Source organism: Mesorhizobium sp. M0029, from assembly GCF_040323735.1.
Classification (GTDB): domain Bacteria; phylum Pseudomonadota; class Alphaproteobacteria; order Rhizobiales; family Rhizobiaceae; genus Mesorhizobium.
In genome coordinates, this window is the sequence record NZ_JAMYVF010000017.1 from 1 (window position 1) to 57,039 (window position 57,039).

The 57,039-nt window shown below is 63.8% G+C and carries 52 protein-coding genes and 2 pseudogenes (1 of these 54 only partly in view); 18 read left to right on the forward strand and 36 right to left on the reverse strand.

Translation table 11 applies throughout. The annotated features are described in order from the left end of the window. The 9 genes from NKJ76_RS24185 to NKJ76_RS24225 all read right to left on the reverse strand — a co-directional run. The coding region (locus NKJ76_RS24185; protein ID WP_352538525.1) for a Gfo/Idh/MocA family protein at positions 1-434 on the reverse strand (434 nt) is incomplete at its 3' end. 101 nt (positions 435-535) lie between these two features. After that, a complete protein-coding gene (locus NKJ76_RS24190; RefSeq protein ID WP_352538526.1) occupies positions 536-1,603 on the reverse strand; it encodes an ABC transporter ATP-binding protein in 1,068 nt (355 codons plus the stop codon). Further along, on the reverse strand, positions 1,603-2,391 hold the full coding sequence (locus tag NKJ76_RS24195; protein ID WP_023696229.1) for an ABC transporter permease: 789 nt from the start codon (positions 2,389-2,391) through the stop codon (positions 1,603-1,605). Before NKJ76_RS24195 ends, NKJ76_RS24190 begins: the two co-directional genes overlap by 1 nt. Further along, positions 2,391-3,260, reverse strand: coding sequence for an ABC transporter permease (locus NKJ76_RS24200; RefSeq protein ID WP_352538527.1), 870 nt, complete (start codon positions 3,258-3,260; stop codon positions 2,391-2,393). Before NKJ76_RS24200 ends, NKJ76_RS24195 begins: the two co-directional genes overlap by 1 nt. A 66-nt stretch (positions 3,261-3,326) precedes the next feature. Further along, a complete protein-coding gene (locus NKJ76_RS24205) occupies positions 3,327-4,388 on the reverse strand; it encodes an ABC transporter substrate-binding protein (RefSeq protein ID WP_023733149.1) in 1,062 nt (353 codons plus the stop codon). A gap of 33 nt (positions 4,389-4,421) precedes the next feature. After that, the gene (locus tag NKJ76_RS24210; protein WP_352538528.1) at positions 4,422-5,396 is read right to left on the reverse strand and encodes a PfkB family carbohydrate kinase; all 975 of its coding nucleotides are present in this window, start codon (positions 5,394-5,396) and stop codon (positions 4,422-4,424) included. After that, positions 5,393-6,427, reverse strand: coding sequence for an ADP-ribosylglycohydrolase family protein (locus NKJ76_RS24215; RefSeq protein ID WP_023696232.1), 1,035 nt, complete (start codon positions 6,425-6,427; stop codon positions 5,393-5,395). Before NKJ76_RS24215 ends, NKJ76_RS24210 begins: the two co-directional genes overlap by 4 nt. Positions 6,428-6,430: 3 nt before the next feature. Continuing rightward, on the reverse strand, positions 6,431-7,156 hold the full coding sequence (locus tag NKJ76_RS24220) for a GntR family transcriptional regulator (RefSeq protein WP_023752095.1): 726 nt from the start codon (positions 7,154-7,156) through the stop codon (positions 6,431-6,433). Between the two features lie 208 nt (positions 7,157-7,364). Then, the gene (locus NKJ76_RS24225) at positions 7,365-8,135 is read right to left on the reverse strand and encodes an IclR family transcriptional regulator domain-containing protein (RefSeq protein ID WP_023752096.1); all 771 of its coding nucleotides are present in this window, start codon (positions 8,133-8,135) and stop codon (positions 7,365-7,367) included. 116 nt (positions 8,136-8,251) lie between these two features. On the opposite strand from NKJ76_RS24225, the gene NKJ76_RS24230 reads away from it, so the two are divergent. The 3 genes from NKJ76_RS24230 to pcaF are packed head-to-tail and all read left to right on the forward strand — an operon-like array spanning position 8,252 to position 11,101. Beyond that, entirely contained in the window at positions 8,252-9,109 is an 858-nt protein-coding gene (locus NKJ76_RS24230) for a CoA transferase subunit A (protein ID WP_352538529.1), read from the forward strand. Further along, on the forward strand, positions 9,106-9,894 hold the full coding sequence (locus NKJ76_RS24235; protein ID WP_352538530.1) for a CoA-transferase subunit beta: 789 nt from the start codon (positions 9,106-9,108) through the stop codon (positions 9,892-9,894). Before NKJ76_RS24230 ends, NKJ76_RS24235 begins: the two co-directional genes overlap by 4 nt. Position 9,895: 1 nt before the next feature. Continuing rightward, complete coding sequence (gene pcaF, locus NKJ76_RS24240) at positions 9,896-11,101, forward strand: 3-oxoadipyl-CoA thiolase (protein WP_352538531.1); 1,206 nt, start codon at positions 9,896-9,898, stop codon at positions 11,099-11,101. Positions 11,102-11,114: 13 nt separating this feature from the next. Here pcaF and pobA read toward each other — a convergent pair whose 3' ends face one another. The 6 genes from pobA to pcaD are packed head-to-tail and all read right to left on the reverse strand — an operon-like array spanning position 11,115 to position 15,932. Continuing rightward, positions 11,115-12,287, reverse strand: coding sequence for a 4-hydroxybenzoate 3-monooxygenase (gene pobA, locus NKJ76_RS24245; RefSeq protein WP_352538532.1), 1,173 nt, complete (start codon positions 12,285-12,287; stop codon positions 11,115-11,117). Further along, on the reverse strand, positions 12,287-13,339 hold the full coding sequence (locus NKJ76_RS24250; RefSeq protein WP_352538533.1) for a 3-carboxy-cis,cis-muconate cycloisomerase: 1,053 nt from the start codon (positions 13,337-13,339) through the stop codon (positions 12,287-12,289). Before NKJ76_RS24250 ends, pobA begins: the two co-directional genes overlap by 1 nt. Before the next feature lie 18 nt (positions 13,340-13,357). After that, the gene (pcaG, locus tag NKJ76_RS24255; protein ID WP_352538534.1) at positions 13,358-13,972 is read right to left on the reverse strand and encodes a protocatechuate 3,4-dioxygenase subunit alpha; all 615 of its coding nucleotides are present in this window, start codon (positions 13,970-13,972) and stop codon (positions 13,358-13,360) included. Beyond that, on the reverse strand, positions 13,972-14,727 hold the full coding sequence (gene pcaH, locus NKJ76_RS24260; RefSeq protein WP_352538535.1) for a protocatechuate 3,4-dioxygenase subunit beta: 756 nt from the start codon (positions 14,725-14,727) through the stop codon (positions 13,972-13,974). The genes pcaG and pcaH overlap by 1 nt, the downstream gene beginning before the upstream one ends. Then, complete coding sequence (gene pcaC, locus NKJ76_RS24265; RefSeq protein ID WP_023668153.1) at positions 14,717-15,130, reverse strand: 4-carboxymuconolactone decarboxylase; 414 nt, start codon at positions 15,128-15,130, stop codon at positions 14,717-14,719. The genes pcaH and pcaC overlap by 11 nt, the downstream gene beginning before the upstream one ends. Further along, complete coding sequence (pcaD, locus tag NKJ76_RS24270) at positions 15,123-15,932, reverse strand: 3-oxoadipate enol-lactonase (protein WP_023712113.1); 810 nt, start codon at positions 15,930-15,932, stop codon at positions 15,123-15,125. The genes pcaC and pcaD overlap by 8 nt, the downstream gene beginning before the upstream one ends. Before the next feature lie 92 nt (positions 15,933-16,024). Here pcaD and pcaQ point away from each other — a divergent pair, with 92 nt between their 5' ends. From pcaQ to NKJ76_RS24315, 9 genes and pseudogenes are all read left to right on the forward strand, one after another. Then, positions 16,025-16,942 carry a pca operon transcription factor PcaQ gene (gene pcaQ, locus NKJ76_RS24275; RefSeq protein WP_023685275.1) on the forward strand — a complete coding sequence of 306 codons (918 nt, stop codon included), beginning with the start codon at positions 16,025-16,027 and terminating at the stop codon, positions 16,940-16,942. 276 nt (positions 16,943-17,218) lie between these two features. Continuing rightward, positions 17,219-18,516, forward strand: a pseudogene (locus NKJ76_RS24280) (ABC transporter substrate-binding protein). A gap of 89 nt (positions 18,517-18,605) precedes the next feature. Then, positions 18,606-19,280 (forward strand): ABC transporter ATP-binding protein, encoded by a 675-nt coding sequence (locus NKJ76_RS24285; RefSeq protein WP_352538591.1) that lies wholly within the window; start codon positions 18,606-18,608, stop codon positions 19,278-19,280. Beyond that, positions 19,277-20,005 carry an ABC transporter ATP-binding protein gene (locus NKJ76_RS24290; protein WP_023685278.1) on the forward strand — a complete coding sequence of 243 codons (729 nt, stop codon included), beginning with the start codon at positions 19,277-19,279 and terminating at the stop codon, positions 20,003-20,005. Before NKJ76_RS24285 ends, NKJ76_RS24290 begins: the two co-directional genes overlap by 4 nt. Further along, entirely contained in the window at positions 20,002-20,898 is an 897-nt protein-coding gene (locus tag NKJ76_RS24295) for a branched-chain amino acid ABC transporter permease (RefSeq protein ID WP_352538536.1), read from the forward strand. Before NKJ76_RS24290 ends, NKJ76_RS24295 begins: the two co-directional genes overlap by 4 nt. Next, the gene (locus NKJ76_RS24300) at positions 20,895-21,959 is read left to right on the forward strand and encodes a branched-chain amino acid ABC transporter permease (RefSeq protein ID WP_352538537.1); all 1,065 of its coding nucleotides are present in this window, start codon (positions 20,895-20,897) and stop codon (positions 21,957-21,959) included. The genes NKJ76_RS24295 and NKJ76_RS24300 overlap by 4 nt, the downstream gene beginning before the upstream one ends. 2 nt (positions 21,960-21,961) lie before the next feature. After that, a complete protein-coding gene (locus NKJ76_RS24305) occupies positions 21,962-22,747 on the forward strand; it encodes a coniferyl-alcohol dehydrogenase (protein WP_352538592.1) in 786 nt (261 codons plus the stop codon). A gap of 94 nt (positions 22,748-22,841) precedes the next feature. Then, the gene (locus NKJ76_RS24310) at positions 22,842-24,287 is read left to right on the forward strand and encodes an aldehyde dehydrogenase (protein WP_352538538.1); all 1,446 of its coding nucleotides are present in this window, start codon (positions 22,842-22,844) and stop codon (positions 24,285-24,287) included. 253 nt (positions 24,288-24,540) lie between these two features. Further along, positions 24,541-25,572 carry a hydroxyacid dehydrogenase gene (locus tag NKJ76_RS24315; RefSeq protein WP_352538539.1) on the forward strand — a complete coding sequence of 344 codons (1,032 nt, stop codon included), beginning with the start codon at positions 24,541-24,543 and terminating at the stop codon, positions 25,570-25,572. A gap of 300 nt (positions 25,573-25,872) precedes the next feature. Here NKJ76_RS24315 and msuE read toward each other — a convergent pair whose 3' ends face one another. Further along, positions 25,873-26,433 (reverse strand): FMN reductase, encoded by a 561-nt coding sequence (gene msuE / locus NKJ76_RS24320; RefSeq protein ID WP_023729451.1) that lies wholly within the window; start codon positions 26,431-26,433, stop codon positions 25,873-25,875. A gap of 133 nt (positions 26,434-26,566) precedes the next feature. Then, the gene (locus tag NKJ76_RS24325) at positions 26,567-27,223 is read right to left on the reverse strand and encodes a glutathione S-transferase family protein (RefSeq protein WP_352538540.1); all 657 of its coding nucleotides are present in this window, start codon (positions 27,221-27,223) and stop codon (positions 26,567-26,569) included. Positions 27,224-27,349: 126 nt separating this feature from the next. Between NKJ76_RS24325 and NKJ76_RS24330 the strand changes: the two genes are divergently transcribed. Continuing rightward, complete coding sequence (locus NKJ76_RS24330; RefSeq protein WP_198020008.1) at positions 27,350-28,258, forward strand: AraC family transcriptional regulator; 909 nt, start codon at positions 27,350-27,352, stop codon at positions 28,256-28,258. Positions 28,259-28,365: 107 nt separating this feature from the next. Further along, the gene (locus NKJ76_RS24335) at positions 28,366-30,012 is read left to right on the forward strand and encodes an acetolactate synthase large subunit (RefSeq protein ID WP_352538541.1); all 1,647 of its coding nucleotides are present in this window, start codon (positions 28,366-28,368) and stop codon (positions 30,010-30,012) included. A 29-nt stretch (positions 30,013-30,041) separates the two neighbouring features. Here the strand turns inward: NKJ76_RS24335 and NKJ76_RS24340 are convergent, their stop codons facing one another. The 6 genes from NKJ76_RS24340 to NKJ76_RS24365 form a co-directional block, all read right to left on the reverse strand. Then, the gene (locus NKJ76_RS24340) at positions 30,042-31,412 is read right to left on the reverse strand and encodes an alpha-glucosidase/alpha-galactosidase (protein ID WP_352538542.1); all 1,371 of its coding nucleotides are present in this window, start codon (positions 31,410-31,412) and stop codon (positions 30,042-30,044) included. A 21-nt stretch (positions 31,413-31,433) separates the two neighbouring features. Further along, positions 31,434-33,101, reverse strand: a complete 1,668-nt coding sequence (locus tag NKJ76_RS24345; protein ID WP_352538543.1) for an ABC transporter ATP-binding protein — start codon at positions 33,099-33,101, stop codon at positions 31,434-31,436. A 10-nt stretch (positions 33,102-33,111) separates the two neighbouring features. After that, the gene (locus NKJ76_RS24350) at positions 33,112-34,248 is read right to left on the reverse strand and encodes an ABC transporter permease (protein WP_352538544.1); all 1,137 of its coding nucleotides are present in this window, start codon (positions 34,246-34,248) and stop codon (positions 33,112-33,114) included. Next, the gene (locus tag NKJ76_RS24355; RefSeq protein WP_023696253.1) at positions 34,249-35,256 is read right to left on the reverse strand and encodes an ABC transporter permease; all 1,008 of its coding nucleotides are present in this window, start codon (positions 35,254-35,256) and stop codon (positions 34,249-34,251) included. It lies immediately after the preceding gene. Between the two features lie 99 nt (positions 35,257-35,355). Continuing rightward, a complete protein-coding gene (locus tag NKJ76_RS24360; protein ID WP_352538545.1) occupies positions 35,356-37,467 on the reverse strand; it encodes an ABC transporter substrate-binding protein in 2,112 nt (703 codons plus the stop codon). A 98-nt stretch (positions 37,468-37,565) separates the two neighbouring features. Further along, positions 37,566-39,032: an alpha-glucosidase/alpha-galactosidase gene (locus NKJ76_RS24365; RefSeq protein WP_023687911.1), complete on the reverse strand. Its 1,467-nt coding sequence runs from the start codon at positions 39,030-39,032 to the stop codon at positions 37,566-37,568. A 245-nt stretch (positions 39,033-39,277) separates the two neighbouring features. Between NKJ76_RS24365 and NKJ76_RS24370 the strand changes: the two genes are divergently transcribed. Beyond that, complete coding sequence (locus NKJ76_RS24370) at positions 39,278-40,120, forward strand: AraC family ligand binding domain-containing protein (protein WP_502902338.1); 843 nt, start codon at positions 39,278-39,280, stop codon at positions 40,118-40,120. Between the two features lie 2 nt (positions 40,121-40,122). Here the strand turns inward: NKJ76_RS24370 and NKJ76_RS24375 are convergent, their stop codons facing one another. From NKJ76_RS24375 to NKJ76_RS24405, 7 genes and pseudogenes are all read right to left on the reverse strand, one after another. After that, a complete protein-coding gene (locus tag NKJ76_RS24375) occupies positions 40,123-41,190 on the reverse strand; it encodes an ABC transporter ATP-binding protein (RefSeq protein ID WP_352538547.1) in 1,068 nt (355 codons plus the stop codon). A 3-nt stretch (positions 41,191-41,193) separates the two neighbouring features. Then, positions 41,194-42,042, reverse strand: coding sequence for a carbohydrate ABC transporter permease (locus NKJ76_RS24380; RefSeq protein WP_023691354.1), 849 nt, complete (start codon positions 42,040-42,042; stop codon positions 41,194-41,196). Beyond that, positions 42,042-42,965, reverse strand: a complete 924-nt coding sequence (locus NKJ76_RS24385; protein ID WP_023685296.1) for a carbohydrate ABC transporter permease — start codon at positions 42,963-42,965, stop codon at positions 42,042-42,044. Before NKJ76_RS24385 ends, NKJ76_RS24380 begins: the two co-directional genes overlap by 1 nt. 272 nt (positions 42,966-43,237) lie before the next feature. Then, positions 43,238-44,515, reverse strand: a complete 1,278-nt coding sequence (locus NKJ76_RS24390; RefSeq protein WP_352538548.1) for an ABC transporter substrate-binding protein — start codon at positions 44,513-44,515, stop codon at positions 43,238-43,240. Between the two features lie 26 nt (positions 44,516-44,541). Beyond that, positions 44,542-45,738, reverse strand: coding sequence for a PLP-dependent transferase (locus tag NKJ76_RS24395; protein ID WP_352538549.1), 1,197 nt, complete (start codon positions 45,736-45,738; stop codon positions 44,542-44,544). Next, a complete protein-coding gene (locus NKJ76_RS24400; protein WP_023668124.1) occupies positions 45,735-46,469 on the reverse strand; it encodes a FadR/GntR family transcriptional regulator in 735 nt (244 codons plus the stop codon). The genes NKJ76_RS24395 and NKJ76_RS24400 overlap by 4 nt, the downstream gene beginning before the upstream one ends. A gap of 120 nt (positions 46,470-46,589) precedes the next feature. Continuing rightward, positions 46,590-47,296: pseudogene (locus NKJ76_RS24405) on the reverse strand (DJ-1/PfpI family protein). 86 nt (positions 47,297-47,382) lie between these two features. Here NKJ76_RS24405 and NKJ76_RS24410 point away from each other — a divergent pair. Then, positions 47,383-48,330, forward strand: coding sequence for a GlxA family transcriptional regulator (locus NKJ76_RS24410; RefSeq protein WP_352538550.1), 948 nt, complete (start codon positions 47,383-47,385; stop codon positions 48,328-48,330). A gap of 62 nt (positions 48,331-48,392) precedes the next feature. On the opposite strand, the gene NKJ76_RS24415 is transcribed toward NKJ76_RS24410, so the two are convergent. The 4 genes from NKJ76_RS24415 to NKJ76_RS24430 all read right to left on the reverse strand — a co-directional run bounded on the left by NKJ76_RS24415 (position 48,393) and on the right by NKJ76_RS24430 (position 52,731). After that, positions 48,393-49,172 carry an SDR family oxidoreductase gene (locus NKJ76_RS24415; protein ID WP_352538551.1) on the reverse strand — a complete coding sequence of 260 codons (780 nt, stop codon included), beginning with the start codon at positions 49,170-49,172 and terminating at the stop codon, positions 48,393-48,395. A gap of 25 nt (positions 49,173-49,197) precedes the next feature. After that, a complete protein-coding gene (gene araH / locus NKJ76_RS24420) occupies positions 49,198-50,148 on the reverse strand; it encodes an L-arabinose ABC transporter permease AraH (protein WP_023729461.1) in 951 nt (316 codons plus the stop codon). 11 nt (positions 50,149-50,159) lie between these two features. Further along, positions 50,160-51,671, reverse strand: coding sequence for an L-arabinose ABC transporter ATP-binding protein AraG (araG, locus tag NKJ76_RS24425; protein ID WP_352538552.1), 1,512 nt, complete (start codon positions 51,669-51,671; stop codon positions 50,160-50,162). A 70-nt stretch (positions 51,672-51,741) separates the two neighbouring features. After that, positions 51,742-52,731 carry an arabinose ABC transporter substrate-binding protein gene (locus NKJ76_RS24430; RefSeq protein ID WP_023668118.1) on the reverse strand — a complete coding sequence of 330 codons (990 nt, stop codon included), beginning with the start codon at positions 52,729-52,731 and terminating at the stop codon, positions 51,742-51,744. Between the two features lie 194 nt (positions 52,732-52,925). Here NKJ76_RS24430 and NKJ76_RS24435 point away from each other — a divergent pair, with 194 nt between their 5' ends. Next, a complete protein-coding gene (locus NKJ76_RS24435; RefSeq protein WP_352538553.1) occupies positions 52,926-53,666 on the forward strand; it encodes a FadR/GntR family transcriptional regulator in 741 nt (246 codons plus the stop codon). Between the two features lie 7 nt (positions 53,667-53,673). Next, positions 53,674-54,822, forward strand: coding sequence for a galactonate dehydratase (gene dgoD / locus NKJ76_RS24440; protein ID WP_023714596.1), 1,149 nt, complete (start codon positions 53,674-53,676; stop codon positions 54,820-54,822). A gap of 239 nt (positions 54,823-55,061) precedes the next feature. On the opposite strand, the gene NKJ76_RS24445 is transcribed toward dgoD, so the two are convergent. Next, on the reverse strand, positions 55,062-56,714 hold the full coding sequence (locus NKJ76_RS24445) for an FAD-binding dehydrogenase (RefSeq protein WP_023691361.1): 1,653 nt from the start codon (positions 56,712-56,714) through the stop codon (positions 55,062-55,064). A gap of 49 nt (positions 56,715-56,763) precedes the next feature. Then, positions 56,764-57,039, reverse strand: partial view of an aldehyde dehydrogenase family protein gene (locus tag NKJ76_RS24450; RefSeq protein ID WP_352538554.1) — the 3' end only. Its footprint extends 1,437 nt past the window's final position; the window shows 276 of its 1,713 coding nt (coding positions 1,438-1,713); its start codon lies off the right edge, out of view; the stop codon is at positions 56,764-56,766.

Sequence of the window (57,039 nt, forward strand, 5' to 3'; positions counted from 1 at the left end):
GACTGGTCGTAGCGCATGTTCTGGTTGACCGAGAGGATCTTGCCGGACTTTGATGCTTCGTCGCGCAGCTTCACGGCTTCATCGACCGACAGCGCCAGTGGCTCCTGCGCCAGGATCGCCTTGATGTGAGGCTGCTTCAGCGCTTGGCGGATCAGCGCCGGCTGCTGGTCGGGTGGAAAGGCAAGGTCGACGATCTCGACCTCGGAATCCTCGATCAGCTGTTCCGGTGTGTCGTGGATGGTCGGAATGCTCCAGCGTGCAGCTACCTTCTCGGCGCTGGCCTTGGTGCGCGAAGCGATGGAGACGACTGGGAAACCGGCCTGCGCATAGGCGGCAAGATGGCATTCGGCCATGATCATGCCGGCGCCGATGCAGCCGATCCGGTATTCGCTGGTGCGAACCCTTACATCCGGCTCGAAACCCTGGCCTGCCATCCATTCCTCCCTGGAGGACGGATATAACGCCATGGCCCGTCGATCAGCCAAGGTCCGCTCCATCAATTCCCATCAGAACCATGCCGGGGTGACGGTGCGAACTAGTTTGCGGCAATCAGCACAGTGCTTTCCGGCGACCAGCTGAGCATTACATCCTGGCCCTCGGCCAGCCGGTCATTGCCGGTATTCTGGACGATGACCTTCAGCGTCTGGCCGGCGCGCTCGACGAAATAGGTGCTGTTGTTGCCGGCGAAGATGCGCTTGGAGATCTGGCCCTTCAGAGCGTTGGCATTGGCCGCATCCGCAACCCCGGCATCGGTCGCGATGCGAATGCGTTCGGGACGCACGGCGCAGCTGGCCTTCGTACCGGCGGCAAGCCGATCACCCACCCCGGCGGCGATCGCCGTGCCGTCAGGCAGCCGGATGCCGTTGCCGGTCGCATCGCCGCGAAAAATGTTTGCGTCGCCAAGGAAGGTGGCGGCGAACTCGCTCTTCGGCCGGTTGTAGATCTCCTCCGGTGGCCCTTCCTGCACGAGCTTGCCGTCGCGCAAGATGCCGATGCGGTCGCTCATCGTCAGCGCCTCTTCCTGGTCGTGGGTGACGAAGATGGTGGTGATGCCGACCTCGCGCTGGATGCGTTTCAGCTCGATCTGCATGTCAACGCGCAGCGCCTTGTCGAGCGCGCCGAGCGGCTCGTCGAGCAGCAGCACGCGCGGCTTGGTGACGATGGCGCGCGCCAGCGCCACACGCTGGCGTTGGCCGCCGGAGAGCTGGTGCGGCCGGCGCTCGCCGAGCTTCCCGAGTTGGACGAGATCGAGCGCGCGCTGCACTTCGGTGGCGATCGTCGCTTTCGTTTCGCCGCGCACCGACAGGCCGAAGGCGACATTGTCGGCAACGCTCATATTGGGAAACAGCGCATAGTTCTGGAACACCATGCCGATGCGCCGCTTTTCGACCGGCACGCGTTCCACACTCTCGCCGCCAATGGCAATGCGGCCAGTATCGGGAAAGTCGAAGCCGGCGATCTGGCGAAGCAGCGTGGTCTTGCCGCTGCCCGATGGGCCGAGCAACGCATAAAAGCCGCCATCGGCGAAATCGATGGAGACGTCGTCCAGCGCCTTGTGCGCGCCAAAACTGCGCGAGACGTTCGATACCTGCACGTCGGCCATTATTTCTCTCCGCCGAATTTGAAGAAGCGCGCCGTGAGCAGCATCAGCGCCATCGACACGACGATGATGATGGTCGAGACCGCGTTGATCTCGGGCGTGAACCCCTTGCGGATCGCGGCGTAGATTTCGACCGGCAGCGTCGTCTGCCCCGGGGTCGCCAGGAAGTAGGAGACGACGAACTGGTCGAACGACACGGCAAATGCGAACAAGCCGCCGGCAATGACGCCGGGCATGATCCACGGCAGCGTCACACGCCTCGTCACTTGCCACTGGTTGGCGCCGAGCGAGCGCGCCGCCTCTTCCAGCTCCGGTGCAAAAGTCTGCAGCCGGGCCGAGACGACGACGATGACATAGGGCAGCGCCAGCGCCACATGGCCGAGCAGGATGGCGAACAGGCCGCGGCCAATGCCGACGCCGAAGAAGAAGATCAGCATCGCCGTGCCGGTGATCAGCCACGGAATGGCGATTGGCGGAAACAGCAGCGCCTGCAGCACTTTCTTGCCGCGGAAATCATAGCGGAACAGCGCTAGCGAAGCGGCCGAGCCAAGCACCACTGAGATGAGCGTGGTGATGACCGCGATCTCGAGGCTGTTCCAGGTGGCCGCGATCAGCTGGTCGTTCTGCCAGAGCGAGGCATACCATTCCGTCGTCCATTCGAACGGCAATTGGTAGAAGGGCGAGACGTTGAACGACATCAGCGCCATGATGATGATCGGCAGATAGAGGAAGGCGAGCAGCAGTCCGATGTAGAAGCGGCCTAGTCCTTCGAGGATGCGGGTCGTCATCATCAAGCAGCCCTCCGCAGCACCGGCGAGGCAACCGCCAGGATCACCAGCACCACCGCCAGCAGGATGAAGGAAAGCGCCGCCCCCAGCGGCCAGTTGAAGACGGCGACGAACTGGTCCTCGATCACCGTCCCGTAGAACGTGCCGGTGCGGCCGCCGAGAATGCGCGGCTCCATGAACGAGCCGACGACCGGCACGAAGATCAGTGCCGCACCTGCCACCAGGCCAGGCATCGACAGCGGGATGATCACCCGCTTCAGCACCTGCAGCCGCGAGGCGCCGAGCGAACGTCCGGCCTCGATCAGCGAGTCGTCGATGGCCTGCAAAGTGAGATAACAGGTCAGCACCATATAGGGCACGTAGGAGTGCACCAGGCCGATGATGATTGCGGGATAGGAATACATCAGGTTGATGTTGATCTTGAACGGCAGCACGGCGTTGAGCGCCGTGTCGAGGATGCCGCCCTCGCGCAGCACCATCGCCCAGGAGAAGATGCGCACCAGCCCGTTCGACCAGAACGGCAGGATGACCAGCAGGAAGATCGCCTCGCGGCTGCGCCCCTTCAGCACCTTGGCCAGCACATAGGCGGCGGGGTAGCCGATGACGACGCACCACAAAGTCACTTCGAGGCCGAGCCGCAGCGAAGCGAGCAGCAGCGTCAGGTACAGGCTCTGCGAGAAGAAGGCGGCGTAATTGCCAAGGGTGAACGCCCACGGCTTTCCCGACAGCGGCAGGTCGGTCATGAAGGAGAAGAATACCATGGCCGAGAGCGGCAGGAAGATCGCCACCGTCAGCCAGAGATAGGCCGGCGCCAGCAGCGGCAGGGCCGATCTCAGCCCGCTGCGCGACGCGACCGCACCCTGTACTGCCATGATACCCTCCTCCCCAGGATTGAAGGGCCAGCCGGCGCCAACCGCCGGCTGGTCCGGACGTGAGCGTTACTTCACGTCGACTTTGAGCTGCTGCCACAGCGCCAGATAGGCCTCGCGCTGCGCGTCGGTGATCGGCGCCTGGAACTGGATGCGCTTGGCCACCTCGGGATCGCCCATCACCTTGCGGTTGAAGGAGTCTTCAGGCAGCGCTTCCACCGCCTTGGTGTTGGCCGACACCGGCGCGCCGACCTTGGTGACCCATTCGACATAGAATTTCGGATCGATCATCCAGTTGATGAAGGCCTGCGCACCCTCGACATTCTTCGAGCCCACGGGAATAGAGAACGCGTCGAGCCAGGCGACGGCGCCTTCCTGCGGAACGACCAGCGAGACCGGCAGCTTGAAATGCGTCTTGGCACGGTCGGCCGAGCCGCTCCAATAGGTGCCGATGTCGATCTGGTTGGAGGCGACCATCTGGTTCCAGTCGTTCTCCGAGCTCCAGAACGTCTTGATCTGCGGCATCAGCGAGGTCAGCTTGGTCTTGACCGCGTCCATATCCTTGATGTCGTTGATGTTCTGGCCGGTGGCGATGGCGCCGAACTGCACCGCTTCGACAGCGTCGTCGCGAATGACGACCCGGCCCTTATGCGCTGGGTCCCACATTTCGGCGATCGAGGTCGGTGGCTTGTCGAAGGACTTTTCGTTGATAGCCAGCGCCGTCAGGCCCCACACCCACGGCACGCCATAGACCTTGCCGTCATGGTCGAGCATCGGCGATTGCGCCTTGTCCTTGCTGATGTCGGCATAGTTCGGCAGCTTGGAGGTATCGATCGGCTGGATCAGCTTTTCCGCCATCGCCTGATCGTTGAAGGCGGCGTTGATCATGACCACGTCATAGAGGCCCGGATTGGTGCGGATCTTGGTCAGCATTTCCTGTTCGGAATTGAAGAAGTCGTTGACGACCTTGTTGCCGGTCGCCTTTTCGAAGGCTTCGATCGCCCACGGCTCGTCGGCGCCGTAGCCCTTCCAGTTGAGCACATGCACTTCGGCGGCACTGGCGGCCAGCGTGAGCGCGGAGGTGATGACGGCGGTCGCCGTCAGCAGGGCAGTCAGTCTTGGCATGCGCATGTTCGTTCCTCTCTTGTTTGCCCGCTTGGCGGGTCAGGCTGTCTGATGGGCCTTCTGGTTCTGGCCCGGCTCGCCCGTGGCGGCCTGGCTCAGGAAAGTCTGGATCTCGCTGTCGGTCGGCGCCGATGAGCCGCCATGGCGGGTGACGGAAAGTGCTGCCGCCGCATTGGCATAGCGCGCCGCCTCGAAGGGATGCACGCCGCGCGCGAGTGCACTGACGAAACCGCCGATATGGGTGTCGCCGGCGCCATTGGTGTCGATGGCATCGACCTTGAAGCCGGCAATGGTCTGCGTCTCGCCATTGACCAACCGCACGAAGCAGCCCTTGGCGCCGGCGCGGATAACGACGCCTTCGGCCTTTGGGCAGTGGTCGGCGAGCAGCCGGGCGGCGAGTGCCTCGACATCGCCTTGCCCAGCGATCTCGACCGCTTCCGTCATGTTGCAGCTCAGCCATGTCGTACGGGCAAGCACCCGCGACAGGATGGGACGCGGGATATCCGCGATGACCGGCGTTGGATCGAAAACGAAGGGAATGTTTTCTGGCAGCGCCTCGATCCAGTCGGTCAGCGCGTTGCGGCTTCCGAGATAGCTCAGCGTGTAGCCCGACGTGAACACCCAATCATCAGACGCGACCACCACGGGCCTCATCATCTCGAGGCTGAGAATGCTCTCCGCACCGGGCCACGACACGAAGGTGCGCTCGGCATCCCCGGAGATCATGGCGACGCAATTGCCGCTGTCCATGACAGGCGATGGCGACGTCAGCGTTATGATGCCTTCGGCCGCAAACGCGGCGCGCAAAAAATCGCCATTCGGTCCGCTGCCGAGCTGGCCGCCGAACACCACCGTCATGCCGGTGCGGCTGGCCGCGACCATCATGTTGAAGCCGCCGCCGGCGACCTGCGCAAAGCTCGACGCGGTCTTCTCGCAGCCCGGCGCCGGCAAGGCGTCGATGCGGTAGACATAGTCGACGACGGCGCTGCCGATATGGACCAGACGCCCACTCATGCCGCGGCATCCTTGCTGGCCTTTGCCGTGCGCGCCGCGACGAGGTCTTCGGCAAGCGAGCGCACCTCCCCCATATCTATGCCGACGAGCCCGGCAATGTGTTGTTGCGGCAGTTGCGAAAAGCCGACGCAGGCGCCGGCCATGCCTGAGGCAATCGCGCCGATCGTGTCGGTGTCGCCGCCGAGATTGGCGCTGATGATTGCCGCTTGCCAGGGATCGCCCTGCGCGACTTCAAGCACGGCGAAAGCTGCCGGCACGGACTCCTGGCTGGCCACACCGGTGCCGACGAGATCGGTGATGAGCCCGATCGCATCCCGCATGGTCTTGCCGCGCACGAGCTCCTGCGCCCAGGCGATACGCGCGGCGATATCGCCACCAGTCACCCAATGTCCGAGCCGGGCGCCTCGCCGCGCGGCTGCTACCGCGCTGTCGGAAGCGGCACGCCAGTCGCCACCGGCGACGCCGTGGCTGGCGGCGGCGGCAACTGCTGCGGCCGAAGCGATGGCGATCGAGGTGTTGTGCGTGGCACGGCAAGTTTCGGCCACCTTGGCGACGAAAGCGTCGAGCGGTTCCAGCGGCATCATGATGCCGACCGGCGCGATGCGCATGGCCGCGCCATTGGTGTCGCCCCGGCTTCCCGCCTCTTCCGCCGGCACGCCGTCATTGATGGCGTCGATGGCGCGCTTGGTCGATGGTCCCAGCAGGTCATAGCTGCCGCGCGCCTTGACCTCGCGCTCCCAGTCGAGCAGTGCGTTCACCCAGCGCGCATGATCGAAGCGGTCGCCGGACTGGACCAGAATGCGACCAAGCAGCAGCGCCTGTTCGGTATCGTCGGTGATGGTGCCGGCAACGAGCCCCTTCGACACCGGGTGATCGGCAAACGGCGCCACGAAATCCTCGACATGGCCGTATAGCTCGGCGATCCGCGCCGGCGACAGAAGCTGCGTCGGCATGCCCAGCGCATCACCGAGCGCCCCACCGACAAGCGCGCCCATGGCGCGATCGAGCGTGTCGTTGGTTCTGTCCGGCATCGCTCAAAACCTCATATGCAGCGCGAAATGCGCCGGGTTGAGCAGGCTGGTTACATATTCGATCGGCCGGTCGTCGGCCGCACGCGTCAGCCGGCGTCCGCGCAGGAACGGCGTGCCTTGCGGGCAGCCGAGAATGGCGGCGTCTTCGGCATTCAGCATCTCGATGCCGACCCATTCCTCGCCATGGTCTGGGATGAGGCCGGCGCCGCGCAGCGTCTGGTGCAGCGAGCCTTCGCGCAGACCGCGCAGCGGCACGTCCTCCAGTTCGGGCGACAGCGGCAGGCGGCTGCGTTCGATGGAGATCGCATGGCCGTCGCTGGCATTGGTGCGCACCCGGTCGACGGCGATGAAGAACGGGCTTTCGATGCCAAGCAGCGCGGCAAGATCGGCATCCTCGATCACTTCAAGCCGCAGCGTCCGCGTCTCGGCATTGGCGCCGGCATTGGCCAGCGCCCGCGACCAGCCGATGGCGTCGTCGACCGGCTTGCCGTCGAAGGTCACGAAAGAGCCGATGCCGACCTTGGTCGTTATCAGCCCACGGCTGGACAGCTCCTCAAGGCCCTTGCGGATCGTGTTGCGGCTGACGGAGAAGCGTTGGACGAGTTCGTTCTCGCTTTGCAGGCGGTCGCCGAAGCCAAGCACGCCGGAGCGGATCTCATGTTCGAGAACGGTGGCGATCTGCTCGGGCTTGCCCGTGCCGGGAGACAGTTGAACCACGCGCCGCCTCATATGGGTACCTGTTCAATAAACCTGTATAGTCCTGTTCAATATTGGAGTTGAAGGGCGACGTCAACGATATATTTGGATTCACGCATATGCGTTGTGCTCAGGTGCCCCAGGGCATCGTTTGTTCGCATGGCGACGCTAACCGCCTAGGGCGCTCCCGTCTCCGAGACAGAGCGGGGGCAGCGCTTCCCTCAGACGATTAGCCTTGCGCTCACACCAAGAAAAATTCCTCAATCCGTTGCTTGGCCGTCCGCAGCGCTGGCAGGATATCCCGCTCCATCGCCTCGACGGAGAACCGCGCCGACTGCGTCGAGACGTTGATCGCCGCCACGATCTTGCCGGCGCGGTCATAGATCGGCACCGCTATCGAACGCAGCCCAAGTTCCAGCTCTTCATCGACGACGGCAAAGCCATCCGCCCTCGCCGCGTCGATGGCCTTGGCCAGCGCGGCGCGGCTGGTGATCGTCTTCGGCGTGCGCCGTTCGATCCTCGCCTCTGCAAGCAAGGCCTTCAGCTCATCCGCGCCCAGCCCCGCAAGCAGGACGCGCCCCATCGAGGTGCAATGCGCCGGCAGCCTGGTGCCGACATCGAGCGAAACGCTGAGGATGCGGCGGCCAGGAATGCGCGCGACATAGACGACTTCCTCGCCCGACAGCACCGCCGCGTTACAGGCCTCGTCGAATTGGCCCGCGACGTCGCGCATGATGGATGCCGCGAATGTCCACAGTGAGGCGCCGCCGAGCCAAGAGCGCACGATGGCGAGCAGGCGCGGCGACAGCGAAAACTGCCGGCCGGATTGCGTGGCATAGCCGGTGGCGGTCAGCGTCAGCAGGAAGCGACGCGCGCCGGCGCGGGTCAGCCCCGCCTCCTCCGCCATTTCGGTCAGCGTCATCCCGGCCGGATGCCGGGCCAGTATCTCCATGACTGCAAGGCCGCGCTCCAGCGAGCCGACATGGTCGCGCGTCTTTGCCTCGTCCTCCATGCGGCCTCCGCAAGACAATGCGCCGCCTTGACTCGTCTCGGCGGCGCGATGTAAAAATATCTCATACAAAACAAATGTTCGCAATACGAACTTTTTGAACTTCGGAGTTCTTGGCGATGGTCAATTTCCTGCCGCTCAAACAGGCCGTGGCCGAGAATCTGCATGATGGCGATACGGTCGCCTTCGAAGGCTTCACGCATCTGATCCCGACGGCGGCGGCGCATGAGGCCATCCGCCAGGGCTTTCGCGACCTGACGCTCATCCGCATGACCCCCGACCTGATCTACGACCAGATGATCGGCATGGGCATGGCCAAGAAGATCATCTTCTCCTATGTCGGCAATCCCGGCGTCGGCCTGCTGCGACGCGCCCGCGATGCCATCGAGAACGGCTTTCCCCGGGCGATCGAGATCGAGGAGCACAGCCATGCCGGCATGGCCAACGCCTATGAGGCGGGCGCGGCCGGCCTGCCCTGCGCGGTGTTCCGCGGCTATCGCGGCGCCGGGCTGGCAACAGTCAATCCGAACATCAAGTCAGTCACCTGCCCCTTCACCGGCGAAGTGCTGGCCGCTGTTCCCTCAATCCGCCCCGACGTGACCTTCATCCACGCCCAGAAGGCCGACAAAAAGGGCAATGTGCTGGTCGAAGGCATTATCGGCATCCAGAAGGAGGCGGTGCTCGCGGCCAAGCGCGCCGTGGTGACGGTAGAGGAAGTCGTCGACAATTTCGACGACCTGCATCCCAACCTCACCGTGCTGCCGCGCTGGACCATCGCTGCGATCTCGGTGGTATCAGGCGGTTCGCATCCGTCGTACACGCACGGCTATTATGCGCGCGACAATGCCGCCTATCTCGAATGGGACGACATCGCCGCTGACCGTGAAAAATTCCAGGCCTGGATGCAGGCCAATGTCATCGATCGCACGGCGGACGATTTCGCCGGCCGCGTAAAGCATCTGAGGAGCGCGGGATGAGCGGCTTTACTCCCAATGAGATGATGACGGTTGCCGCCAGCCGAGCCCTGAAAAACGACGATGTCTGCTTCGTCGGCATCGGTGCGCCGTCGGCCGCCTGCAATGTCGCGCGGCTGACGCATGCGCCCGACATCACGCTGATCTATGAAAGCGGCACCATCGGCACCGCGCCCGATGTTTTGCCGCTGTCGATCGGTGACGGCGAACTTTGCGACACCGCCGTCACGACCGTCTCGGTGCCGGAGATGTTTCGTTACTGGCTGCAGGGCGGCCGCATTTCGATCGGTTTCCTCGGTGCCGCCCAGCTCGACAAGTTCGGCAACATCAACACCACTATCATCGGCGACTATGCGCGTCCCAAGACCCGCCTGCCCGGCGGCGGCGGCGCGCCGGAGATCGCCACCTCGTCGAAGGAGATCTACATCACCATGGCGCAGTCCAAGCGCGGCATGGTCGAGAAGATCGACTTCTTCACCTCCTTCGGCCATGGCGACGGCGGCGATCATCGCCAGCGCCTCGGCATCGACACATCAGGGCCGACGCTGCTGATCACCGACCTTGCCATCTGGAAGCCCGATCCGGTGAGCAAGGAATTCACCGTGGTGTCGCTGCATCCCGGCGTGACGCGGCTTGAGGTGCAGGACAGCTGCGGCTGGATCGTAAAGTTCGCCGACGCGCTTGACGAAACGCCGGCGCCGACGGAACTCGAGCTGACGACATTGCGTGACCTGCAGGCCCGCACCAAGGCGGCGCATGAGGGAAGCGGAAAAGAAAAGGCCGCATGACATGACCGAGGCATTCATCTGCGATTACATCCGCACCCCGATCGGCCGTTTCGGCGGCTCGCTGTCGTCGGTGCGGGCCGACGATCTTGGCGCCATCCCGCTGAAGGCGCTGGTCGAGCGCAATGCCGGCATCGACTGGCAGGCTGTCGACGACGTCGTCTATGGCTGCGCCAATCAGGCCGGCGAGGACAACCGCAATGTAGCCCGCATGTCGCTGCTCTTGGCCGGGTTGCCCAAGGAAGTTTCGGGCGCGACCGTCAATCGCCTGTGCGGCTCCGGCATGGACGCGCTCACCATCGCCGCCCGCGCCATCAAGGCTGGTGAGGCCGAGCTGATGATCGCCGGCGGCGTCGAATCGATGAGTCGCGCCCCCTTCGTCATGCCCAAGGCCGAGACCGCCTTTTCACGCCATGCCGAGATCCATGACACCACCATTGGCTGGCGCTTCATCAACCCGCTGATGAAGAAACAATATGGCGTCGATTCCATGCCGGAGACCGGCGAGAACGTCGCCGAGGATTATTCAGTGTCGCGCGCCGACCAGGATGCGTTTGCCGTGCGCAGCCAGGACAAGGCTGTCGCGGCACAGGCCAATGGCCGGCTGGCGAAGGAGATCACCCCGGTGACGGTCCCGCAGAAAAAGGGCGATGCGACTATCGTATCGAAGGATGAGCATCCCCGCGCCGGCACCACGGTCGAGTCGCTGGCCAAATTGCCGACGCCGTTCCGCCAGGGCGGCACGGTCACCGCCGGCAACGCATCGGGCGTCAACGATGGCGCGGCGGCGCTGATCATCGCCTCCGAAGCGGCTGTGAAAAAACACGGCCTGACGCCGATCGCCCGCATCCTCGGCGGCGCTGCCGCCGGCGTGGCGCCGCGCATCATGGGCATCGGCCCTGCTCCGGCGACACAAAAGCTCTGCGCTCGCCTCGGCCTGACACCGCACCAATTCGATGTCATCGAGCTCAACGAAGCCTTCGCCTCCCAAGGCATCGCCGTGCTCCGCCAACAAGGCATAGCCGAGGATGCGGAGCACGTCAACCCCAATGGCGGCGCCATCGCGCTTGGTCATCCCTTGGGCATGTCGGGCGCGCGCATTGCAGGCACGGCTGCGCTGGAGCTTCGCGAGCGCGGCGCCCGCTATGCGCTCGCCACCATGTGCATCGGCGTCGGCCAGGGCATCGCGGTGGCGCTCGAACGGGTTTGAGATCGCACTGCCCTTAATACGGCAAACCGACATAGTTCTCCGCCAGCGAGGTCGACGCTGCCTGCGAATGCACGAGATAGTCGAGCTCGGCTTCCTGGATGCGCTGGCCGAACTCGCCCGTATCGGGAAAGCGGTGCAGCATCGTCGTCATCCACCAGGAGAAGCGCACCGCCTTCCACACTCTGGCCAGCGCCTTGGCTGAATAGGCCCCGAGCCCCCTTGGTGATTTGTCCAGATAGAATTCGCGAAGCCCGGCAAAGAGATAGCGCACGTCGCTGGCGGCGAGGTTGAGCCCCTTGGCGCCCGTCGGCGGCACGATATGGGCGGCGTCGCCGACCAGGAACAGCCGGCCGAAGCGCATCGGCTCGGCGACGAAGGAGCGCAGCGGCGCGATCGATTTTTCGAAGGACGGGCCGGTAACGACGGCGGCTGCGGTCTGTTCCGGCAGGCGACTGCGCAACTCGTCCCAGAAGCGATCGTCGCCCCAGGCCTCGACCTGTTCGTCAGCCGGGACCTGCACATAGTAGCGGCTGCGATGCGTCGAGCGCATCGAGCATAGCGCAAAGCCCCGCTCATGGTTGGCGTAGACCAGTTCGTGATCGGCCGGCGGCACTTCGGCCAGCACGCCGAGCCAGCCGAAGGGATAGGTCCGCTCGAAGGTTTTCAGCGCCCGCTCGGGCACCGATTTGCGGCTGACGCCGTGATAGCCGTCGCAGCCGGCGATGAAGTCGCAGTCGATGCGATGGCCGACGCCGTCCTTGTCGTAGGTGACGTAGGGCGCTTCGCCATCGAAACCATGCAGCGCGACGTTGGCCGCCTCATAGACGGTGGTCAACCCGGCCGCCTCGCGCTTGTCCATCAGATCGTGCGTCACTTCGGTCTGACCATAGACGGTGACATGCTTGCCGCCGGTCAGTGCCGTGAGGTCGAGCCGGTGCAGGCCGCCGCCGAACGCAAGCGAGATGCCGGCATGCAGCAGGCCCTCGGCATGCAGCCTTACAGCTGCGCCCGCCTCTTCGAGCAACTCGACGGTGCCTTGTTCGAGCACCCCTGCCCGCACCCGGCCAAGCACATGCTGCCGGCTCGAACGTTCGAGGATCACCGTCTCGACGCCAATGGTGCCGAGAAGCTGGCCGAGCAGCAGCCCGGACGGTCCGGAGCCGACAATGACAATCTGGGTGCGCATCAGTGCCCCAGGCTTTCGATCTGTCCGGCGAGTTCCGCGGCAAGCCGCAAGGCGGCCGCGGTCGCAACCGCTATTTGCGGCAAGAGCAGCCATTCCAGCGTCCAGGCCGCGCCCGAGCGCTCCTGCTCATGCACCAGCGCCTGGTGCATGCCGGAAAGCTGCGTGGCGTTGAAGCGGGCCAGCGCCACCAGCGCTTCGGCCTTGACCGGATTCTGCTTGTGCGGCATGGCCGATGAGCCGCCACCGCCGGATAGTTTGATCTCGGTGCCGCTCTGCGCCATCAGGGCGACGTCCTGGCCGAACTTGCCGAGGCTGCCGGTGATGAGCGACAGCAAACCGGCGAACTCGGCCAGCGCATCGCGCTGGTTGTGCCATTGCGGCGCGTCGCCAAGGCCGAGCTTTGCGGCAAGGGCCGCGCGCACGGCAGGTCCTTTGTCGCCCAGCTTCTCCAGCGTGCCGGCGGCGCCGCCAAACTGCACCACGATCAGACGCTTGGATTGCTCCGACAGTCTCTGCTGATGCCGTTGCAGCGGCGTGCGCCACACCGCCACGCGGTCCGATGCCTGGATTGGGATCGCCGGCTGCATGCGCGTCATCGCTGTCAATGCACGGCTGCCAAAACGTTCTTCCAGCCCCACCAGCCGCAGAATGTTTTCAGTCAGCAGCAGGTCGAGATGTTCAATGAGCCGGCGCAGCCGAAGCACCAGGCCAGTGTCGATGACGTCCTGGCTGGTTGCGCCGAAATGCACGCCGGCGTCGTGCGGCGCCCCGACCGCTGCCTTCAACTGGCGCACCAGTTCGGGCACGATCACGCCATCCTTCGCCACACCGGCCCGCAGCCGCGCGGTGTCCGGCTTGTATGACAACAGGACAGGTACAATCGCCGCGGCGGCATCCGTGCCGATAATCCCGCTTTCGGCTTCCGCTTGCGCCAGCGCGCGCTCGAAATCGAGCATGGCGGCGATTTCCGCATCCACCGAAAAATGCCGAGCCGCCTCCTCGTCGCCGAGCAGGCCGGAGAGCAGCGGATGGTCGAAGGGCGATACGGTCATATCTCTGTTCCCTGACCGTCAGATGTCGAAGAAGACCGTTTCCTTCTCCCCCTGGAGATGGACGTCGAAAATATAGTTGTCGCCTTGCCGCTCGGCGATCAGCGTCGGCACGCGCACCTTGTGCTCGATGCGGGCCAGGATCGGATCCTCGGCATTGGCCTTGGCCTCGTCTGAGAAATAGAGCCGCGTATGTAGGCCGATATTGATGCCGCGCGCGACGATCCACAGGCTGATATGCGGCGCCATCAGCCGCCCGTCGCCATACGGCACGCGTCCCGGCTTGATCGTCTGAAAACTGCACAGGCCGGTTTCCATGTCGGTCGGCTGACGGCCCCAGCCCTGAAAATCCGGATCGGCATCGCCGCGCAATTCGGCCGGCGAATTGTAGAAGCCATTGGCATCCGCTTGCCAGATCTCGATCAACGCGTCCTTGAGCGGCGTGCCGGTGCCGTCGAGCACGCGAATGCGCAAACCGATGCGGTCGCCCTTGGCGTTGTCGTTGAGCATCGTGGCGCCCAAGTCTGTCGGGTAGACGCCGCCGATACCACCGAAATTCGGCGTCAGCCCGATATGCACGTAAGGCCCGGCGGTCTGCGACGGGCTCTCCTTCAGCCGGGTCAGCGCCTGCGCCATCAATTTCCCTCCGGCCGGTTTTCGAACAGCGAGGCGCGACGCCCGCGCAGCACGATGTCGAACTTGTAGGCGCGCGCATCGAACGGGATCGTCGCCTGCATGTCGAGCGCGGCGACCAGCGTTTCGATCGCCGCCCTGTCGCGGATACCGCGCACGATCGGGCACCGCCAGATCAGCGGGTCGCCCTCGAAATACATCTGCGTGATCAGCCGCTGTGCGAAGCCGTGGCCGAACACCGAGAAATGGATGTGCGACGGCCGCCAGTCATTGGGCCCGTTCGGCCAGGGATAGGGACCTGGCTTCACCGTGCGAAAGGCATAGCCGCCGTCGGCATCGGTGATGGTGCGGCCGCAGCCGCCGAAATTCGGATCGAGCGGCGCCAGATAGCCGTCCTTCTTGTGGCGGTAGCGGCCGCCCGCATTGGCCTGCCAGAATTCGAGCAGCGCGCCGGAGACGCCCTGGCCGCGCTCGTCGAGCACGCGGCCATAGACGATGATACGCTCGCCGATGGCGCTCTCGCCGGACTTTGCAAAATTGTGGATCAGGTCATTGTCGAGTTCGCCCAGCACGGCGTGGCCGAACACCGGACCGGTGATCTCCGACGCCGTGTTGTCGAAGGCCAGCAGCGCCTTCTGCGGCGAGCGCAGCACCGAAGTCTTGTAGTCGGGCGTCAGCGCCGGCGGGTGCCAGCCGCGGTCGCGCTGGAAGAAGGCGCCGCTCTCGGGCCTGCGGTTCGAGCCGGCATCAGCTGGCATGGCCAGCCCTGCTTCCGTCCATTTCCGAAAACACCTCCTTGGCGATCCTGAAGGCGCGGTTGGCGGCCGGCACGCCGGCATAGATCGCGACATGCAGGAACGCTTCGCAGATATCGTCGCGCGACGCACCGGTGTTGGCGGTGGCGCGCACATGCATGGCGACCTCTTCATCATGGCCAAGGGCGGCCAGCAGTGCCAGCGTCACGATCGAGCGTTCGCGCCTGCTGAAGCCCGGACGCGCCCACACAGTGCCCCAGGCTGCCTCGGTGATCAGCTCCTGGAACGGCCGGTCGAAATCGGTGACGGCATCCTCGCTGCGATCGACATGAGGGTCGCCGAGCACCGAGCGCCTGACGGTCAGCCCGGTTCGGTATCTAGTTTCGTTTTTGGGCAGTTCATCCATGGGTCTGCTTTCTCAGGGGAAGCGCCGCGACGAAATCGCGGATCAGGGTGGTCAGCGCCTCGGGCTGTTCGACGCAAGGGATGTGCGCGGCGTCACGAATGATTTCGAAATGTGCGCCTGGGATCAGATCGGCCAGCCAGCGGACGAGATCCGGCGGCGTCGAGCCGTCCTGGTCGCCAACGACGCAAAGCGTGGGCACCGCGATCGCCTGCGCGGCCTCGGTGAAATCGGCATCGCGCACCGCGGCGCAGGTGCCGACATAGCCGGCGACGGCTTGCCGGGTCATCATGTTCCAGTAGCCGTCGAGCTCGGCGACACGGTCCGCGTGGAAGGCAGGCGTAAACCACATTTTGAGCACGGCATCGGCGATGGCCTGGATGCCTTTGCTTTCGACCGTTTCGATGCGGGTGTTCCAGCTGTCGGCCGTGCCGATCTTGTGGGCGGTGTCGCACAGGATGAGGCCGTCGACGATTTCGGGGCGCCGGGCATAAAACCCTTGCGCAATCAGGCCGCCCACCGACAGGCCGCACAGCACCGCATTGTTCAGTTCGAAATGATCGATCAGGCCCGACAGATCATCGACATGCTCGTCGATCGAGCTGACGCCACCAATGTCGGACAGGCCATGGCCGCGCTTGTCGTAGACCAACACAGGCATTTCGCCACCCAGTTCGGACAACACCTCGTCCCAGATGCGGAAGTCGGTGCCCAGCGAATTGATGAACACGATCGGCCGCGCATTTCCCTTCGCCTTGATATGGCGATGGTGCAGCGTGATGCCGCCAATGTTGACGAATGGCACGATTTCGATCCTCCGTGTTCACATTGCACAAGGCATTTGGTTTGGTAAAATGATATTTTACGCCGTTTCATTAACTGTTAGGTTATGAGAACATGTCCGAAAGCCGCATAAGGTTCCGTCACCTGCAGGCATTCCTTGAGGTAGCGCGGCAAGGCAGCGTGGCGAGGGCGGCCGACTTTCTCCATGTCAGCCCACCGGCCGTGACCAAGACGTTGCGCGAATTGGAGGAGGCGCTTGGCATCGCTGTCGTCGAACGCGACGGCCGCGGCATCAGGGTGACGCGGCTTGGCGAAATCTTTCTCGGCCATGCCGGCACGGCGATCACGGCACTGAAGCGCGGCGTCGATTCCGTCCGCCAGGACGGCGCCATCAACCGGCATCCGATCCGCATCGGCGCGCTCCCGACAGTGTCGGCCAAGGTGATGCCACGCGCCATAAGCCTGTTCCTGAGTGAAAATACCGGTGCTGCGATCAAGATCGTCACCGGCGAGAACGCGGTCCTGCTGGAACAGTTGCGCGTCGGTGCGCTCGATCTAGTCGTCGGCCGGCTTGCGGCGCCGGAAAACATGACCGGCTTCTTCTTCGAGCATCTCTATTCCGAACCGGTGCTGTTCGTGGTGAGGGCCGGCCATCCGCTGCTGCAGCCGGGCCAGGACATCTTCGCCCGGCTCGATGAATTCCCGGTGCTGATGCCGACGCGGGAGTCGGTCATCCGCCCGTTCGTCGACCGCCTGTTCATCACCAACGGCATGACGGCGCCTGCGACCGAGATCGAGACCGTCTCGGATTCCTTCGGCCGTGCCTTCCTGCGCCAAAGCAATGCGGTCTGGATCATATCGACAGGCGTCGTCGCCAACGAACTCTCCAGCGGCGCCTTCGTCGCCTTGCCCGTCAACACCGAGGAAACCAAAGGGCCGGTCGGCCTGACGATGCGGACCGACACTGCGCCTTCGCCGGCCTTCACCATCCTGCTGCAGACCATTCGCGAGGCGGCCAGCCAGAACGCCTGAGCACCTTTCGCCAATCTGGCGCAGAGCGGGCCTTCAGCCGTATTTCCATAACCTGTTGGTTAACGAAACACCGCAAAATATCATTTTACCAAACCAAACACCTAGGGCACTGTGACGATGGGAGGATCGAAATCGTGCCGTTATCGGCATTGGCGGCGTTCCGCTGCCGCCTCAAGGCCTGCCGGGGCGATCTCCGATCTTAAGAACGGGCGGCATCGATTTTGAGCAGGCCGGCGGTGACCTCCAGGTGCCGTCAGGAAAGGGAGGAATACCAGCATGACCTCAAGCAAATCCGGCGTCTCGCGGCGCCAGTTCATCGCCACATCGCTCGCCGGCGGCGCGGCACTTGCGCTCAGCCGCGCCAGGCATTCGCGCAGGCCGCCGACACGCTGAAGGTCGGCTTTGTCAGCCCGCGCACCGGGCCGCTCGCCGGCTTCGGCCAGACCGACGGCTATGTGCTCGATCTCGCCCGCAAGGCGCTCGCCAACGGCCTCGACATCGGCGGCAAGAAATACAGTGTCGAGATCATCGACCAGGACACGCAATCCGACCCGTCGCGCGCCGGCCAGCTCGCCAAGGACCTCATCAACAACCAGGCCGTCGACCTGATGCTGGCGGTGTCGACGCCGGAGGTGATCAACCCGGTCGCCGACGCCTGCGAAGCCGCCGGCGTGCCTTGCCTCTCCACCGTCATGCCGTGGGAGGCCTGGTATTTCGGCCGCGGCGCCAAGCCCGGCGAACCCTCGCCGTTCAAATGGACCTATCATTTCGGCTTCGGCGTCGACGAGTTCTTCCGGACCTACATCTCGCAATGGAACCTGATCGAGACCAACAAGAAGGTCGGCGTCATGTATCCCAACGACGCCGACGGCAATGCCATCCGCACCCATCTGGTGCCGTTGCTGGCAAAGCAGGGTTTCACCATCGTCGATCCCGGCGCCTACGAGACCGGCACCACCGACTATTCCTCGCAGATCGCACTGTTCAAACAGCAAGTCGTCGAGATCTTCAACTCCTTCCCGATCCCGCCGGACTTCGCCGCCTTCTGGCGCCAGGCCGCGCAGCAAGGCCTGATCAAACAGATCAAGATCTGCCAGGTCGCCAAGACCGGGCTGTTCCCGTCCGACATCGAGGCGCTCGGCGATCTCGGCAACAAGATTTCTAGCGCCGCTTACTGGCACAAGGCCTTCCCCTACAAGTCGCCGCTGACCGGCGTTTCGGGGACCGAACTGGCCGACGGTTATGAGGCCGCCAGCGGCAAGCAATGGACGCAGCAGCTCGGCGCCTCGATGTCGCTGCTCGACGCCGGCTTCGAGGCGCTGAAGGCAAGCACCGACGCCAAGGACAAGGCGGCCGTCGCCAAGGCGCTGAGCACGCTCAACACCGAGACCATGATCGGCAAGGTCGACTTCACCAGCGGCCCGGTCGCCAATGTCTCTCCCGGCCCGATCATCGGCACCCAATGGGTGGCGGCCAAGGAAGGCGGCAAATTCCCGCTCGACTACGTCGTGACCGAGAACGCCACCGACCCGAAGGTTCCGGTCGAGGCCAAGCTCCAGCCGTATAACGGCTGACGGTCGGTTACGGGGATCGCATCGTGAACGGTTCAGCAAACGCCGCGATCCTCAGCGCCGCCGGCATCCAGAAACGCTTCGGCGCGCTGGTGGTGCTCGACGATATCGACTTCGCCATGAATGCCGACGAGGCTGTCGGCATCGTCGGCCCGAACGGCGCCGGCAAGACGACACTGCTCAGCATCTTGTCAGGCGCCTTCCCGCCGAGCGCCGGCACGGTCGCCTTCAAGGGCGGCGATGTGACGGCGCTGCCGGCAACGCAGCGCTGCCGGCTCGGCCTCGTGCGCACGCACCAGGTGCCGAAACCGTTCGGCGGCATGACCACCTTCGAGAACGTCTTTGTTGCCGCATCGCATGGCGCCGGTCTCGCCCGCGACGAAGCCTATGAGGAGGCGCTGGCGTCGCTGAAACTGTGCGGCATGCTGGGCGTGGCCAACCGGCGCGCCGAAACGCTCGGCCTGCTCGATCGCAAGCGGCTGGAACTGGCCCGCGCGCTTGCGGCAAGACCGACGTTGCTTCTGCTCGACGAGATTGGCGGCGGACTGACCGATGGCGAGGCGAGCGAACTTGTCGATACCATCAAGGAATTGCGCCGCCGCAAGATCGGCATCGTCTGGATCGAGCACATCGTCCACATCCTGCTGCAGGTGGCAGAGCGGCTGATCTGTATGGACGCCGGCAAGATCATCGCCGATGGCGAGCCGCAAGCAGTGATGGCCGACCCGGAAGTCGTGCGCGCCTATCTCGGCGGAGGCCCGAAATGAGCCTGCTCGCAATCGAGAATCTGGTCGTCCGCCATGGCCTGTTGCAGGCGGTGCGCGGTGTGAGCTTTACGATCGAGCGCGGCGAAACGCTGGCGCTGGTCGGCGCCAACGGCGCCGGCAAGACGACGCTGCTGCGGGCGATCGCCGGCGCCCATGAGCCGACGGCCGGCCGCGTGCTGCTGAATGGCGCCGATATCACCGGCGTTCCCTCGCACAAGCGCGTCGGCATGGGCGTCGCGCTGGTGCCGGAAGGGCGAAAACTGTTCGTGCAAATGACGGTCGAGGAGAACCTCCTGCTTGGCAAGACCGCCGGCCGTCCCGGCGACTGGAGCGTGGAACGAGTGCTCGACACGTTCCCCAATCTGAAGCCGCGCCGCCATGCCAAGACCGGGCATCTCTCCGGTGGCGAGCAGCAGGCCACCGCCATCGGCCGCGCGTTGATGAGCAATCCCGAACTGCTGCTGCTCGACGAGGTCTCGCTCGGCCTGTCGCCGCTGGTGGTCGATCGCGTATACGCTTCGCTGCAAGGCCTGATCAGCTCCGGCACGACGATCATCCTGGTCGAACAGGACCTCAATCGCGCGCTCTCGGTCTCGGACAAGGTCATCTGCATGCTGGAAGGACGCGTCGCGCTGGAAGGCCCGAGCAAGGGCATGTCCCGCGATGAAGTGACGAAAGCCTATTTCGGTCTGCACAGAAAAAGCGCCGGGAGTGTGCCGGCATGAGCAACCAGATCGTCCAGGGCATCCTGCTCGGCGGCTACTACGCGCTGATCGCCTGCGGCCTCTCCTTCATGTTTTCGGTGATGCGCATAATCAACCTCGCGCATGGCAGCCTGGCCGTGTTTTCCGCCTACGCGCTGTGGTGGCTCGCCTCGCAATTCCATATCTCGCCCTTCGTCGGCCTGCTCATCGTGCTGCCGCTGATGGCGGCCATCGGCTGGGCGCTGCAACGCTTCCTGCTCGAGCGCAGCGCCCGTGGAGGCGCGCTGCTGCCGATCCTGACCACGTTCGGCCTCGCCATCGTCATGGACAATGCGCTGTTCGAGCAGTTCGGCGCCGACACACGTTCGCTGGCGCCCTATATCGGCAGCCTCTCCTACGATTCCTGGGAATGGCCGGGCAGCATCTATGTCGGCAAGCTTGCCGTGATCATGTTCGCCGCCGCCGTCATATTGCTTGGCGGACTGCAGCTGTTCCTTACCAACACCAGGCTTGGCCGCTCGATCCGCGCCACGTCGGAAGATCCCGACACGGCCGGTCTCGTCGGCGTCGATGCGCGCCGCGCCAATGCCCTCGCCGCCGCCATCGCCATGGTCACCGTTGGGCTGGCCGGCTCCTTCCTTGGCATGCGCGCCACCTTCGATCCCTACACCGGCGCACCGCAATTGCTGTTCGCCTTCGAGGCGGCGGTGATCGGCGGCGCCGGTTCGCTGTGGGGCACGCTGGTCGGCGGCATCGTGCTGGCGCTCGCCCAGACGCTCGGCGCGCAGATCCATCCGCAAGGTTTTCTGATCGGCGGCCATGTCGCCTTCCTGATCGTGCTGTTCATCCGGCTCTCCACCTCCGGCCTCGGCCTGCGCGGCCTGCTGCGCCTGCCCGCGAGGAAAGCATCATGAGCGCGGTTTTAAACGCCCCCGTTATCGAGCGCGGCACCTCCGCCTCGCGCATCTCGGCGATTGCGGTCGTCGTCATCATCGCGCTACTTGGCGTCGCGCCGCATTTCCTGTCGGCCGGCGCCGTCGACCGCGTGACCGCCTTGTTCATCTATGTGATCCTGGCAGCGATGTGGAACGCGCTGGCCGGCTTCGGCGGGCTGGTTTCGGTGGGACAGCAAGTGTTCTTCGGCCTCGGCGCCTATTTCACCATCCGCCTGGCCGATGCCGGCCTCAACCCGTTCGCTTCGCTGTTCGTCTCCGCGATCATTGTCGGCGCGATCTCCTGGCCGATGTCGCTGTTCATGCTGCGGCTCAGGAACGGCGAGTTCGCCATCGGCATGTGGGTGATCGCGGCGCTCACCCATCTCCTGGTCAATCTCGACCGGCTGGTGCAAGGCGAGACCGGGACGTCGCTGATCTCGCTCAACGTCTATGACGCCGGTTCCAGGCGGGCGACGATCTACTGGCTGGCGCTGGCCGCGATGACGGCGCTGCTCGCCACCCTGTTTAGCCTGCTGCGTGGCAGCACGGGCGCTGCCATCCGCGCCATCAGGGACAATGAGGAGGCCGCGGCATCGGTCGGCGTGCGCGTCACCGGCACCAAGCGGCTGCTCTTCGTGCTCGCCGCCTTCGGCATCGGCATGGCCGGCGCGCTGTGGTTGGCCACGTCGACCACCTTCCAGCCGAAAACCTACTTCAACGTCCAGTGGACCGCCTACATGATCTTCATGGTCCTGGTCGGCGGCATCGGCACCTTCGAGGGCGCCATTCTGGGTGCGCTGCTGTTCTTCCTCATCGAGACCTGGTTCGGCGGCACCGGCGTCTGGTATCTGATCGGCCTCGGCGCCACGGCGGTGCTGTTCTCGCTCTTCCTGCCGCGCGGCCTGTGGGGAACGCTGGAGGAGCGCTTTGGCCTGCGCCTGCTACCGGTCGGCTATCGCGTCAGACTCCCGGCAAACGCCGGCGATAGCGACGCCACGCCTTCGCCGCAACAGACCGCAACACATAGTGAAAAGGCGTGACCATGCTGTTCGGCAAGACCATCCTCATCACCGGTGTCGCGTCCGGTATCGGCGCCCGCACCGCGGAACTTGCCGGCCAACTGGGCGCTGACGTGATCGGCGTCGACGTGCGTGAACCTGCCGCACCGGTCGGCTTCTTCGTCAAGGCCGACATCTCGTTCAAGGCCGGCGTCGTCGATCTCATCGGGCACCTGCCGCAGCGCATCGATGCGCTCTGCAATGTCGCCGGCCTCCCCGGCAACACCGGTGCGGTGTCGACACTGGCCGTCAACTTCTACGGCCTGCGCGCGCTCTCGGAAGGCCTCGCACCAAGACTTCGTGAAGGCGGCGCCGTGGTCAACGTCGCCTCGATCGCCGGCTATGGCTGGCGCGCCAATCTCAACCGCGCGGCATCGATGATCGGCATCGAAGGCTTTCCCGATGTGGCGGAGGTGGTCGCCGACCATCAGGTGAAGAACGAGGAAGGCTATTCCGTTTCCAAGGAACTGCTGCTGTTGTGGACGCAGCGCGCCGCACATCAGGACCTGTTCAGGAGCCGCGGCATCCGCGTCAATGCAGTGAGCCCCGGCCCGGTCGAGACGCCGATCCTCAAACAGTTCCGCAATGTGCTGGGTGACGCCCGCGTGGACAGCGACATCGCCAGGGTCGGGCGCGCCGGAACCTCGGGCGACATCGCGCCTGTCGTGCTGTTCCTGTGCTCGGACGGCGCACGCTGGGTCAACGGCGCCAATGTGCCGGTTGACGGTGGGCTTGAAGCATCGATCAATGCCGAGGTGCTCGGCTTCTAGACCATGATCCCGAAAAGTGGGAGCCGGTGTTCGGATCAGATCGTGGTCGATAATAGATAGAAAAGACGCTCGACGGCGAGCGAGGGAGAGAACAATGGACATCGGACTTCTGATCGACGGCGACAAAAGGGATGCGTCAGGCTCCGCCTCTTACGAGCGCATGGACCCGTTCACCGGCAAGCTGGCCACCCGCGCTGCCGCAGCCAGCATCGCCGACGCCAATGCCGCGGTCGAAGCCGCGGCCCTCGCCTTCAAGAGCTGGTCGAAGACCGGACCGGGCGAGCGCCGCGCTTTTCTGTCCAAGGCGGCCGATGTCATGGACTCCAAGGTCGGCGAATTCACCAGATTGATGATGGAAGAAACCGGCGCCACAGGCCCCTGGGCCGGCTTCAACGTCATGCTCGCCGCCAAAATGCTGCGCGAGGCAGCCGCCATGACGACGCAGATTTCGGGCGAGGTCATCCCCTCCGACAAACCCGGCACGCTCGCCATGGCGATCCGCCAGCCCGCCGGCGTCTGCCTCGGCATCGCGCCGTGGAATGCGCCGGTCATCCTCGGTACCCGCGCCATCGCCATGCCGATCGCCTGCGGCAACACGGTTGTGCTGAAAGCCTCCGAAATGTGCCCCGGCACACACCGGCTGATCGGGCAGGTGCTGGTCGAAGCGGGCCTGCCCAAGGGCGTCATCAATGTCGTCACCAATGACCCCAAGAACGCAGCGGCAATCGTCGAAACACTGGTCGCGCACCCGGCCGTAAGGCGTGTCAACTTCACCGGCTCGACCAAGGTCGGCAGGATCATTGCCGAACTCGCCGGCCGTCACTTGAAGCCGGCGCTGCTCGAACTCGGCGGCAAGGCGCCGCTGGTCGTGCTCGACGATGCCGACATCGACGCCGCGGTCAATGCGGCGACCTTCGGCGCCTACATGCATCAGGGCCAGATCTGCATGTCGACCGAGCGTCTGGTCGTCGATGAAAAGGTCGCCGACGAATTCGTCGCCAAGCTCGCCGTCCGCGCGGCGCAGCTGCCGGCCGGCGACCCGCGCGGCCATGTCGTGCTCGGTTCGCTGATCAGCAGCCAGGCCGCCGACAAGATGGAAGAACTGGTTGCCGACGCCGTCGCCAAGGGCGCCAGGCTTGTGGCCGGCGGCAAGCGCACCGGAACCGTGGTCGAGGCGACATTGCTCGACCACGTGACGCCGGCGATGCGCGTCTATTCGGAAGAATCCTTCGGCCCGGTCAAGCCCGTGATCCGCGTTGAGGGCGAGGACGAAGCGGTACGTGTCGCCAACGACACCGAATACGGCCTGTCCTCAGCCGTGTTCAGCCGCGACATCCGCCGTGCCATGACGGTCGCCGCGCGCATCGAAGCCGGTATCTGCCACATCAACGGCCCGACCGTCGGCGACGAGGCGCAAATGCCGTTCGGCGGCGTCAAGGGTTCAGGCTACGGCCGCTTCGGCGGCAAGGCCTCGATCGCCGAATTCACCGACCTGCGCTGGCTGACGATCGAGGATCCGGGGCAGCACTATCCGTTTTGACTGCACCTTCTCTCACAGGGGGAGAAGGAAAGGAGCCCTCAGGGCCGTTGCCTGGCGAGCCAACGGATTCCCGCATCAAAACCCGGCAAGGCTCGAGCCGCGCGATCGGCGGCCCCTCCCGGAGTTGTAAATCGTTTGATGGTGGGTATTTTAGCCCTCAAGCACATGCCGCCGGAAAGCGGCAAGTGGTTTTGGGACTACCACAAGTGCAAAGCAAAATACGCGATGCGGATCGCGCCGGGGAGGAATCGTCATGCCAAACAAGGCCTTGCCGCTGGTCATCAGCGCGCCGGAACCACGCACGCTCGACCTGATCTTCACCCCACCGCAGCTGGCGCGCCTCAAGGCGCATTACCGCGTCGTCGAGACGACGGCCGAGGGCGTGGCGAACTTGCCCGCCGACGTGCTGGCCGAAGCCCGCTATATTATCGGCCAACCGCCGATCTCGCCCGAGACCTTGGACCAGATGCAGGCGCTGCGTTGCGTCTTCAATGTCGAGACCAACCTAATCAACAACATGCCCTATGAGACGCTGTTTGCGCGCGGCATCCATGTCGTCACCACCGGCCTCGTCTTCGCCGAGCCGGTGGCCGAGCTTGGCCTCGCCATGGCGCTCAACCTCGCCCGCAACATCGTCGATGCCGACCTCGCCTTCCGCAAAGGCGAGGAGCTGTGGGGCGGTGACGGCAATTTGACGGCGCGGCTTCTGTCCGGCGCCGATGTCGGCATCATCGGCTTCGGCGATCTCGGCCGTGCGCTCAACCGACTGCTGTCGGGTTTTCGCACCCGCACCAATGTCTTCGACCCTTGGCTGCCGCCGTCGATCCTGATCGACAATGGGGTGAAGCCGGCCTCGCTGGACGAGGTGCTGACATCAAGCGATTTCGTCTTCGTCGTCGCTTCGGTGACCTCGGAGAACCAGGGTTTCCTCGGCGCTGAGGCCTTTGCAAGTATGCGCAAGGGCGCCGCCTTCATCCTGCTCAGCCGCGCCGGCGTCGTCGACTTCCCTGCCCTGATGGCGGCGGTGAAAAGCGGCCACATCGTCGCCGCCAGCGATGTCTTCCCTGAAGAGCCGCTGGCGCAGGACCATCCGGTCCGCACGATCCCCGGCTTCCTGCGCTCCGCCCACCGCGCCGGTGCGCTTGACATCGCCTTCAAGCGCATGGGCGACATGGTGCTGGAGGACATGGACCTGATCGACCGCGGCCTGCCGCCTCTGCGCTCCAAGCGCGCCGAGCGCGAGACGGTGTCAAGGATGCGTTCGAAGCCGGCGGACAGGAACTAGTTGTCGCGAGAAATCCGCCTGAGATGGATTTCGCAGTTGGCCAAAACCCCTTTGTCGTCGCCGCTCAGGATGACCGGGAACCTTCGACCGGCATTGGCGTTTTTCAGCCGGATCGCTCCCATTCGATCCAGACCCTACTATCGATGCCCCGCCAGGCCTAGCCGGCGGGGTATTGATTTTGAAGGCAATCGGGTTGTGGGAGGCCTGGCCTACTCCAAGGAGGCTCGTCACGATTCGCGTCGCTGGCGGGCCTTTTTATTCACTCCCGAGCAAAGCCGGAGGCGGCCTGCCCGCCTCGCTCTATCCGGCAGCAACGCCGGCTGGCGAGCGATTGGCCAGCACCAGCCCGACCTCGCCGACAACCTGCTCGACGCGCTTCAGGATGGGTTCGGCCCGCAGCACGCCGTCGGAAAAGTCCTTGTCCGTGGCATAGACCCCTGTCGGCAGCGTCAGCGCCTCGAAGAAGCCGAACAACGGCCGCAGCTGGTGCTCGACGATCAACGCGTGGCGATCATTGCCGCCGGTGGCAAGCAGCACCATCGGCTTGCCGCGCAAGGCGGCGGGATCGAACAGATCGAAGAAGTGCTTGAACAGGCCGGTGTAGCTGCCCTTGTAGGTCGGCGACCCCACCACCAGCACATCGGCATTGACGACGCTGTCGAAGATTGCCCGTGCCTGGCCATCGAGATCGCGCGCCCATTTGGCAGCGCCGAGCGACGGGCCGAGGTCTTCGATGTCATAGGTGCTCGCCGACAGGCCATGCTGGCGCGCAATATCCCTGACAACTTGGTCGACGAAACCGCGCGTCTTGGACGGCCTGGTGAAATTGCCGGAAAACCCGACGACGGTTGGATTGGGCATATTCTGGCACCTCTTGCGCGGCGGGCAGGCCCGCTTCATACCGCATGTTTACAGGCTTGCGCCTGCAGCAAGAAGCAAATGACTGACCTTGCAGCACCATAGTGAGGAATTTTTTTCCGTTTGCCCGCTCGTCTCAGGCCGCGAGAAGCCGGCCATAGGATTCCAGATAGAAGCCGGTTGACCTGGCGCAGGTCCGCACCGCCTCCCTGGCAGCAACCATTTCCTGCCAGCGTAGCAGGCGCTTGCATTCGGCCGGCATGGCAAAGCCCAGATATTTCTCAAGCACGCACAGCTGTTCGAACCAGGGATAGAAGGCGACGTCGGCGGCGCTGAATTCCGAGCCCAGCAAAAACCGTTCGTCCGCCCCTCGCCTCGCAAAGGCATGCTGTTCCACAAAGCGCAGGGCGTCGGCAAGCTGGGCCTTGATCCGCTCATGAACCATAGCGTCGGAACTGTGCATCATGGTTGCCGTCCTGGCGTAAAGCTGCGTGTCGGCGAAGCTGATCCAGATGCGCGCCTCAGCGCGGGCATGAGCATCCCTGGGGAAAATCGGCCGTTCGGGGAATGCATCATCGAGATATTCGCAGATGATCGCCGACTCCCTGACATATTGCCCCTGATGGCGCAGCAGCGGCACCTTTCCCGTCGGCGTGAGTTTCAGGAACCACGCCGGCTTGTTGCGCAGATCGATTTCGATTTCCGTCGCCTGCAGGCCTTTCTTGGCAAGGGCGAGCCTGACACGGTGCGCATAGGGACAAAGCTGCGCGACAAAAAGCTCGATTGGCGGCATGAATAACTCCTGAGTTTCGTTATCGCCGACAAGCGGCCTGTCGGGCATAGCTAGGTCCAGTAAGGCCGGCGCGCTATTCGACAGCGTCTAGATTGATTTATCGATCGTCTGTTTCTGGAGCGAAGCGTGGACCTCCTGGCTACCCTCATGCGCGAATTGCACTTCGCAGCCGCCGGGTACCGGCGCCTCGAACTGGCCGCGCCCTGGGCGATCTCGTTCAGCCAGGCTGGGCTTCGCGGCATTCACGTCGTCATCAAGGGGCGATGCGAGGCGGTGTTCGGTGAGGAAGATGTCGAGCCTCTCGATGCCGGCGACCTGATCATTGCACCGCGCGCCGATCCGCATGTGCTGCGGTCGCCCGGCGCGCTCAAAAGCGCGAACGTCCCCGCCGCCGAACTGGCGACCCAAACCGCAGCCGGGCGTATTCGCAGCGGCGGCGAAGGCGAAAAGACCGTCATCCTGTGCGGCGCCTTCGCCTTTCGCGACGCCGACCATCCGGCACTTGCCGGCCTGCCGCGCATCGTTCACATCCGGGGATCGAATGGCCGTCTGCCCAAATGGCTGCGTGGCTATGTCGAGGCCTTGCTGGTGGAAGCGACCGACGAAGGTCCCGGCAGCGACGTGGTCATGGCTCGCCTATCTGGGGCCATCGTCACGCGCGCCTTGCGCTCCGGTCTGGAAAGCATGGACAATCCAGGTTGGCTGAGGGGATTGCAGGACCCCGCGATCGCCAGAGCGCTCGCGACCCTGCATGAAGCCTATGGCCACGACTGGACGATCGAGACCCTGGCACGCGCGGTCGGGCTCTCCAGGGCAACCTTTGCCGCCCGCTTTCGCGATCTCGTCGGCGAAGCGCCCATGGCCTATCTCTTCGGCTGCCGCATGCGGCAGGCCAGCCGGCTGCTGCACGAGGGCAAGAGCCTGGGCCAAGTCGCCGAGGCGGTCGGCTACAGCTCGGAAGCCGCCTTCTCCACCGCCTTCAGCCGCCACGCCGGCGTCTCGCCCGGCCAATTCAGGAAACGGAAGGATCTGTAAGGCAGAGCGATATTGGCGGCGGCCGCGCCTCGCGGTAGGACTTTGCCAGCACTATGTCTGATCATATCCCGACGCGGTTCGCCGCCGCTTTGCCCAGGAGATGCTTCGTGCCCAAAGGTTCTGACCTGCTTGTTGCCGCCCTCGAGAATGAGGGCGTCGATCGCATCTTCGGCATTCCCGGCGAAGAAAACCTGGACGTCGTCGAATCTATCCGCAAATCGTCGATCCAGCTGATTTTGACCCGCCATGAGCAGGCAGCCGCCTTTATGGCCGCCACCCATGGCAGGCTCACCGGCAAGCCAGGTGTGTGCATCACCACGCTGGGACCCGGCGCCCTGAACCTGACGACGGGTGCCGCCTATGCGCTGCTCGGCGCCATGCCGATGATCATGATCACCGGGCAGAAGGGCATCCGCTCGTCGCGCCAGGCCCGCTTCCAGATCGTCGACATCGTCGCCGCGATGAAGCCGTTGACCAAGCTGTCACGTCAGATCATCTCGGCGAAGACCATTCCCGCCGTGGTGCGCGAAGCGTTTCGGATTGCCGAGGAGGAGCGTCCGGGGCCGGTGCATCTGGAACTGCCCGAAGACATCGCGGCCGAGGAGTGCGACGATGTCGCGCTGATCCCGCCGCATCCGGTCGAGCTTCCGCTGGCCAGCCCGCTGGCGCTCGACCGTGCCGCTGAGATGATCATCAAGGCGAAACGTCCGCTGGCGATGCTGGGCGCCGCCGCATCGCGGCCGCGCTCGACCTCCGACCTCGCCCAGTTCGTGATCAGAACCGGCATCCCTTATTTCACCACCCAGATGGGCAAAGGCACGGTGCCTGGCGGCACCGAACTCTATATGGGCACCGCCGCTCTCTCCGAGCGCGACTATGTGCATGAGGCCATCGAACAGGCCGACCTCATCATCACTATCGGCCACGACACGATCGAGAAGCCGCCCTTCATTATGGGCGACAAGGGACCGAAGGTGATCCATGTCGGTTACCAGCCGGCCAATGTCGAGCAGGTCTATTTCCCGCAGACCGAAGTGGTCGGCGACATCGGCGCTTCGCTCAGGCTGCTTGCCGACCGGATCGAGGGCAAGATCCCCAACGCGCAAGCGTTGCTGCCATTGCGCGAAGGGATTTTGAGCCGCATTGCCACCCGCGCCACCGAAGACCGTTTCACGCCGCAGCGCTTGGTGCACGATGTGCGCGCGGTGATGCCGGCCGATGGCATCCTGGCGCTCGACAACGGCATGTACAAGATCTGGTTCGCGCGCAATTACCGCACGCGCGTCGCCAACACTTTGCTGCTCGACAACGCCCTGGCCACGATGGGCGCCGGCCTGCCCTCGGCGATGACGGCCGCGATGCTCTATCCCGGCCGCCGCGTCATGGCGATCTGCGGCGATGGCGGCTTCATGATGAACAGCCAGGAGTTGGAAACCGCCGTCAGGCTGAAGCTCAACCTCGTCGTGCTGATCATCGAGGACAATGCTTTCGGCATGATCCGCTGGAAGCAGGCGGTCGACCAGTTCCCCGATTTCGGCATGACCTTCGGCAATCCCGATTTCGTCAGATATGCCGAGGCCTATGGCGCCAAGGGAACCAGGGTCGGCGCCGTCTCAGAAATAATATCGACGCTTGAACAGGCTTTTGCCGGCGGTGGCGTCCATCTCGTCGTCGTTCCGATCGACTATTCGGAGAACGAGCGCGTGCTGGTCGAGGAACTGCGCCACCGGTTGCCCGCGCCACCGGAGGCCTGACGGTGGAGTAGACACCGCCGCAGCAGCGCTCAGGCGGCCCGGACCTTGGCGCTCTCACGCGCCCAAGCCGGCAGCCAGTCGCCATGTGTCGCCAGCAACTCATCGACCAGCGCCCAGATCTGGTCGAGGTCGAGTTCAGCCGCCGTATGTGGGTCCATCATCGCCGCGTGGTAGATGTGCTCGCGGTTTTCGGTCATCAACGCCTGCACCGTCAATTCCTGCACATTGATGTTGGTGCGTATCAACGCGGTGAGTTGCGGCGGCAGCTCGCCAATATAGGTCGGCTGGATGCCGGAGGCGTCCACCAGGCACGGCACCTCGGCGGCGCAATTGTCCGGCAGCGAGGTGATGCAGCCATTGTTGCGGACATTGCCGTAGATCACCGACGGCTCGCCGGTCCACACCGAATTCATGATCGAGGACGCGTATTCCTTCGACTGCTCGACCTCGATGCGGTCGGCCGAGCGATAGGCCTCGGCCTGGCCCTTCCAGCGCTCGATCTGTTCGATGCAGCGCTTGGGATATTCGTCGAGCGGAATGCCGAACTTCTCGATCAGGTCGGGGCGGCCTTCCTTGATGAAATAGGGCGTGTATTCGGCGAAATGCTCGGAGCTTTCGGTGACGAAATAGCCGAGCCGCGTGAGCATCTCGTAGCGCACCTTGTTGGGGCAGCGCGGGTTCCAGCCCGGCTTCGGCGCCCTGCCTTCGCGATAGGCGCGGACCAGGTCCGGATAGAGGTTGCGGTAAGAGCCATCCGGCTGCCGGTGCTCGAACTTCAGGTAGAAGGCCATGTGGTTGATGCCGGCCGAGCGGTAGCGTATCTCGTCGTAGGGAATGTCGAGATCGTGCGCCAGTTCCATCGCCGTGCCCTGCACCGAGTGGCAGAGGCCTACCTGTTTGATCTCAGGGTATTTCTCTGAGATCGCCCAGGTGTTGATCGCCATCGGGTTCACATATTGCAGCATGATCGCGTCGGGGCAGACGGCCAGCATGTCCTCGCAGATCTTCCACAGATGCGGAACGGTCCGGAGGCCGCGCATGATGCCGCCGACGCCGAGCGTGTCGGCAATGGTCTGGCGCAGGCCGTATTTCTTCGGCACCTCGAAATCGGTGACGGTGCAGGGCTCGTAACCGCCGATCTGGAAGGCGACGACGACGAAGTCGGCACCGGCGAGCGCCTTGCGTTGGTCGGAATAGGTCTCGGCCTTCGCCTTCACGCCCAGCGTCGCGATCAGCTTGTTGACGACGATGGCGCTCTCTTCCAGCCGCTGCGGATTGATGTCCATCAGCGCGATCGTCGCGCCTGACAGCGATGGCCGCTGCAGCACGTCGCCGACAATGTTCTTCATGAACACGGTCGAACCCGCGCCAATGAAGGTGATCCTGGGATGTCTTGCCACTATTAAACCTCCGGCACTTTGCTACGCCACGTCGAAGGCGGCCCTGACGAGCCGTTCGGTGTAGGCGGTCTTGGGATGGGTGAGGACCTCGTCGACGGGTCCCTGTTCGACGATCTTGCCGTTCTGCATGACGATGACGCGATGGCAGAGCGCGCGCACCACCTTGAGGTCGTGCGAAATGAAGAGATAGCTAAGGCCGCGTTCGTCCTGCAGCTTGCGCAACAAGTCGATGATCTGCGCCTGCACCGAAAGGTCGAGCGCCGATGTCGGTTCGTCGAGCAGGATGAATTCGGGCTCCAGCGCGATGGCTCGGGCAATGGCGATGCGCTGCCGCTGGCCGCCGGAAAATTCGTGCGGGAACCGTGACAGGATATCGCCGGGCATGCCGGCGCTGACCAGGGCGTCGCGCACCCGATCGACCCGCTCGCGCCGTGTCGCGCCGATCCTGTTGACGACCAGCCCTTCCTCGATGATCTGCCCGATCGTCATGCGCGGGTTGAGCGAGGAGAACGGATCCTGGAAGACGACCTGCATGCGCGAGCGCAGCGGCCGCATCTCGGCGCGCGACAGGCCGTGGATTGGCTGGCCGTCGAAGCTGAACTCGCCACGCTTGGCCTCGGTGAGCTTGAGCAAGGCGAGACCGAAGGTGGTCTTGCCGGAGCCGGATTCGCCGACCAGCCCCAGCGTCTCGTGGCGGCAAAGTTTCAGGCCGAGATCGTTGACGGCGACCAGTTCGCGCCAGTCCGGCTTCAGGAAGCTGCCATGGCGCAGCATGAAGCAGACGCGCATGTCGCGGGCCTCGAGGATGGTGCCGCTGTTTTCCGGCAGCGGCTGCGGCTTGCCGTGCGGCTCTGAAGCGAGCAGCCGCTTGGTATAGGCATGCTGCGGGTCGGCGAACAGCCGCTCGGTGACGTTGTGCTCGCACATCTCGCCATGCTGCATGACATATACATAGTCGGAGAATTTCCGCACCACGGTGAGGTCGTGGGTAATCAGGATGACCGCCATCCTGAGTTCTTTTTGCAGATTACGGATCAAATTGAGGATCTGCGCCTGGACCGTGACGTCGAGCGCCGTCGTCGGCTCGTCGGCGATCAGCACATCGGGGTCGTTGGCGAGCGCCATGGCGATCATCACGCGCTGGCGCTGCCCGCCCGACATCTGGTGCGGATACTGCTTGATGCGTGCTTCCGGCTCGGGGATCTGGACATGCCGCAAAAGCTCGAGCGCCCGCGCCCAGGCTTGCTTGCGGCTGACCTTTCGATGCACCCTGATCGCCTCGACGATCTGGCTGCCGACCGTATAGATCGGGTTGAGCGAGCTCATCGGCTCCTGGAAGATCATCGAAATGCGGTTGCCGCGCAGCTTGCGCCGGGCGCTCTCGGCGAACTTCAGTATGTCCTGCCCGCAATAGTCGATTGTGGATTTCGGCGACACGGTGGCCCGCTTCGACAAGAGCCCCATGACAGCGCGGGCCGTTACCGATTTGCCGGAACCGGACTCGCCGACGATGGCGATCGTCTCGCCGCGATAAAGCTGGAACGAGACATCCTTCACCGCGTCGACGACGCCGTGCTCGACCTTGAAGGCGACCTCGATGTTGCGGGCATCGATGATGGGTTGGTCGTGGCGGCCGGCATGGTCGAGCCGGACGGCTGGTGCGAAGGTGGCTGCGAGCGCTACGGTCATCCCGGCCACCTCAATAGGGATCGACGGCATCGCGCAGGCCGTCGCCCAGCGCGTTGAAGGCAAAGACGGTGATCAGCACGAAGCCGACCGGCGACAGGATCCACGGATAGGTGCCGATGACCGAATAGGTAGCCGTGTCCTGCAGCATCAGCCCCCATGAGATCAGCGGCGGTTTCACGGCGAAGCCGAGGAAGCCGAGAAAGGCTTCGAGCAGTACCACCGTCGGGATCGCGATCGTCACGGCGACGATGACGTGGCTCATCACATTGGGAAAAATGTGCTGCATGATGATACGCATGTCGGTGGCGCCAACCGCCATGGCAGCGCGCACATAGTCGATCCGCGCCAGCGCCAGCGTCTTGCCGCGCACCTCGCGCGACATCTGCGCCCAGCCCAGCGCCGACATGACGATGATGACGAAGGCGAGGAAGACGTTGGTCGGCGCGGTCACCGGGATCAGCGTCGTCAGCGCAAGATAGAGCGGCAATTGCGGGAAGGCGAGCACCAGCTCGACGAAGCGCTGCATCCAGACGTCGAAGCGGCCGCCGAAATAGCCCGAGACCATGCCGACCGTGGTGCCGATGACGGTGATGATGAACACCACCGTCAGCGCTATCATCAGCGAGACACGCGAGCCCTGGATGGCGCGCGACAGCACATCGCGGCCGAATTTGTCGGTGCCGAGAAAATGCACCGGCTGGCCGTCGGCCGAAGCGAAGAAATGCCGGTTGGCGGGGATTAGGCCAAGCAGCCGGTAGTCGGCGCCCTTGACGAAGAAGCCGAGCAGGCGCGGATGCTCGTAATCCGGCCCGACGACCGGCTGGAAGGTGACCGGGTCGAGGTCTGCAGAATCCGCCAGCGCATAGACCCGCGGCTGGAGCACGAAATTCCCGTCTCTGTCATGAAAACTCATCACTTGCGGCGGGGCGAAAGCGACATCGGTCACCTTGGGGTCCATCGGCGCGAAGAAATCGGCAAACAGCGCCATCAGCACCAGAAGCACGACCAGGATCAGCCCAGCCATGCCGGTCCAGGAGCGCCTCAGCCGGCGCCAGACCAGCGCCATATAGCTCTCATTGCCGCGCGAGGTCGCAATCGCGGTTGCTTCAGCCGGTGGCGGCGGCGGGGATGGGTCGCGCGCCAGCATCTAGCTCTCCCTGAACTGGCGCACGCGCGGATCGAGCAGCGCGAGCAGCATGTCGGCGATGATGTTGCCGACGATCAGCGTTGCCGACAGCACCATCATGAAGGTCGCCGTGACATAGACGTCGCCGACCGCCATCGAGCCGACAATGGCCGGCCCGACCGTCGGCAGCGCAAAGATGATCGCCGTCTCGATCTCGCCGGTCAGCATGTAGGGCAGCACCACGCCCTGATACATGATGAGCGGGTGCAGCGCGTTGGGCACGGCATGGCGCATGACGACGGCGCTGCCGGTCAGGCCCTTGGCCTTGGCCGTCTCGACATATTGCGCGTTCAGCGTATCGAGCAGATTGCCGCGCATGACGCGCATATTGTAGGCGAGCCCGCCGAAGGTGGCGATCGCCACCACCGGCCAGACATGCTTGACGAGGTCGGCGAATTTCGCCCACGACCACGGCGCGCCGCCATATTGCGGCGAGAAGAAGCTGCCGATCTCCGACACGTTGAACTGGAAGACCAGGAGATAGACGATGATCAGCGCCATCAGGAAGCGCGGCACCGTCATGCCGAGGAAGGAGATTGCCGACAGCGCCGAGTCAATCCAGGTGTATTGCCTGGTCGCCGCCCAGATGCCGAAGGTGATGCCGAGCACCGACGCCAGCAGATGGCAGACCAATGCCAGCAGCAGCGTGCGCGGCAGCCGCTCGCCGACCACGGCGGCGACCGGCTTGTTGTAATAGAGGCTGTAGCCGAAATCGCCGCGGGTGATGATGCCGGCGACCCAGTTCAGGTACTGGACGGGCAGCGGTTTATCGAGGCCGTGCTCGACCCGATAGGCCTGCGCCTGCGCGTCGGCTTCGGCAAAAGACGCCCCGCCCTGGTTGATGAGCTGCGAACGGATATAGTCGGCATAGTCGCCCGGCGGCGCCTGGATGATGGCAAAGGTGACCAGGCTCAGGATGACCATGACCGGCACCGCCGATGCTATGCGCATGGCCAGGAATCGCAGCATCGGACCGTTTCTCCTCCTTGGATCTAATCTGTTGCCGCTGACCTTACTCCGTCCCGGCCGCGCGCGCAGCGCGGCCGGGCGTCAGCCAGGGGAGGAAACTCAGTTCGTCGGACCCTTGTCGCCGGGCTTGCCGGGAAGCTGGTCGGGAAAGAGTTCGTATTTCTGCTGCTTGTCGGCGGCGACGAAGACGCGTTCGCGCACGATCGAATCCTCGGCCCAGTTGAACATGAAGATCGGCGTTCCCTGCGGGATGTTGGAGAAGCGCTTGTTGATGATCAGGGCGCCGGGATATTCGGTCAGTCCGATATTGTAGACATGCTCCGTCGAGATCTTCTGGAACGTCTTCATCAGGCTGGCGCGCTCGTCATTGTCTGACGAGGAGACGAACTTGTTGACGATGTCGACAAGCTCCTTTTCGAACGGCATCAGGTCGACCACGCCGCTTTCGGGCGCGCGGTGATCCCAGCTGGTCTTGGGGCCGACGGGCGCGAGTTGAACGGTGTTCTGCACGACGGAGGTCAGCTCCTGCTCGTTGCGCCTGATCAGCCAGTCGAAGCGGCCGGAATATTGCGACGCATCACGCTGGGTGCCGTTGAGGCCGTTGAGCACGACCCTGATGCCAAGCTTTTCCATCTGGCCGACGACGCCTTCGGCCAGGCTCTTGTCGGTGCCGTAGTCATTGTTGACCAGCATCACGATCTCGACATTCTTGCCGCCGGCGGTCTCGGCCGGGAAGTTCACGAAGCCGTCGCCATCCGTATCCTTGAGACCAGCCTTGGCCAGTTCCGCCTTGGCGCCCTCGATGTCGAAGGGATAGTAGACGGTCGAGTTGCGGTCATAGAAGCTGGTGCCCGAGGAAAAGCCACCGGGGTAGATGGCGGTGAACGGCCCCTTGACCAGCGAGTCGCCGAGCGCCTTGCGGTCGAGCGCCATGGTAATGCCCTTGCGGAAGTCCTCATTGCGATTGAGCTCGCGGATCGCCTGGCCGCGTTCGTCGGGATTGCCCCAGCCATTGGCGGAAAAGTTCATGCGCAGATTGTAGCCGATCAGGCGCGGGCCAAAGGCGAGCCGGGCCGGCGCGTCCTTGTCCGCCGCTCGCTTCAGCGAAGCGACGAAATTCTCCGGCTGCTCGAGGTTGGAGAAGTCGGCGGCCCCTGCCACCGCCTGCACGTCGCGGTCGGCCCAGGTCGACAGCTTGTAGTGCAGTTCGTTGAGATAGGGCAGCTGGTTGCCCTTCTCGTCGACCTTCCAGTAGTAGGGATTGCGGCGCAAGACGATGATGTCGTCGGGCCTATACTCCACCGGCACCCAGGCACCCATCACCGGAATGTTCATATATTCCGGCGGGAACGCGTTCTTGAACTGCTCGTAGGTATTCTTCGAGTACTTCGGATGCTGCGGCTTCAGGATATGCGCCGGGCCGGGGCAGAAGGTGCCGTAGGCCATGGCGTAGAGATACTGTTTGGGGAAAGCGTCCTTGAAGGTCCACTCGACGGTGTAGTCGTCGACCTTCTTCAGCGTCGTGCCGACACCGAAGGTTTCCGCTGTGGCGCCGTTCAACGGCGAGACATTGGGATCGACGACCTCGTCGTCCCAGTAGAACATGACATCGTCGGCATTGAAGGCAACGCCGTCCGACCATTTGGCGCCTTCGACCAGGTGCATCGTCAGCGTGTGGCCATCCTTCGACCAGTCCCAGCTCCTGGCGAGGTTGGGCAGCGGCTCGGTGTCCTTGGCCTCGACCTGGAACAAAGGCGCGGTGCGCGTCAGGCATTCCGAAAGGCCGATGTCGATGCCGCCCCATCCTTGGGTCTGGCCGGCGCCATAATTCCAGCCTTCCGGCCGGCCGCCAATGACGTGGCGCATGGTGTCGCCATAAACGCCGATGCCGTCCGGCATGTTGCCGGTCTTGAACACCAGCGGCTCCTTCGGCAGGCGATCCTTGACCGGCGGCAGCTTGCCAGTCTTGACGTATTTCTCGGTGACCCACTCGGGCTCGTGATATTCGGGCAGCGCCTTGAACTCCAGGATGGAATCGCGGGCGACGTATTTGATCTTGCCCTCGGCGGGAAACGCCGCCGGCGCCGGCGGCGTGGTCGGCTCGGACGCGTATGCACTGCCAAGCGCCGATGCCGAGACGCTCAGCGCCAGCCCGGCGAGAATGCCAATTCTTCGACCGGCGAGAATGCCAATTCCACGAAAGTTCCTCATTGTGTTCCTCCCAGATGTTTCGACGTCTGCTGCTGCCCGCATCTATTCATGATGGCTGATTGGCGAACCGGCCTCCCGCTGTCCGCCTGCCATCATTCTCAGCCGGCCTGTTTCAGGGCCGTTTTTTCGGCGCGCAGTTCCTCGATCGAGCGCACTTTGCGCCGCGCCGCACCCGCCCAGTCGCGGGTTTTCACCATCGATTTCGAAAGCCGCTCCTTGGCGGCCGGCACGGCATCGGCGTATTGCGGCAGCCAACGCGCCTGGGCGACGACCATCTCGTCGACCATCTGCCAGACCTCTTCCGGCGTCGACACCGCACCCACCAGCGGATCGTGCAGCACCGCGAGCTTGAGCAGGTCAATGTCGCCCGTAACAGCCGCATGCACCGACATGCGCTGGACGTTGATCGAAGCCATGCAGGTGGCCGCGCAGGCTTCCGGCAGCGTGATGCCTGACGCCATGTTGATGCCGAAGCGATCGACGAAGCCGGGCGATTCGATGATCGCGTCCTGCGGCAGATTGGTGATGATGCCGGTGTTCTTGACGTTGAAGTGGCCGCGATAGACGCGGTTCGTCTCCAGCGCTTCGAGAATATGGCTGGCATGTTCGTTCGAGCGCTTCGATACGTCGAGCGGCTTCGACGCCGCTTCGAGGAATTGCGGATATTCCGTCTCGAACCAGTTGCGGGTTTCCGTGGAGTAGCGAAGATAGCCGCCGGTCTCGCCATGGATCCAATCGGACATGTCGATCCAGCGGGTGATTTCGTCCGGCCGCTTGCGATACCAGGGCAGATATTCGGAGAGATGACCGTTGCTTTCGGTGGAGTAGACGCCGAAGCGCTTCAGCACGTCGATGCGCAGCTTTTCCTGCTGCGAATAGACCGGATGCGCCTCGAAGGCAGCCACCAGTTCGTCCTTGCCGATCTTGCGGCCGTTGAGCCGCAAATCGATGAACCAGGTCTGGTGGTTGATACCGGAGCAGACATAATCGAGTTCGCTGTGCGACTTGGCGCCGAGCACTTCGGCGATCTGTTCGGCGCCGTGCTGGACACCGTGGCAGAGGCCGACCGTATCGACCTTGCCATATTCAATCGCCGCCCAGGTGTTCATCGCCATCGGGTTGGCATAGTTGAGGAATTTGGCGCCTGGCTCGGCGACCTCCAATATATCCTTGCAGAAGTCGAGGATGACCGGGATGTTGCGCTGGCCGTAGAGGATGCCCCCGGCGCAAATCGTGTCACCGACGCACTGGTCGATGCCGTATTTCAAGGGAATGCGGATATCGTCGGCATAGGCTTCGAGCCCGCCCACCCGCACGCAGCTGATGACGTAGCGCGCGCCTTCCAGCGCCTTGCGGCGGTCGGTCGTCGCCGTCACCCTGGTCGGCAGCTTGTTGGCCTCGACGATGCGGTCGAGGATCGCCTTGATCATTTGCAGATTGTGTTCGCTGAGATCGGTCAGCGCGAATTCGATGTCGCTGAATTCCGGGACGCACAAAATATCGGTGAACAGCTTCTTGGTGAAGCCGACGCTGCCGGCGCCGATAATAGCGATTTTGAAACTCATCACCTCACCTCGATGCATTCGAATGCCGGGTAAGGAGCAACAGGAAAGGGAATGGCGGCCCGCCTTGGCGCGCATGCCATTCGAGCCGGAATTCCGGCTCGTTCTCCTCCCGCCCGCTCCTCGACCGCGGGTCTTTCGCGTTCTCAGGATTTGGATTATGCCGTTATTCCAGGGCGCGGCCAGAGAACGATTATGCTTTCGAGGGTAATTTTGTGCTGCATGATCTGATCGCCAACGGACAGTTGATGCGCACCATTTCGCTGCCGCGCGGCCGCCAGCGCCTGCATGCCATGCCGACCAGCACCGGCTATGAAGTACGCGAGGGCGTGACTTACGACTGGGATGGGCGCAAGCGCGGCCAGACGCCGTTCACCGTGCTGCAGCACACGATCAGCGGCACCGGCCAGCTGCGCTACGAGAACCGCAACTACCGCCTGCAGGCCAACGACACGCTGCTGGTGCTGGTGCCGCACAACCATCGCTACTGGCTGGAGAAGGGCGACCGCTGGGAATATTTCTGGATCTCGATGAATGGCGAGGAGGCGCTGCGCGTCCACAAATCCATACTCAGCGTCTCCGGCCCGGTGTTTCGGCTGCAGCCGGAGACGATTGATCATCTCGCCGATTGCAGCCTGCGCCTGATCAAGGGCGGCGCTTCGCCTGGCGCTGCTTCGGCAATCGCCTATGAGGCGGCGATGGCGCTTTACGACGATGTCTTCGGCTCGCACGCCTTGACTGAGAAACAGAGCGTCATGCAGCCGGTCATCGATCATATCAACGCCAATCTCGACAAGCCCTTGCCCGTGGCCGAGCTCGTCCAGATCAGCGGCCTCAGCCGCGCCCATTTCTCGCGCTGCTTCGCCGAGAGCGAAGGCGTTCCGCCGGCCGAGTTCGTGCTGCAGCAGCGGCTGCAGCGGGCGGCGAAGCTGCTAACCAAAGCCGATTTCCTGCCAGTCAAGGAGGTCGCCATCCTGTGCGGCTTCGAGGACGCCAACTATTTCTCGAAAGTCTTCCGCCGGCTCTACGGCATCAACCCGACGCAGTTCCGCACCACCGGCATGTATGCCAGCCTGGGCAGCCTTCGATAGGATTACCCGATGCGGTTGCCGCTTGCGGGATCGAACAGATGCAGCGCCGCCGGATCGGCAGACAGCCGCACCTTATCGCCAGGCCGGATAGTGCTGCGTCCCATGACGAAGACACAAACCAGCTGGTTGGCGAGCCGGACATAGAACTGCGTCGACAGGCCGAGCGGCTCGACCACCTCGACCTCTGCCCTGAGCGGACCATCGTCGGCAAGCTGGATGTGCTCCGGCCGTAGCCCGACGGTGAGCACATCGCCATCCTTCAATGGCAAGCCATCAGGCAATCTCAGCTTCTGGCCGTCGGCCAGCACCGCGTCCACCTTGCCGCCCTTGGCCACTGTCGCCGGAAAAAAGTTCATGCCGGGCGAGCCGATGAAGCCGGCGACGAAGGTGTTGATCGGCCGATCGTAGAGTTCGAGCGGATGGCCGACCTGCTGGACGTAACCGTCATGCATGACGACGATGCGGTCGGCCATAGTCATGGCTTCGATCTGGTCGTGGGTGACATAGACCGATGTGGTCTTGAGCTGCTGGTGCAGCGCCTTGATCTCGGCGCGCATATGCACGCGCAATTTGGCGTCGAGATTGCTGAGCGGTTCGTCGAACAGGAACACTTTGGGATCACGCACGATGGCCCGGCCCATGGCGACGCGCTGGCGTTGGCCGCCGGACAGTTGCCTGGGCAGACGGCTGAGAAAATTGTCGAGGCCGAGCCGCTTTGCTGCCGCCCCTACCCTGCCGTCGATCCTCGTCTTCTCCGCCTTCTTCAACAGCAGGCTGAAGCCCATATTCGACGACACATCCATGTGCGGATAGAGCGCGTAGGACTGGAACACCATGGCAATATCGCGGTCCTTCGGCGCGACATCGTTGACCAGCCGATCGCCGATATGGATCTCGCCGCCCGACACTTCCTCCAGCCCGGCAATCATGCGCAAAAGGGTCGACTTGCCGCAGCCGGACGGGCCGACCAGAACGACGAACTCGCCATCGGCGATCTCGAGGTCGACGCCGTGCAGGATGCGCAGCGAACCGTAGTCCTTCTCGAGGTTTTGCAGCGTAACGGAAGCCATCGATTATCCTTTGACTGCGCCGGCAGTGAGGCCGGTGACGAGATAGCGTTGCAGGAAGGCAAAGAAGATGCAGACCGGGATCAGCGCCAGGATCGACGCCGCCATCATCTGCCCCCAGTCGACGGCGAACTTGCCGATATAGGTGAGCAGGCCGACGGCAAATGTCTTCTGGTCGTCGCTGGAAATGAGCATCAGCGCGAACAGCAATTCGCTCCAGGCGGCGGTGAAGACGAAGCCAAGCGTGGCGCCCATGCCGGGCAAGGTCAGCGGCACGATCACCTTGCGCATCGCCTGCGCCCGCGTGCAGCCGTCGATCATCGCCGCTTCTTCGAGGTCCTTCGGAATGCCGTCGAAGAAGGACTGCATCAGGAACGTGGCGAAGGCGGTGTTGAAGGCGGTGTAGATGATGATCAGCCCGACAAGGCTGTTGGTCAGGCCAAGCTCGCCCATGACGCGGTAGATCGGCGGAATGACCATGACCAGCGGAAAGGTTTGCGTCAGCAGAAGCATGATCGCCAGTGTCGCCTTGCCGCGAAAGGTGAAGCGCGACATGGCGTAACCGGCGAGCGTGGCGATGACCGTGACGAGCGCCGCAGTCGACACCGAGACGATAACGCTGTTGAGGAAATAGCGGGGGAAGTCAGAGGCTTCCAGGACAGTGATGAAGTTGCGGAAGGTCGTCTGCGACGGCCACAGCGTGATGCCCTCGGAATAGAGCAGCCGCTCCGGCGTCACCGAAATCTTCAGCGTCCAGAAGATCGGGAACAGGGCGAAGATCATATAGGCGGCAATCGCCGCGTAGAGGCCGACGCCGCTGAAGATGCGCGAGGAGGTAGAGCGTCCGGCAATCATCAGACGTGCCTCACCAGCAACCGGCGGATGGCGATCAGCGCGATCGCATAGGCGATGAGCAGTACCAGTAGCAGCACCGCCACTGCGGAGGCATAGCCCTTGTCCAGCGACTTGAAGGCGCTGACATAGATGTAGACCGGCACCGTGCTGGTCGAGCCGGCCGGCCCGCCCTCGGTCATGACAAAGATCAGATCGGCGAAGGTCGCGATCCAGATCGTACGCAGCATGACGGTGATGACGATGGTCGGCGCCAGGAACGGCAGCGTCACCTTGGTGAAGCGCTGCCAGGGCGAAGCGCCGTCGATTGCGGCCGCCTCATGCAGTTCCGAAGGGATCGACTTCAGCGCCGCCAGCAGCGTGATGGCGAAGAACGGAATGCCGAACCAGATGTTGGCGATGATCGGCCCCCACATGGCGGTCGCCGGATCGGACAGCACATTGGTCGGCTCGGCCTTCAGCCCGAGCGTGAAGAGCCAATGCGGCAGTGGTCCGATGATCGGATTGAACAGCCACGCCCAGGTCAGGCCCGACAGGAAAGATGGCACCGCCCAGGGCAGGAACACCACCGCCTGCACGAACTTGCGCCCGACAAACGGTTTGTCGAGCAGCAACGCCAGACCCAGGCCGAGGAAGAACTGGAAGAAAAGGCTGGCGACGGTCCACCAGAGCGTGTTGACCAGCGCCTGCCCCAGCACCTGGTCGGTCAGCATCGCCTGATACTGGCCGAGGCCGACATATTCGGATTTGAAGGCGGAGAATTTGCGGAAGGAATAGCTGATGCCGATGATCAGCGGCACCAAAAGCACCACGACCAGAAGCACAATCGCCGGCGAGAGATACAACCAGGGCTCGATGGCGGCATGCGTCAGCCGCTTCTTTCGCGGCCGGCCTGCGGATCGTATTTCGGACACGGCGTAGGTCATTGGGTGCTAAATCGTCTCCTGGAGGAGCGCCGGGATTGGCGACAAGCGTCCTACCCGCTCACGAGGAAGATGCCGGTCCACCCTCCGTAGCTGCAGCACAGCTGCTGCGGAGGACGGGCAGGCAGATGAGGGGCAGCGCTAGCCTTGGGGTGCTGGTGCTGCCCCTCATCCGGGCCTGTCTGTGCATGTCGTTGTCCCAAAACCGCTACGCACTTTTGGGCGACATGCATTCGGGCCACCTTCTCCCCGTAAACGGGGAGAAGGTGGAAGAACTACTTCTTGTTCTTGGCCAGCCAGTCCTGCTGTTCCTTGGTCAGGAACGCGGCCCATTGATCGGCAACGTCCTTGGCCGACTTCTGGCCGAGGAGCACTTCCTGGAAATTCTTGATCGCCACCTGGTCGACGAAATTGCCGAGGTTCTCCAGATGTGTCGGCGGCGTCACCATTTCATATTTGGAAGTGTCGCTGAGTTCGGTGAACCAGCCTTTGAACTGCTCGGTCTTGAAGTGGGCATCCTGGTCGGCGCCATTGTGGATCGGCACGACGCCGACTTCCTTGGCCCATTCGAGATTGTCCTTGGGCGACAACAGCGTCGCCATCAGCTTCCAGGCATCGTCCTTGTGCTGCGAATTGGCGAACATCGCCCAGCCGGCATAGCCCAGCGTCGGATAGGATTTGCCGCTTGGCCCCACAGGCAGCGGCGCCACGGCAAAATCGTCGGCGCTCATTTTGTCGGCAATGCCGATCAGCGCATCCGGATCCTGGTTGAGCATGGCGCAGGTGCCGGAATAGAAGCCGGTGACGGTTTCGTTGAAGCCCCAGCTCACCGCATCCTTGGGCGCCAGCCCGTCCTTGTACATGTCCGCCAGCATCTGCAGGCCCTTGACCGAGCCCTCCTCGTTGATCGTCGAGGTGCCGTCCTCGTTGAAGTAGCCGCCCTTGCCAGCGGCGATGTTCATGAACATGTGCATGCCGTTGAAGGCGCCCGGCCCACCACGCAGGCAATAGCCGTACTTGCCTGGAATGGCGGAGATCTTCTTGGAGTCGGCGATGAAGTCGTCGAGTGTCGCCGGCGGGCCGTCGAGACCGGCCTCCTTGAACAGCTTCTTGTTCCAGAACAGCGCATTCACATAGTAGCCGTATGGGATCATGAATTGGGTATTGTTGACGGTCGAGCCGAACTGCTTGGCCCGATCGCCGAGTGTCTTGGCGTCGTCCCACTTGGCCATGAACGGCCCGAGATCCTCGAGCTGGCCGTTGGTGGCGTAGAGGCCCATCCAGCGCTCCGGCATCTCGACGATGTCGGGCGTATCGCCCGCCTGCACCATGGTCAGGAATTTCTCGAAGGCCTGACCCCAGGGCAGCGAGACCACCTCGACCTTGACGCCGGCATTGGCGGCCTCGAACTCGGCGATCTGCTTCTTCAGGAATTCGGTGCGCTGCGGGCTGGTGATGACCTCGACCAGCTTGAGCGTGGTATCGGCCAGCACGCTGCTGGCGGAGATCGCCAGGCCGGCAGCGGTGGCAAGCATGATGCTCAGTCTTTTCATGTTCAGAACTCCCATTTTGAACCCAGTCATTTTTTTGCTTTGTCGAAGGCCTGGCCGATGTCGGCCCAAAGGTCCTCGACGCTTTCCAATCCGACATTGAGGCGGATGGTTCGGGGGCTGACGCCGAAGCGCGCCATCGAATTGAGACCCGGCGTCTGCTCGAGAGAGGCCTTTGCCGGCACGACCAGGCTTTCATGTCCGCCCCAGCTGACGCCGATGCGGAAGAATTTGAGCGCATCGACGAAAGCGGGAATGTCGACATCCTCCGTCACCTCGAAGGAGAACAGCCCGGCATAGCCGGCAAGTGTCTTCTTGCCGGGATGATTGGAATAGGCGGGATGATTGACCCGCTCGACCTTGTCATGCGCCTTCAGCCGCTCGGCGATGGTAAGCCCGCTCTTCATGTGATGCGGCAGTCTCAGCGGCAGCGTGCGCAGGCCGCGCAACAGCAGCCAGCCCTCGAAGGGCGACAGCTTTGCGCCGAGCTGCGAATAGGTCTGGTCGTTGATGTGCTTGATATGGGCGGCCGAGCCCGCCACCACGCCGGCGACGGTATCGCTGTGGCCGCCGAGATATTTCGAGGCCGAGTGCAGCACCAGATCGACGCCGTGCAGGATCGGCTTCTGGAACACCGGCGTCGCCCAGGAATTGTCGATGGTGGTGACGATGCCCTGCTCTTTCGCCAGCCGCGTCAGATGTTCGAGATCCTGCAGCTCGAACCTCATCGAGGTCGGGCTTTCCAGATAGAGCAGTTTGGCGCCGGGAAGAGCCGCGGCCACCGCATCCGGATCGGAGCCGTCGACATAGTCGACCTTGATGTGCAGGCGCGGGAACAACCGCTCGAACAGTCGGTAGGCGTCGCCATAGCAATTGCGCACCGCAAGGATGCGTTCGCCTGCGCCGACGAAAGCCAGCAACGTCGCGCTGATCGCAGCCATGCCGCTCGAAAAACCACGTGCGGCTTCAGCACCTTCAAGCGCTGCGACGCGCGACTCGAATTCCATCACCGTCGGATTGTCGCCGCGCGAATAGATCGGCTGTTTCCTGCGCCCGGCAAAGGTGTCGGCCATGTCGGCATAGCTGGCGAAGGTGAACAGCGAGGTCTGGTAGATCGGCGGCACCACCGCATTGCCGGGGAACGGGTCGTCATGCGCCAGAAGCGTCGCCGCCTCGGCGAGATAGTCGCTGCCGGAAATGCCTGGGTCGAAGCTGTGCTCGTTCATGTGCGGACCGAAAGTTTGAGGTTGGCGGCGCCGCGCTTCAAATCGTCCTCGACCGTGGCGATCAGCTTCAGCGCTTCGGCCCGGGCGCCTTCCGGATCGTGCGCGGCGATGCAGTCGAACATGGTGCGGTGGTAGGGAAAGCTTGCGTGGCCGAAATCGCGCACGCCGAGCGGATGTTCCCAGAAGCGGTGGAACAGTTCGTGCATGGCGGCGATAATCTGCTCGAACAGCGGATTGCCGCAGGCGCGGTAGATCGCCTGATGGAATTCCCAGTCCTCTTCCGACGACATGCCGGCGCGGCTGAGAAACTCTTCCTCCATGATGTCGAGCTTGCGCTCGATCTCGGCGAGGTCGTCCTTGTCGGCACGAATGGCGCAAAGGGCGGCGGCTTCCGCTTCCAGCGCGCGGCGGATTTCCAGCGTGCGCATCAGGCCGGTGAAATCATTGCCGCCGGCAAGCGTCAGCGGCATGTGCAGCATGTCGAGCGAGACGGCGGCCTTGAGATAGGTGCCCGAGCCCTGCCGGCGCTCGACCAGGCCAAGCCCTTCCCAGCGCGTCAGCGCCTCGCGCACCGTGTTGCGGCTGACCTTCAGACGCTCAGCGAGGATGCGTTCGGTCGGCAGCCTCTCACCGGGTTCCAGTTTCTCGCGCATGACGAAGCCGGCCAACGCCTTCAGCACCGCGTCGTCGCGGGCCGTCGTCTGGATCGGCGGAAGGCTGAATTCGGTCACAGGGGCTATTACCGAAGTGGTTCAATGGTCCAACCAATTTCTGCACAGACGAAGGGACCTGTCAACAGTGGAAACGGAGCAAGGCCGAAGGGCCAGGGATGCACCTTCGGCCTTGCTGCTTCAGCCGTGGATGCGCGCCGGCGCAGCGGCGGCGCGAGCCTCGCGCCAGCGAGCGAAGATTGCCTCGCGAACCCGCCTCGAACCAGAGAGGCGCTTTTTTGCCTGCGCCAGCACCGCAGGCGACGCCTCGGCGGGCGTGCCGGACCGAAAGGGAGGAGCCGGGGCGTAATCGAGCGAGAGCTGCACGATCTCGGCCTCCTCCTGTCCAAGCAGCCTCGCAACCAGCGCCAGGCCGAAGTCGATCCCCGAAGTGACGCCGCCGGCGGTGATGAGTTTGCCGTCTTCGACGATACGCTCGTCGACCGGGATCGCTCCGAACTCCTCAAGGAAATCATGCGCATACCAGTGCGTGGTCGCGCGCTTGCCCCTCAGCAGTCCGGCCGCCCCAAGCACCAGGGCACCGCTGCAAACGGAGGTGATGTAGCGCACCTGCCCCGCGCGCTCCCACACGAAATCGAGGACTGTCTGGTCCTCCAGCAGCGCGTTGACCCCGCCCCCGCCAGGAATGCACAGCACGTCGAGGGGCCGGCAATCGTCAAAGGTCGCGGTTGGCGTCAGCGAGAGGCGCGTCGATGACGTCACCGGGTGCGATCCTTCCAGATCAGTTCCACCTCGGCATCCTTGGCCGATGCCAGGACTTCGTATGGGCCGGTGAGGTCGAGTTGTTGGACGTCGGGGAATACGAGGATGCCGAAACGAAGGGGCATGGAAATCTCCGTGGGTTGACTTCCGGCAATCTACGGCATCATGGTTTGGCACGATTGCCATTCATCCCTCGCTTCGGGCCAAACCAATGCGCCGTATCGAAGTACTTGCCTATCCCGACATCCAGCTCCTCGACGTCAGCGGACCGCTGCAGGTCTTTGCCAGCGCCAATGATTTCAAAAGGCAGGCCGGCGAACCGGCTCCTTACGAGGTCGTGGTCGCCGCCGCCTCACCGCGCATCCGGACATCGGCCGGTCTCGTGCTGGAGGCAGCAGTGCTGCCAACCCACGGAGGTAAGATCGACACGCTGCTTGTCCCCGGAGGATGGGGCGTCAACGCGGCCTGCGACGATCCCGTGCTGGTCCAGTGGATCGCCGGTCGCTCGCGCGATGCCACCCGAACCGCTTCCGTCTGCAGCGGCGCCATGCTGCTGGCGACGGCTGGCCTGCTCGACGGCCGCCGCGCGGTGACCCATTGGGGACGCTGCGCGGAGTTCGCCCGGCGCTTTCCCGCGGTCCGGCTCGAACCCGATCCGATCTTCATCCGCGACGGCAATGTCTGGACATCCGCCGGCGTAACGGCGGGGATCGATCTCGCCCTCTCCCTCGTCGAGGCCGACCTTGGCCGGCACACGGCGCTCGGCGTGGCGCGCGAGTTGGTGGTCTTCCTGAAACGTCCCGGTGGCCAGGCGCAATTCAGCCAGACCCTCAAGCTGCAGCAAGGCGACGGGCGCTTCGACCGGCTGCATGGCTGGATCCTCGAAAATCTGGCCGGTGACCTGTCGCTCACGCAGTTGGCCGACCACGCCAATATGAGCCCGCGCAGCTTCTCGCGGCGCTATCGCGAGGCCACCGGCCGGACACCTGCCCGCGCGATCGAGGAGATCCGGATCGAGGCGGCGCGGCGGATGCTGGAGCGGGGCCAGCCCGTCAACCAGACGGCCCGCCGCTGCGGTTTCGGCTCGGAAGAAACCATGCGGCGCGGCTTTCTGCGCGTGCTGGGCACCAATCCGCGCGCCTATCGCGAGCGTTTCTGATCGCGACTGCTTGCTCCATTAGGCCGGCGGTCGATGCGGTAGAAATAGAGCCTCTCCAGCGTTCAGGCGGGATGCTGTAGCTGGCTGAGCCCGCCATCGACGACGAGGGTCGCCGCGTTCATGAACGGGCACTCCTCAGAAATCATGAACACAGCGGCCAGCGCGATCTCGCGCGCCGAGGCGATGCGGCCGCCGGGATGCAGCGCCAGCGTCTTGGCGCGCGCCGCAACCGGATCGGCAAAACTGTTCCAATAGTCGGTCGCCTTCTGCGTCTCGACATAACCGGGCGCCAGCGCGTTCACGCGCACGCGCTGCCCGGCATATTCCAGCGCCAGCGACTTGGTCAGCCCAAGCAGCGCGTGCTTGGCCACGGGATAGGGGAAGGTATGAGGGATGATGGTGAAGCTGTGCGTCGAGGCGATGTTGAGGATCGCGCCACCGCCATTTGCGATCATTGCCGGCAGCACCGCCTTGGCGCAGTTCCAGGCGCCTTTGACGTTGACATCGAAATTGCGATTCCACTCCTCCTCGGTCGCCTCGAGCGGCGTCGAGAACACATTCATCCCGGCATTGTTGATCAGCGCGTTGATCGGCCCGATCGCGTCGGTCGCCCGGCTGACGGCAGCGGCAATCGCGGCCCCGTCGCTGATGTCGGCTGCGGTATGTCCGACATGGCCCTGCGGTGCGGCAAGGCCGGCGACCGTTTTGTCCAGCAGCGCGCCGTCGCGATCGACCAGGAACAGTTTTGCCCCTTCGGCCAGGCAGGCCTCGGCGATGGCAAGCCCGATGCCTTGCGCGGCGCCGGTGAGGAAGATGCGTTTGCCGGACAGGCGCTCAGCCATGGCTGTCACTCCACTGGAAGACGGATCAGCGCCGGCCCAGTGCCGACGAACGCAGATTGTCGAGCAAAACGGCAAGCAGCAGGATCACGCCGCGCACAATGTATTGGTAGAAGGCTGCGATGTTGAGCAGGTTCATGGCGTTTTCGGCGATGCCCATGATCAGCACGCCGACGATGACGCCCGACATGGTGGCGCGGCCGCCGGCAAGCGAGACGCCGCCGAGCACGCAGGCCGAGATGACCGAGAGTTCAAGCCCCACCGCCGCATTGGGCTGGCCCGACGTGATGCGCGAGGCCAAAAGGATGCCGGCGATGCCGCAAACCACGCCTTGCAGCGCAAAGATCCAGATGCGCGTCCAGTCGACATTGACGCCGGCCAGGCGCGAAGCCTCCGGGTTACCGCCGATGGCCAGCGTGTTCTTGCCGAACACGGTACGATTGAGGACAAAACCGAAGATGCAGAACAGCACGGCCAGGACCCAGACCGGCGTCGGAATGCCGAACAGCTTCGACAGCGCCAGTTGGTAGAAATCCGGGCTGTTGATGCCGACGGCGCGGCCATCGGATGCGATCAGCGCAAGGCCGCGCACGATCTGCATGGTAGCAAGCGTCGTGATCAGCGCGTTGATGCGGAACTTGGCGATGACGACGCCGTTGATGAAGCCGACGAAGGCGCCGCAGGCGATTGCCGCAAGAAGCCCGAGGATGATCGATCCGGTATAGTTCGACGCCATCACCGCGACCATGCCGGCGAAAGCAACGATCGAACCGACCGAGAGGTCGAAGTCGCGCGCGGCGAGGCAGAACATCATCGTGCAGGCGACGATGCCGACGGTGACCACCGATTGCAGCAGGCCGAGCATGTTGCGGTCGGTCAGAAAATTCGGCACCAGCAGCGACACCAGCGCGAAGGCGACGATGAAGATCACGACGAGGCCCTGTTCGCCGAGCAGGATCTTCTTCAACTGATCGGTCATGGCAAAGATCCTCAGGATGCGATCGCGTCGGGGGTTTTCTGATCGGGAAGAGCGGCGGCCAGGATCGCTTTTTCGGCGAACTGGTCGCGCGCGAGTTCGGCGCTGATGCGCCCGCCGCACATCACTAGGATGCGGTCGCAAATGCCCATCACTTCCGGCAGTTCGGACGAGACGACGACGATCGCCATGCCGTCTTCGGCAAGCTGGTAGAGCAGTTCGTAGATTTCCGCTTTGGCGCCGACATCGATACCGCGTGTCGGCTCGTCGACGATAAGCACGCGCACGCCCTGCTCCGACAGCCAGCGGCCGAGAATGACCTTCTGCTGGTTGCCACCGGAGAGGTTGATGATGTCCTGCTTGCGCGACGGCGTGCGCACCTTGAGCTTCTTGATGAAGGTCTCGGCGGTGGCGATCTCGCTAGCGCGGTTCAAGGTTCCGAAGCGTGTGTGATGACGCCGCGACGAGATGTTGATGTTCTCCTCGATCGAGCGGCCCTGGATGATGCCGTCATGCTTGCGGTCTTCCGAGCACAAAACGATCCCGGCGCGGATCGCGTCATGCGGATCGGTGGCATGCACGACCTTGCCATCAACGGTAATGGTGCCACCTGAGCGCGGGTCGGCGCCGAATACCAGCCGCATCAGTTCCGAGCGCCCCGCGCCGATCAGGCCGAAGAAGCCGACGACCTCGCCCGCCCTCACCTCGAAGCTGGCGGGCGTCGTCAGTTTTACTCCGCAAACAGCGTCGACCTTCAGCCGGACATCGCCGGCCGGGCGTGGGCGAAACCCCCAGATATCGGAGATTTCGCGGCCGACCATTTCGGCGACGACCTGGTCGCGTGTGACGTTTTTCAGCGACGCATGGTGCGCCGCGAGCTTGCCGTCGCGCAGCACGGTCAGGCTGTCGCAGAGGCGGAACACTTCGTCCAGCCGGTGCGAGACATAGATGATGACCTTGCCCTCGCCGCGCAGGCGGTCGATCAGGGCAAACAGGATTTCGCTTTCGCGCGACGACAATGACGAGGTCGGCTCGTCCAGAGCGATGACGCGCGCGTCGAGCATGATCGCCTTGGCGATCTCGACCATCTGGCGCTCGCCGATCGACAGCGTCTTGACCTTGCGGCTGATATCGATGTCGATGCCGGCTGATTTCAGCTTGGCGCCAACATCGTCCAGCATCCTGGCACGGGCGATGATGCCGGCGTTGGCGGGGAAGCGGCCGAGGCTGAGGTTTTCGGCAACAGTGAGCTCGGGAACCAGCTGCAGTTCCTGGTGGATGACGATGACGCCATTGTCGAAGGCATCTCGCGTCGTTGCATAGGCTTGCATCTTGCCGTCGATGAGGATCTCGCCGTCATCGGCATGCTGGTCGCCGGACAGGATCTTGATCAGCGTGGATTTGCCGGCGCCGTTCTCGCCCATCAGGCCGTGCACGGCGCCCTTGTCGACGCCGAACGAGACGTCCGACAGCGCCTTGACGCCCGGATAGGTCTTGGTGATTTCCGAGAAGTCGAGAAAGGACATGGGGCGCCTATCCTTTTGCCATGCCAAACAGGCGGCGACTGTGAGCCGCCGCCTGTTTGTACAGGGAGGATTATTCGATGCCGAGACCCTTGCGGACCGTCTGGTAGTCGTCGCGCTTGGCCAGCGCACCGGCGGTCAGGATGAGCTTCTCGGGTTCCTTGTTGTTGGCGACCCAGTCATACATGTTGAGCGCAGTCTCGTAGCCGTGACGCTTCGGCGAGATGATCACCGTGCCGACGAAGCCGGTGGCGGTCGGCTTCTTGAACTCGTTGATCGCCGAATCCGCGCCGCCAATGCCGACGCCGATCACGTTTTCGGCCGGGATGCCGACGCTTTCGGAAGCGCGCACGGCGCCGAGAACGGCTTCGTCGTTGAGGCCGAAGGAGACCCACTTCTTGATGTCGGCATGGGCGTTGAGTACCACCGTCGCCGCATTGAGCGCAGCCTCGGTATCGGTCTTGGCCTGCGGCGCGTCAAAGATGTTTTCGGCCTTGAAGCCGTTGGCCTTCAGCACCGAAATGGCGCCTTCGACCCGGTCGACGGCGGTCGGCAACTGATCATAGGAGACGCGGATGGCGCCGACCTCGTCGGCCTTCCAGCCGCGCGCCTTCATTTCGTCGACGATCGCCTGGCCGACGGCCTCGCCGATCTTGGTCGCCGAAATGCCCATATGCGGCACGTCTTCCAGCGCCTTCCCGTCTGCGCCGACCAGACGGTCATCAACCGTCATCAGCTTGAGATTGTTGGCGGCGGCCTTGGCGACGATGCCGGGGCCGAGCTTCACATCAGGCGTGCAGACGATGAAGCCTTGCGCGCCCTGCGCGCCGAGATTGTCGATCGCCGACATCAGCTTCTCACCGTCCTCGGCGCCGATCTTGACCAGGGTAAAACCCTTCTCCTTGGCGGCCTGGTCGGCGAACTTCCATTCGTCCTGGAACCACGGCTCCTCGGGCTGTTTGACGATAAAACCTATCTTGGTGTCCTGAGCATATGCAGCGATGGTCGTGACGGACAGCACGGCAAGGGCGCCCGCGACGAGCGCGGTCTTCAGAAGTCGCATGATTACCTCCCAGCGATGGCCGGGCGCTCAGCCCGGATGCAGAGTCTCTAATTCCTTTTATCATACTCGTCAATTGATCTGGTATGATAATTGAGCTACATGCTCTGACCAGGGATCGCTGGCGCAAATCATCCGCATCCGGTAAGGCCGGGGACGCGAGATCAGTGGTTTCGCCGCCTTGGAGGAGGGCTGAGGTGACCGAAACTTCGAAGAAGGCATCAGGCGACACCCGCCGCCCGCGCGTCATGCCCGGTGTGACCAAGGCGCTTGCCTCAGACATCTTTTCCGGACGCTATCCCGCCGGCTCGTCTCTGCCGACCGAAAACGAACTCGGCGTCGAATATGGCGTCAGCCGCACCGTCATCCGCGAGGCGCTGAAGGTGCTGGCCGCCAAGGGGCTGGTGCTGTCGCGGCCGCGCATCGGCACGGTTGTATGTGAACAGGACAACTGGAACATCATCGACCCGCAGGTGCTGGCCTGGCACGCGCCGCATGCGCTGGACGACAAATTGTTCGACGCCATCCTCGAAACGCGCCGCGCCATCGAACCTCTGGTAGCTGAACTGGCGGCGACTCGTGCTACGCTGCAGGAGATCGCCGATCTCGAAGCCGCCTGGCGCGGCATGGCCAATGCCGGCGAGGATCTCGCCGCCTTCTCGCGCTCGGACATCACCTTCCACCAGATCGTCTATGCCGCGAGCCACAACCCGATCTTCCGCCAGATCGGCAATCTGATCGACACCGGGCTGAAATTCTCGCTCGAAGCAACGGCGACCATTTCGCTCGCCCGGCGCATGGAAGCGGTGGCAGCGCACCGTGAGGTGGTCGAGGCACTGCGCATGCGCGATGCCGCGGCGGCGCGTGCGGCGGCAGGCCGGATCCTCGACCTTGCGGCGCGCGACCTGGTCAGCGCCAAGAAACTCAAGAACAACTGAGACCAGCATGAAAATCATCTCGCTCACCACCTACATCGTCCCGCCGCGCTGGCTGTTCCTGAAGATCGAGACTGATGCCGGCGTTACCGGCTGGGGCGAGCCTGTGGTCGAAGGCCGTGCGCTGACGGTCGAGGCAGCGGTCAAGGAACTTGGCGATTATCTCATCGGCAAGGACCCGCGCCTGATCGAGGACCATTGGACGGTGATGCATCGCGGCGGCTTCTACCGCGGCGGGCCGATCCTGATGAGCGCCATTGCCGGCATCGACCAGGCGCTGTGGGACATCAAGGGCAAGGCGCTCGGCGTGCCTGTGCACGAACTGCTCGGCGGCAAGCTGCGCGACAGCATCAAGGTCTATTCCTGGATCGGCGGCGACCGGCCGGCGGAAGTGGCTGATGGCGCCAGGGAAGTGGTGGCGCGCGGTTTTCAGGCGCTGAAGATGAATGGCACCGAGGAACTGCAGATCGTCGACAGCCATGACAGAATAGATGCGGCTGTCGAACGAGTCGCCATGGTGCGCGAGGCCGTTGGGTCCAACATTGGCATCGCCGTCGATTTCCACGGCCGCGTGCATCGGCCGATGGCGCGCATGCTGGTCAAGGAGCTGGAACCCTACCGGCTGATGTTCATCGAGGAGCCGGTGCTGAGCGAAAATCGCGAGGCGCTGAAGGAGATCGCCGCCCTCGGCTCGACGCCGATCGCACTCGGCGAGAGGCTCTACAGCCGCTGGGATTTCAAATCGGTGTTCGAACAAGGCGCCGTCGACATCATCCAACCCGACCTCTCGCATGCCGGTGGCATCACCGAATGCCGCAAGATCGCGGCGATGGCCGAGGCTTATGATATTGCGGTCGCGCCACACTGCCCGCTCGGGCCGATCGCGCTTGCCGCCTGCCTGCAGCTCGATGCCGTCAGCTACAACTGCTTCATCCAGGAACAGAGCCTCGGCATCCACTACAACGCCGCAAACGATTTGCTCGACTATGCCGCCAACAAGGACGTCTTCCGCTACGAGGATGGCTATGTCGCAATCCCCGATGGTCCCGGCCTCGGCGTCGAAATCGACGAGGACTACGTCAAGGAACGCGCCAAGGAAGGCCACCGCTGGCGCAACCCGGTCTGGCGTCACAAGGACGGCTCCTTCGCCGAGTGGTAGCTCGGCCGACCTTGCGGCCAGGCCTTCAGGACCTCGGGTTCGATTTCGCGGTGGCGCCAGCGTAACGCAGGCCTCTGATGGGCCGCAGCGCCGAGCACCAGCGCATGGGAACCGTCGGCGCCGGCAAGCCGCAACTCGCTGACCGCCTGGGTTGCCGCAAGCGATCGAAAGCAGTCGCTATCCATGGAACATGGCGGATGTCCTGTTCTCATCGACCTTTTCTTGGCCCGCCAGCCGCGTCACCTGCCCGCGGCGTGCCGGCCTGCGTTCCTGCCGGAGAAGATGCAGCTGCCGAGAAATGTCCCTTCCAGCGCATTGTAGCCGTGATAGCCGCCGCCACCGCCGCCGGCCACCTCGCCTGCCGCATAGAGCCCGGCAATGGGTTCGCCATTGCCGTCGAGAACCTGCGAATTGAGATTGGTGTGCAGGCCGCCAAGCGTTTTGCGCGTCAGGATGTTGAGGCGCACCGCGATCAGCGGCCCGTGCCTGGGATCGAGTATCTTGTGCGGCTTGGTCACCCGGAAGATCTTGTCGCCAATGTAGTTGCGGGCGCCGCGGACGGCTGTGACCTGCGCATCCTTGGTATAGGCATGGTCGACCTCGCGATCGCGCGCCACGATCTGCGCCTTGAGCCGGTCGTAGTCGAGCAGATTGTCGCCTGACAGCGCGTTCATGCCGGCGACCAAGTCGGCCAGGTTGTCGCGGACGACGAAGTCCTCGCCCTTTTCCAGGAACGCTGCCACCGATGGTGGCGCCTTGCCGCCGCGCCGGTTCTTCAGCACGGCCCGCCAATCCTTGGCCGTAAAGTCTAGGTTTTGCTCCGAACCCGACAGCACGAACTCCTTCGAAGCGATCGTCTTGCTCAGCACGAACCAGGAATAATCGTGTCCCGTCGACAGGATACGCTTCAAGGTGCCGAGCGAATCGAAGCTCGGGAAGAACGGCGCCTCCATGCGTTGTCCCAGAGCATCGAACCATAGCGGCGACGGCGCCGACAGGATGCGGATGCCGTGGTTCGGCCAGATCGGATTCCAGTTCTTGATCCCCTCGACATAGTGCCACATGCGGTCGGCGTTGATGACGGCCCCGCCGGCGTCCTGGGTGATCGCCACCATGCGGCCGTCGACATGGTGCGGCACGCCGGCAACCATACGCTTCGGCGCTGGCCCCAGCCGCCGGACCGGCCAGACCTTGCGAACCAACTCATGATTGCCGCCGATGCCGCCGGAGGTGACGATCACGACACCGGCCGAAAGGTCGAAATCGCCGACGGCCGTGCGGCTCGACTGCTTGCCGCGCTCGACATCGGATGCCTCCAGGATTTCGCCCGCGACGCCGGTGACCGCGCCGTTGGTCTTGATCAGCCGGCTGACCTGATGACGGAATTTCAAAGTGATCAGCCCTTTGGCGACGTGCTCGCGCACGCGCCTTTCGAACGGCGCGACCACGCCCGGCCCAGTGCCCCATGTCAGGTGGAAGCGCGGCACTGAATTGCCGTGGCCATTGGCCAGCGCGCCGCCGCGCTCGGCCCAGCCGACCACCGGCCACCAGCGCATGCCCATGGCGTAGAGCCACGGCCGCATCTCGCCGGCGGCGAAATCGACATAGGCTTCCGCCACTTTCCTTGGCCAATGGTCCTCGGGCCGGTCGAACTGGGCAGAACCCAGCCAATCCTGCCAGGCGAGGTCGCGGCTGTCCTTGATGCGCAGGCGGCGCTGCTCGGGCGTGTTGACCAAAAACAGGCCGCCGAGCGACCAGAATGCCTGGCCGCCGAGAAAACCGCCACCCTCTTGCTCGACGATGATCACGCGCTTTCCGGCATCGCCGAGTTCCGCGGCTGCGGCCAGGCCGGCCAGCCCGCCGCCAACGATGATTGCGTCCGCGTCAGCCATTGTCGTAGCTCCTGTGCCGGCTTTTGTTTTCGAGATCGGATGCTCGTTGCTAGCCGCGTAGCGCGTTCCAGATAATGCGCGGCAGCTTCAGGAGGCTCGGCTGGTAGTTGAACTCGGTGATCAGGCGGCCGACCATGTGTGCCCTTTTGTGGGTCAGGAACCAGGCCGGCTTCGGCATGATGCGGAACGGCGCTTCGAGCACGCTGCGTTCCGGTCTGTCGAACAAATAGGTGTTGTGGACGACGCCGATGCCGCTCTGCACGTCGTCGAGCGTGTGGCCAGGGAAAGCACCCCAGGTCGGGCGCAGCAGCGCGAACAGAACGCC

Coding starts and splice junctions, on each gene's coding strand:
- NKJ76_RS24190 (WP_352538526.1), bottom strand. CDS start 1,603: ATGGCCGACGTGCAGGTATCGAACGTCTCGCGCAGTTTTGGCGCGCAC.
- NKJ76_RS24195 (WP_023696229.1), bottom strand. CDS start 2,391: ATGATGACGACCCGCATCCTCGAAGGACTAGGCCGCTTCTACATCGGA.
- NKJ76_RS24200 (WP_352538527.1), bottom strand. CDS start 3,260: ATGGCAGTACAGGGTGCGGTCGCGTCGCGCAGCGGGCTGAGATCGGCC.
- NKJ76_RS24205 (WP_023733149.1), bottom strand. CDS start 4,388: ATGCGCATGCCAAGACTGACTGCCCTGCTGACGGCGACCGCCGTCATC.
- NKJ76_RS24210 (WP_352538528.1), bottom strand. CDS start 5,396: ATGAGTGGGCGTCTGGTCCATATCGGCAGCGCCGTCGTCGACTATGTC.
- NKJ76_RS24215 (WP_023696232.1), bottom strand. CDS start 6,427: ATGCCGGACAGAACCAACGACACGCTCGATCGCGCCATGGGCGCGCTT.
- NKJ76_RS24220 (WP_023752095.1), bottom strand. CDS start 7,156: ATGAGGCGGCGCGTGGTTCAACTGTCTCCCGGCACGGGCAAGCCCGAG.
- NKJ76_RS24225 (WP_023752096.1), bottom strand. CDS start 8,135: ATGGAGGACGAGGCAAAGACGCGCGACCATGTCGGCTCGCTGGAGCGC.
- NKJ76_RS24230 (WP_352538529.1), top strand. CDS start 8,252: ATGGTCAATTTCCTGCCGCTCAAACAGGCCGTGGCCGAGAATCTGCAT.
- NKJ76_RS24235 (WP_352538530.1), top strand. CDS start 9,106: ATGAGCGGCTTTACTCCCAATGAGATGATGACGGTTGCCGCCAGCCGA.
- pcaF (WP_352538531.1), top strand. CDS start 9,896: ATGACCGAGGCATTCATCTGCGATTACATCCGCACCCCGATCGGCCGT.
- pobA (WP_352538532.1), bottom strand. CDS start 12,287: ATGCGCACCCAGATTGTCATTGTCGGCTCCGGACCGTCCGGGCTGCTG.
- NKJ76_RS24250 (WP_352538533.1), bottom strand. CDS start 13,339: ATGACCGTATCGCCCTTCGACCATCCGCTGCTCTCCGGCCTGCTCGGC.
- pcaG (WP_352538534.1), bottom strand. CDS start 13,972: ATGGCGCAGGCGCTGACCCGGCTGAAGGAGAGCCCGTCGCAGACCGCC.
- pcaH (WP_352538535.1), bottom strand. CDS start 14,727: ATGCCAGCTGATGCCGGCTCGAACCGCAGGCCCGAGAGCGGCGCCTTC.
- pcaC (WP_023668153.1), bottom strand. CDS start 15,130: ATGGATGAACTGCCCAAAAACGAAACTAGATACCGAACCGGGCTGACC.
- pcaQ (WP_023685275.1), top strand. CDS start 16,025: ATGTCCGAAAGCCGCATAAGGTTCCGTCACCTGCAGGCATTCCTTGAG.
- NKJ76_RS24290 (WP_023685278.1), top strand. CDS start 19,277: ATGAGCCTGCTCGCAATCGAGAATCTGGTCGTCCGCCATGGCCTGTTG.
- NKJ76_RS24295 (WP_352538536.1), top strand. CDS start 20,002: ATGAGCAACCAGATCGTCCAGGGCATCCTGCTCGGCGGCTACTACGCG.
- NKJ76_RS24300 (WP_352538537.1), top strand. CDS start 20,895: ATGAGCGCGGTTTTAAACGCCCCCGTTATCGAGCGCGGCACCTCCGCC.
- NKJ76_RS24305 (WP_352538592.1), top strand. CDS start 21,962: ATGCTGTTCGGCAAGACCATCCTCATCACCGGTGTCGCGTCCGGTATC.
- NKJ76_RS24310 (WP_352538538.1), top strand. CDS start 22,842: ATGGACATCGGACTTCTGATCGACGGCGACAAAAGGGATGCGTCAGGC.
- NKJ76_RS24315 (WP_352538539.1), top strand. CDS start 24,541: ATGCCAAACAAGGCCTTGCCGCTGGTCATCAGCGCGCCGGAACCACGC.
- msuE (WP_023729451.1), bottom strand. CDS start 26,433: ATGCCCAATCCAACCGTCGTCGGGTTTTCCGGCAATTTCACCAGGCCG.
- NKJ76_RS24325 (WP_352538540.1), bottom strand. CDS start 27,223: ATGCCGCCAATCGAGCTTTTTGTCGCGCAGCTTTGTCCCTATGCGCAC.
- NKJ76_RS24345 (WP_352538543.1), bottom strand. CDS start 33,101: ATGACCGTAGCGCTCGCAGCCACCTTCGCACCAGCCGTCCGGCTCGAC.
- NKJ76_RS24350 (WP_352538544.1), bottom strand. CDS start 34,248: ATGCTGGCGCGCGACCCATCCCCGCCGCCGCCACCGGCTGAAGCAACC.
- NKJ76_RS24355 (WP_023696253.1), bottom strand. CDS start 35,256: ATGCTGCGATTCCTGGCCATGCGCATAGCATCGGCGGTGCCGGTCATG.
- NKJ76_RS24360 (WP_352538545.1), bottom strand. CDS start 37,467: ATGAGGAACTTTCGTGGAATTGGCATTCTCGCCGGTCGAAGAATTGGC.
- NKJ76_RS24365 (WP_023687911.1), bottom strand. CDS start 39,032: ATGAGTTTCAAAATCGCTATTATCGGCGCCGGCAGCGTCGGCTTCACC.
- NKJ76_RS24370 (WP_502902338.1), top strand. CDS start 39,278: ATGCGCACCATTTCGCTGCCGCGCGGCCGCCAGCGCCTGCATGCCATG.
- NKJ76_RS24375 (WP_352538547.1), bottom strand. CDS start 41,190: ATGGCTTCCGTTACGCTGCAAAACCTCGAGAAGGACTACGGTTCGCTG.
- NKJ76_RS24380 (WP_023691354.1), bottom strand. CDS start 42,042: ATGATTGCCGGACGCTCTACCTCCTCGCGCATCTTCAGCGGCGTCGGC.
- NKJ76_RS24385 (WP_023685296.1), bottom strand. CDS start 42,965: ATGACCTACGCCGTGTCCGAAATACGATCCGCAGGCCGGCCGCGAAAG.
- NKJ76_RS24390 (WP_352538548.1), bottom strand. CDS start 44,515: ATGAAAAGACTGAGCATCATGCTTGCCACCGCTGCCGGCCTGGCGATC.
- NKJ76_RS24395 (WP_352538549.1), bottom strand. CDS start 45,738: ATGAACGAGCACAGCTTCGACCCAGGCATTTCCGGCAGCGACTATCTC.
- NKJ76_RS24410 (WP_352538550.1), top strand. CDS start 47,383: ATGCGCCGTATCGAAGTACTTGCCTATCCCGACATCCAGCTCCTCGAC.
- NKJ76_RS24415 (WP_352538551.1), bottom strand. CDS start 49,172: ATGGCTGAGCGCCTGTCCGGCAAACGCATCTTCCTCACCGGCGCCGCG.
- araH (WP_023729461.1), bottom strand. CDS start 50,148: ATGACCGATCAGTTGAAGAAGATCCTGCTCGGCGAACAGGGCCTCGTC.
- araG (WP_352538552.1), bottom strand. CDS start 51,671: ATGTCCTTTCTCGACTTCTCGGAAATCACCAAGACCTATCCGGGCGTC.
- NKJ76_RS24430 (WP_023668118.1), bottom strand. CDS start 52,731: ATGCGACTTCTGAAGACCGCGCTCGTCGCGGGCGCCCTTGCCGTGCTG.
- dgoD (WP_023714596.1), top strand. CDS start 53,674: ATGAAAATCATCTCGCTCACCACCTACATCGTCCCGCCGCGCTGGCTG.
- NKJ76_RS24445 (WP_023691361.1), bottom strand. CDS start 56,714: ATGGCTGACGCGGACGCAATCATCGTTGGCGGCGGGCTGGCCGGCCTG.